Genomic DNA, 55,745 nt, shown 5'->3' on the forward strand with positions numbered 1-55,745 from the left:
ATCGCGTCGGAAGCCTGCCGCAATCCCAGCGTCGAGAACAGGCCGGGGATGCCGAGCACGTGATCGAGATGAGCATGCGTCAGCAGGATGCGGTCGAGACGTCGAAAGCCGGCACCGCTGCGCAGCAGCTGACGCTGCGTGCCCTCGCCGCAATCGATCAGGACGCGCTTGCCTGCGGCCTCCACGAGAAGCGCCGGATGGTTGCGCTCCGCCGAAGGAACGCTTGCCGATGTCCCAAGAAACGTCAGGTCAAACGTCACCGTCGGAATCCCCCGGGGTTGCTCCGATGAAAACGCGAAAACAACCCCATGCACAGTACAAATGATTGAGGAATTTCGTTCGATATGGCGGGGCCCGCATGCTGGATTGACACGTCGGGCAGAACAGCTCGAACGTTATCGGGCGCGCTCCGACTGCGCCTCCACGGCCTGCACTGCCACGCTCGCGACCTGCCGCAGCGCTTCGCGATCCGCGCCCGAGGACGCCATCACGCCCATGCCGACGGAGACCGCGGAGACGTAGCGCGCGAGCGCAGCGGGATCGCAACTCGGTTTGAGATCGCCTTCGGCCTTGGCGCGAATGAAGCGCTCGCGCAGTTGCTCTTCGTTCTGGGCGCGGCGGGCGGCAAGCTCGAACGGCACGTTCTCCGAACCGGTGCCGCAGGCCACGCCGCCCTGCACGAGCAGACAGCCGGGCGGATTGGCGGGATCAGTCTGCTTCTCGGCGATGCCCATCAGCATCCGCTCGGCCACCGCGCGGGCGGTTGGTGCTGCCACCACCTCATCCATCCAGATGTTGCGCAACTTCGTGTAGCGGTCGAGCGCGGCCTTCAGCAGGCCTTCCTTGTTGCCGAAGCAGGCGTAGAGACTGGGCGGGTTGATACCCATGGCCTCTGTCAGCTGGGCAATCGTCGCGCCCTCATAGCCATGGCGCCAAAACACTTCCATCGCCTGATCCAACGCCTTTTCGGCGTCGAATTCGCGGGGGCGTCCCATGCCCATGTGCTGTCTCCTCGGAATCGCGTTCTGCCCGGGCCAACGCCGAATCCTAACCGTTTGTTCTAATTCTACTTTCCTAAGATCTTCCATTTATTGCGGTACGGGGCTACAATTTTCTTAGTGAGCGGTACATAAGTATCTTGCACTGCGGTATCCAGCTCCACATCTGTAGTGAACACTACATATCTGGAGCGCGCAAATGCCCCCCTCCCAACATACCTCCCGCACCGGCCGTTTCCGCCGCCTTTTGGCAGGCGTTGCCATCGTGGGTGCCCTCGCCGCGGCCGGCTCGATTGCGACCGGCCGCTATTTTCATGCGGCGCAAGCGACCGCGCCGGCCGCCGCCGCCGAACAAGCCGTCTCCGTTACCGTCGCGACGATCGAGCCCCGCCGGACCGTGCTGTGGGACGACTTCTCCGGCCGGCTTGAGGCGATCCAGCGCGTCGAGCTCCGCCCCCGCGTTGCGGGCGCGATCATGTCGGCGAACTTCACCGAGGGCGCGCTGGTGAAGGCCGGCGACGTGCTGTTCAAGATTGATCCCGCCCCCTACGCGGCCGAGGTCGACAAGGCTGCGGCCCAGCTCGAAGCCGCGAAAGCGCGCGTCGTGTTCACACAGAGCGAGCTCGAGCGCGGCGCGCAGCTCGTCGGCAACGCCGTGGTGACGCGGCGCGACTACGACCAGCGCGAAAACGCCAACCGCGAAGCGATCGCCAATGTGAAGGCGGCCGAGGCGACGCTGCAGACAGCAAAGCTCAATCTCGACTACACTGAAGTGCGCGCGCCCGTGGACGGCCGGGTCGGCAAGATCGAGGTCACCGTCGGCAATCTCGTCGCCGCCGGCACGGCGTCGCCGGTGCTGACGTCGCTGGTCTCGGTCAATCCGATCTACGCTTCGTTCGACGCAGATGAAGAGGTCGTGCTGCGCGCGCTGAATTCGATTGCGGATGCGTCGGGCCGACGCGGCAAGCTCGACCAGATCCCGGTCGAGATGACGACCTCGGGCGGTCTGTCCGCGAAGGGCCACATCCAGCTGATCGACAATCAGGTCAATGGCCAGAGCGGCACCATCCGTGTCCGCGCCGTATTCCGCAACGACGACGGACGGCTCATTCCCGGCCAGTTCGCCCGCGTGCGCATGGGCCAGCCGAAGCAACAGGCGCTGGTGATGATCGACGAGCGCGCGATCGGCACCGACCAGGACAAGAAGTTCGTGATGGCGGTCGGCGACGACAATCGCGCCGTCTACCGGCTAGTCACCCTCGGCGGCTCCGTCGACGGGCTTCGCATCGTCACGTCGGGCCTGAAGTCCGGCGAGCGTATCGTCGTCAACGGCCTGCAGCGTGTGCGCCCGGGAGCCCTCCTCAAGACGGAGGTGGCAGCCATGGGCGCACGGGGGCAACAGGCATCCAACCACAGCAAGCAGGACGTGGTGCAGCGCTAGTGCTTTCCGTCATCCCCGGTCGCGCGTAGCGCGCACCCGGGATCTCGAACTTACGAGACACCGACCGTTCACCTCTGGATTCCGGGTTCGCGCTGCGCGCGGCCCGGAATGACGAGGAGTTGGCGTCGACACGCAGAATATTGCCCAGGGGCGAAGCCATGAATCTCTCAAAATTCTTCATCGATCGCCCGATTTTTGCGGGCGTTCTCTCCGTCCTGATTTTCCTGGCGGGGCTCATCTCGCTGTTCGCGATGCCGATCTCGGAATATCCCGACGTGGTGCCGCCCTCGGTCGTCGTGCGCGCGACCTATCCCGGGGCCAACCCCAAGGTCATCGCCGAGACGGTGGCAACGCCGATCGAGGAGCAGATCAACGGCGTCGAGAACATGCTGTACATGTCGAGCCAGGCGACCACCGACGGCGCGATGACGCTGACGGTGACGTTCCGCCTCGGCACCGATCCCGACAAGGCGACCCAATTGGTGCAGAACCGCGTGCAGCAGGCCGAGCCGCGCCTGCCAGCCGTGGTGCGACAGCTCGGCATCATCACCAAGAAGTCGTCGCCCGACCTCACCATGGTCGTGCATCTCCTGTCGCCGAACGGCCGCTACGACATGACGTATCTGCGGAATTACGCCGTGCTCAACGTCAAGGACCGGCTGGCGCGGATCGACGGCGTCGGCGACGTGCAGATCTATGGCGCGGGCGATTATTCGATGCGGGTATGGGTCGATCCGCAGAAGGCCGCCGAGCACGGCCTGACCGCCAGCGATATCGTGAGGGCGATCCAGGCACAGAACGTCGAGGCCGCCGCCGGCGTGGTCGGCTCCTCCCCGAACGTCAAGGGGATCGACCTGCAGCTCTCCGTCAACGCCGAAGGCCGGCTCTCGAACGAGGAGCAGTTCGGCGACATCGTGGTCAAGACGGGCACGCGCGGCGAAGTCGTGCGCCTGCGCGACGTCGCGCGCATCGAGCTGGGGGCGTCCGAATACGGCCTGCGTTCGCTGCTCGACAACAAGCAGGCGGTGGCGCTTCCGATCTTCCAGGCGCCCGGCTCCAACGCGCTGCAGATTTCGGACAACGTTCGCGCCACCATGGCCGAGATCAAGAAGAACATGCCGGAGGGCGTGTCGTTCCAGATCGTCTACGATCCCACCCAATTCGTGCGCTCGTCGATCGAGGCGGTCATCCACACGCTGCTGGAGGCGATCGCCCTGGTGGTGCTCGTCGTGATCCTGTTCCTGCAGACCTGGCGCGCTTCGATCATTCCGCTGCTCGCCGTGCCCGTTTCGATCGTCGGCACGTTCGCGGTGATGCACGTGTTCGGCTTCTCCATCAACGCACTCAGCTTGTTCGGCCTGGTGCTCGCGATCGGCATCGTGGTCGATGACGCCATCGTCGTGGTCGAGAACGTCGAGCGCAACATCGAGTCCGGCCTGTCGCCGCGCGATGCGACCTACCAGGCCATGCGTGAGGTCTCGGGCCCGATCATCGCAATCGCCATGGTGCTGATCGCGGTGTTCGTGCCGCTCGCCTTCATTTCCGGTCTCACCGGGCAGTTTTACAAGCAGTTCGCACTGACGATCGCGATTTCGACCGTGATTTCGGCGATCAATTCACTGACCCTGTCGCCGGCCCTGTCGGCACTGCTGCTGAAGGGCCACAACGATCCGAAGGACCGGCTGACGCTCATCATGGAAAAGAGCCTCGGCTGGTTCTTCCGGGGCTTCAACAAAGCCTTCACACGGTCTTCGGAGAATTACAGCGGCAGCGTCGGCAAGGTAATCTCGCGCAAGTCCGCCGTGATGGGCCTCTATGTGGTGCTGGTCGGACTCACTGCGTTTCTGTTCCAGCAGGTGCCGGGCGGCTTCGTGCCGGGCCAGGACAAGCAATACCTGGTCGGCTTCGCCCGCCTGCCCGATGGCGCCTCGCTCGACCGCAGCGAAGAGGTGATCCGCAAGATGAGCGACATCGCGCTGACCCAGCCCGGCGTCGAAAGCTCGGTCGCCTTCCCCGGCCTGTCGATCTCCGGCTTCACCAACTCGTCCAATGCCGGCATCGTGTTCTCGACGCTGAAGCCCTTCGACGAACGCAAGGACCCCTCGCTCAGCGGCCCCGCCATCGCAGCCGAGTTGAACAAGAAATATGCCGGCATCCAGGAAGCCTTCATCGCCATGTTCCCGCCGCCGCCGGTCAATGGCCTCGGCACGATCGGCGGCTTCAAGCTGCAGATCGAGGACCGTGCCGGGCTCGGCTACGACGCCCTGAACGAGGCGACGAACGCCTTCATGGCGGCGATGCAGAAGGCGCCGGAGATCGCCGGCGTGTTCTCGAGCTTCCAGGTCAACGTGCCGCAGCTGTTCGCCGACATCGACCGCACCAAGGCGCTGCAGCTGGGTGTCCCGGTCACCGAGGTGTTCAACACGCTGCAGATTTACCTCGGCTCCTATTACGTCAACGACTTCAACAAATTTGGCCGCACCTATTCCGTCCGCGTCCAGGCCGACGCCCCGTTCCGCGCTCGGGCCGACGACATCAGGCAGTTGAAGGTGCGCTCGTCCTCCGGCGACATGGTGCCGTTGTCGGCGCTGCTCACGATCCGCCAGAGCGCGGGCCCGGAGCGCGCGATCCGCTACAACGGCTTCCTGTCCTCCGACATCAATGCGGCGGCCGCGCCCGGCTTCTCATCCGGCCAGGCGCAGGAGGCGGCAACGCGGATCGCGGCGGAGGTGCTGCCGCCGGGCTTTGCCTTCGAATGGACCGACCTCACCTATCAGGAGTTCATTGCCGGCAATTCCGGCATCTGGGTGTTCCCGCTGGCAATCCTGCTGGTATTCCTGGTGCTGGCCGCGCTCTATGAGAGCCTGACCCTGCCGCTGTCGATCATCATGATCGTGCCGATGGGCTTGCTCGCTGCAATGTTCGGCGTCTGGATCTCCAAGGGCGACAACAACGTCTTCACCCAGATCGGCCTGATCGTGTTGGTCGGCCTCTCGGCCAAGAATGCAATCCTGATCGTCGAATTCGCGCGCGAGCTCGAATTCGCCGGGCGCACGCCGATCCGGGCCGCCATCGAGGCGAGTCGCTTGCGGTTGCGGCCGATCCTGATGACGTCGATGGCCTTCATTATGGGCGTGTTGCCGCTGGTGCTCTCGACCGGCGCCGGCTCGGAAATGCGGCGCGCAATGGGCGTCGCCGTGTTCTCCGGCATGATCGGCGTGACCGTGTTCGGCCTGTTCCTGACGCCGGTGTTCTATGTGCTGCTGCGGACCGTCACCGGCATGAAGCCGCTGACGCATCATGGGAGCCAGACCAGCGCGGCGCCGGTCCAGGGCCTTGCCGAATGATTCAGCGAGAGTCTCGCCGCGGCACGATCGCGATCGGCGTGAAGGTGTAAACCTCCTCGCCGTTCTGGTTGAACATGGTCCATTTCACCAGCGCGATGCCCTGCGGCTTCGACTTGGACGGCGTCAGGCTCATGACCTCGCCGACCAGATGCAGGCGGTCATTCGGCCGTACCGGCATCGTCCAGCGCAGTCCGTCCACACCGGCACCGATCAGCGGGTGCGGGCCGAACGGCCGGGCCTGAATTGCGAGGTTCATCGCGATCGCAGCGGTGTGCCATCCCGAGGCGGCAAGCCCCTTGAACAGCGTCGCCTTGGCGGCCTCGTGATCGAGATGCATGGGTTGGGGATCGAACTCTATCGCGAAGCGCTTGATGTCAGCCTCTGTGACGAGACATTCGGGGGACTTGAAGCGCATTCCGACGGTGAGATCATCGAACCATTCGACCTGCGTCATGATCTTGCCTCGCAATATGATGCACCGCTCCCGATGTGGCAGCTCACATGGCCTCAATTGTTGCGGATATAGCGAGGCCGCAGCGCCCGAGCCAGCGCAGAGTTCCGCGCGAAACCCCTTTTCCGATGCGACGAAACACGCCTGAAACAGATGGCCGGTTAAGTGGTTGTCAAAACAAGTACAGGGACGGCCACCATGCAATTCATCCTCGACCTGATCTACGAATATTCGTGCTGCCAGAGCCTCGTTGCCCAGCCGCTACGGGAGGACGAGCTATGATCGAGCTGATTTCAGCCCTGCTCGCCCTTTGCAGCGCTGGTGTCTTCGCGGCCCATGCGCTGGATGCCTACCGCACGACCCACTCGACCCACTGACCGGGCCTAAAAAGGCCGCCGGTAAAAGTGCTCCGAGTGCGTCGCCGGCGGAAACCGGTTCGCGAGCGCCAAGGCATTCCTCTCGTCAGTCTCGAGCGCAATCTTCTGCGCAAGCATGACGTCGCCGGGCACCAGGAAGCCTGATGGGACGAAGCACCACCCCGTCGTCGGACGCCCGTCGCAGTCGATCTCGTGGACATTGGCGGCTGTGCCGTAGTGGATGCGATAGGTTCTGCCGGTGTCGCACCCAACGACGTCGAAATACCGGTGCTCCTCGAATTGAGCGCGCTGCTTCGGCGACAGCCATTCAGCAAGCAGCCGCCGGCCGCGGGCGTCAGGCGTGTTCTCGCCGAAGAAGCGGCGATAGAGCTCACGCAGCGCGTGCAGGCGTGCACGCGCCGGCGCGCGGAGCCAGACTGCCAGGATCATGTGCGGCTCAGATCAACCGCCGACCAGGCGGGGATAGAACAGCGTTTCCTGGGCGGTCGGATCGAACGATCGGATCCGCGTGACTTCGCCGGGCCCGGTTCGAAGAGCGGCGGTGAAGCCGGCTCCGGTCAGCTCACGAAAGCGGCGTTCGGCGCGCGCCAGCGCTTCGGCATTGCCGGGATCAAACTCGTGGCGCGTGTCGCCTGTCTGGTCCATCACGATCTGGGTAGCCATGTTGAGTCTCCTCATGCCCAGCCCTGAACTTGATCAAGCAAACCTCATGCCGTCGGTTCCTGATGGCAACAACTTTCTCTTGCTGACGCATCACGCCTTGCTGAGCGGCCTAGCGCAACGCGGCCGCCCCGCCGCCCTCGTCGATCTGCCGGCCCATCAGCGCGATCGCCTTCTGATACACGCCGGCCGCATTCCAGGCCTCGATCGCGGCGAAATTCGGCTCGCCCGGCTGGTAGCCAGCTCCTGCTTTCCAGCCATGGGCCTTGAGGAAATTCGCCGTCGAGTTCAGCGCATTGGCAGCAACCTCGAGATTGCCGGTGCCGTAGGCCAGGATGCTCTTGGGCATGAATTGGGTCTGGCCGACCTCACCATGCATCGAGCCGCGGGTCGATGCCGATAGCGTGCCGCGGTCGATCAGCTTCAGGGCGGCATAAAGCTGGTCGGTGAAGAATTCGGGCCGCCGGCAATCATAGGCAAGGGTCGCAATCGACGACAGCATGTTCTGGTTGCCGCGCTGGCTGCCGAAACCGGTCTCCATGCCCCATATCGCGAGCAAGGGTCCGGGCGGGACGCCATAGCGCTGCTGGATCGAGGCGAACAAGGCAGCCTGCGACTGCTTGAGCTGCCGTCCCTTGGCAACGATGGTGGCGGCGCCGCGCTTGGCAAGGAACTGGTCGAGCGTCAGCGAAAAACTTCGCTGGCCGCGGTCGGCCGCGATCGTGGCGCTGGCATAGTTCGTCTGCATCAGCGCCGAAAGCGCCGTGGGGCCGATGCCCTTGGCTTGCGCCTCCGCGCCGAATTCGCGCTTCCAGGTCTCAAAACCCGCCGGCGAGCTGCCGCATTGCGCGGCCTCGGCGACCGATGCCAGGAACCCGAGCAGCGTCATCGCGCCAAGAACCGCTCCCGCAACAACCCTGCCCCTGATCATACCCGACTCCTGTCCTGCACCGCTCGGCGGCGCAATCTTAGCCGGTGGAAGGCGGCGACTCCATGACCTGATCATGGGACAATTCCAGTCCTTCCAGATTGCCCTCCTTGCGCCATTTGTCGAGCAGTCGCAGGAATGCCACCGGCCCGCGCCAATATTGGCTGTTTCTTGCCGCGATCGGATCGAACACGCCTTCGTTGTTGTAGTAGCCGGGCGTGCATTCGGCGAGATAAGTCTGCCGGCCGAGTGCGGCCTTGACCACCTCCTCGACCCAGGCGTTCTCGGCGGCGAGCGTCGGCTCCAGGGTGCGGACCTTGCGCTCGCGGGCCTGCTTGATGACATAGGCGATGTGCTGCGATTGCTCGTCGATGATGTGCGGGAAATTGGCGCTCTGTCCGGCCTGCACCGTGACGATCAGGAAGCAATTCGGGAAGCCGCGGCTGTAGAAGCCATGCAGCGTCTTGACGCCGTCCTGCCAGCGCTCGGACAGGCTCATGCCGTCGCGGCCATAGACCTCGAACCCCATGCGGCGGGCATAATCGGTGCCGACCTCGAAACCGCTGGCATAGATCAGGCAGTCGAGCTCATGGGCCTTGCCACCGGCGACGACGGCGTTCTCGGTGATGCGTTCGACGCCGTGCCCTCCGGTATCGACGAGATGCACGTTGGAGCGGTTGAATGTGTCGAGATATTCGTCGTGGAAGCACGGCCGCTTGCAGAATGCCTTGTACCAGGGCTTGAGCGCAGCCGCAGTCGCCTCGTCCTTGACCACCGCATCGACGCGAGCGCGGATCTCCTCCATCTTGCGGTAATCGGCCTGCTCGATCACCTTCAGCGCCTCCTCCATCGAGGTCACCGGCTGCTGCTGCCGGCGCGGCGCCAGCAGGATCTCTCCGAGCAGGCCGGTCCAGCCGTCCTGCACCAGGTCCCGTTCGAACGGCTCGCCTGAAATCACGGCCGTAAAATTGTCCATGCGCTCGCGCTGCCAGCCTGGCTTGAGGCTCTGCGCCCAGGCCTGATCCGTCGGACGGTCATCACGTACGCCGATGGCGGACGGTGTGCGCTGAAAGACATAGAGCTCCTTCGCCGAACGGCCGAGGTACGGCACGCATTGCACGGCGGTGGCGCCGGTGCCGATGATGCCGACGCGCTTGTCCGCAAGACCTGTCAGATCACCATCCGCACTGCCGCCGGTGTAGCCGTAATCCCAGCGACTGGTATGAAAGCTGTGGCCTTTGAACGTTTCGATCCCGGGAATGCCCGGCAGCTTCGGACGGCTCAGCGGACCGCCGGCCAAAATGACGAAGCGCGCGCGGATGCGATCGCCCCGATCGGTCTCGACCAGCCAGCGCGCCTCCCGCTCCTGCCATGTCATCCTCGAGATGACAGTTTGAAACAGCGCGCGCTGGTAAAGCCCGAAATGACGGCCGATGCGGCGCGAGTGCTCGTAGATCTCCGGCGCCCGCGCGTACTTGCGCACCGGCATGTAGCCAGTCTCTTCCAGAAGCGGCAGATAGACGTAGCTCTCGGTATCGCAGGCGGCACCGGGATAACGATTCCAGTACCAGGTGCCGCCGAAGTCGGCCGCCTTTTCCACGATACGAAAATCGTCGATGCCGGCCTCGCGCAATCGCGCGCCGCACAACAGACCCCCGAAGCCGCCACCGACGATGAGAACTTCAGTCGCTTCGCTGACGGCGTCGCGCGCAAATCCGGGATCTGCCCAGGGGTCGTCGAGGTAGCGGCCGAACTCGCCTGTGACCTCGATATATTGCGCCTTGCCCTCGGCGCGCAGACGACGATCGCGCTCATCGCGATAGCGGGCGCGGAGCGCGGAAACATCGACCGTAGATGCGCCGCTTGTACCGGTCTTGCGTCTTTCCGCTGACATCCATTTCCTCCACCACGCGTGCTGCTTCGTCGGCAGCTCGCCGCACGTTAGCCCCGAAAAAGTGCCGCGTGCAATCACGCCCGCTGTTTTTTGCGTGAACGCTGCGTGACGTTCCGCTAACCTCGCAGGCAAATCATGAGCCTTAGCCGACGCAACGACGCGGCATCTGGAGGAGACCATGCAAGGATTGATGATGGACATGCCGCTTTTGATCAGCGGCCTGATCCAGTATGCGGCCGATTATCACGGCGAAGCCGAGATCGTCGCGCGCGAGATCGAAGGCGACATTCACCGCTATACCTATGCGGATGCGCATCCACGGATCAAGCGCATGGCGCTGACCTTGAAGCGGCTCGGCATGAAGCCCGGCGACCGGGTCGGGACGCTGGCCTGGAACACTCACCGCCATTTCGAGATGTTCTATGCCGCGCCCGGCATGGGCTACGTGCTGCACACCGTCAATCCGCGCCTGTTTCCGGAGCAGCTCGTCTACATCATCAACCACGCCGAAGATCGCCTCCTGTTCATCGACCGCGCCACGCTGCCGCTCGTCGAGGCGATCGCGCCGCAGCTCAAGACGATCGAGAGCTATGTCGTGATGTCCTCGCGAGAGCGGATGCCGGAGACGAAGCTCGCGAACGTGCATTGCTACGAGGAATTGCTGGAGCGAGAGGACGATTCCGGTTTCGCCTGGCCCTTATTCGACGAGAAGTCCGCCTCGACCATCTGCTACACCTCGGGCACGACGGGCAATCCCAAGGGCGTGATCTACTCGCATCGCGCCGCGATCCTGCAGACCATGACCTGCTGCAACTTCGACTTCCTGCCGGGCCATATCGAAGGCGTGCGCGAGGTGATGATGCCGATGGCGCCGCTCTTCCACGGCAACGGCTGGAACATGCCGTTCACGGCTCCCTACACCGGGTCCAAGCTGGTACTGCCCGGCCGCAACTACGAGCCCGACAAGCTCTATGAACTGCTCGAAGGCGAGAAGGTGACGCTGTCGGCGGGCGTGCCGAGCTTCTGGCTGATCCTGCTCGACTGGCTGGGCCGCACCGGCAACAAGTTCACGACGCTGCGCGCGACGCTGTCGTCCGGCTCGGCCCCGCCGCGGGCGATGGTCGAGAAACTCAAGCGCGAGTACAATATCGACTACATCCAGGCGTGGGGCATGACCGAGGCGCTCGGCTGCTCGATGCCGGGCCTGCGGCCCGGCTCGGAGCATCTTAGCGAGAAGGAGAAGTTCGACCGCCGTCAGGTCTCGGGACGCGCCTGTTTTGGCACCGCTTTGCGCATCGTCGACGATGCCGGCAACGAGCTGCCGCGCGACGGCAAGACCGTCGGCCATTTGCGCGCCCGCGGGCCCTGGGTGGCATCCGGCTACATGAAGCTCAACGAAGGCCTCGACCGCGACGGCTGGCTGATCACCGGCGACATGGCGGTGATCGACCCGCAGGGTCACGTCACGCTGACTGACCGCTCCAAGGACGTGATCAAGTCCGGCGGCGAGTGGATCTCCTCGATCCAGCTCGAGGACATCGCGCTGTCCCATCCCGACGTCCTGCAGGCGGCCGTCGTCGCGATCAGCCACGAGAAATGGCAGGAACGCCCTCTGCTCCTCGTCGTTCGCAAGAAGGGCGCGACCGTCGACGGCAAGACGCTGCTCGACCACATGCGCCCGAAGATCGCGAGCTGGTGGATGCCGGATGCGGTCGAATTCCTCGACGAATTTCCGATGACCGGCACCGGCAAGGTGCTGAAATCCGCTCTGCGCGAGAGATTCAAGGAATATCGCGTCACATGATGGCACCTGACCGCGTGCAGACAATTCCGCGCGCTGTCTTCATCTTTTGGTAGATTCGGGAGCGATATAGCCAAGCCTCGCTCACCTTGGATCGAGGACACCATGACGTTTTCCGGATTGGGCATGCATCTCGGCAATCTGTCGCGGCTGTCGAATGCGCAGACGCGATCGATCAGCCCGGAGAACTTCACCGGCGAGAGGGGCAAAGGCGGGATGTCCGTGGACGGCCCCGCCGCGCGTCAGGCGCGCGATCTCGGCCAGGGATGGAAGATTTCGCCTTACGTCTTGATCGAGCCCGGCGCGACCTTCACGCTCGCCGACATCCAGGGCCAGGGCGCAATCCAGCAGATCTGGATGACGCTGGCGCGCGGGCGGCTGCGCCATTCGATCCTGCGCATCTACTGGGACGACCAGGAACAGCCGAGCGTGGAATGCCCGGCCGGAGACTTCTTCGCCTGCGGTTGGGAAGAATACGCGCAAGTGTCTTCGCTCGCGGTCTGCGTCAATCCCGGCCGCGCCTTCAACTGCTACTGGGAGATGCCGTTCCGCAAGCGTGCCCGCTTCACGCTGGAGAACCGCAGCGACGAGCAGATCACGGTCTACTACCAGATCAACTATGTGTTGACCGACGTCTCCGAGGACTGCGCCTATTTCCATGCGCAATTCCGGCGGACCAATCCGCTGCCTTACAAGGAGGTCTACACCATCCTCGATGGCATCGGCGGCGCCGGCCAATATGTCGGCACCTACATGGCCTGGGGTGTCAACAACAACGGCTGGTGGGGCGAAGGCGAGGTCAAGTTCTACATCGACGGGGACGGTGCATTCCCGACGATCTGCGGCACCGGCACGGAGGACTATTTCTGCGGTGCCTACAATTTCGACCCCTATGTCGCACATTCGGGCCACGGGCCTGCCCAGCAATCGCGCTACCAGGAATTCACCACGCCCTATGCCGGACTGCCGCAGGTGATCCGGCCTGACGGTGTCTACAAGTCCCAGCAGCGCTTCGGCCTCTACCGCTGGCACATCCCGGATCCCGTGCGCTTCCGGTCCGGTCTGCGCGTGACGGTCCAGGCGCTGGGCTGGCTGCCGGGCGTCAAGGAAGCAAAGTATCTTCCGCTGCAGGACGACATTGCCTCCGTCGCATTCTGGTATCAGACGCTGCCGACCGCACCATTTCCCAGACTGCCAGATCCGGACTATCTCGAAATCGGCTAGATGCCGTCCATCGATCAAGGAGATCAGAGATGCTCTACCCGATGTCGCCCAAAGTCGTCGAGCTCAAGCGCAAGCTCGAGAGCTTCATGGACCGGCACATCTATCCGAACGAGGAACGCTTCTATCGCGAGGCGGAAGAGCTGGGACCGTGGAAGGTCTATCCCGTGGTCGAGGAGCTGAAGCCGCTGGCGCGCGCCGAGGGGCTCTGGAACCTGTTCCTGCCGGAGTCGAGCCATGGCGCGGGCCTCACCAATCTCGAATATGCCCCGCTCTGCGAGGTCATGGGCCGCTCGCACCTCGCGCCCGAAGTCTTCAACTGCTCGGCGCCGGACACCGGCAACATGGAGGTGCTGGAGCGCTACGGTACCGAGAAGGACAAGGAACGCTGGCTGAAGCCGCTGCTCGCTGGCGAGATCCGCTCCTGCTTCGCCATGACCGAGCCTGCGGTCGCCTCATCCGATGCGACCAATATCGAGAGCTCGATCGTGCGCGACGGCGACCATTACGTCATCAACGGGCGCAAATGGTACACGACCAACGCGACCGACCCGCGCTGCAAGATCTGCATCTTCATGGGCAAGACCGATCCCGACAATCCGGACCGGCACAAGCAGCAATCCATGATCCTGGTGCCGTTGGAGACGCCCGGAATCGAGGTGAAGCGTCCCCTGCCCGTGTTCGGCTTCTACGGCGTGCCCGACCGCGCCTCCGAAGTCGTCTTCACCAATGTGCGCGTGCCCAAGGAGAACATGCTGCTCGGCGAGGGCCGCGGCTTCGAGATCGCACAGGGCCGCCTCGGGCCCGGCCGCATCCATCACTGCATGCGGCTGATCGGCCTTGCCGAACGCACGCTGGAGAAGATGTGCCGCCGCGTGCGCAGCCGTGTCGCCTTCGGCAAGCCGGTCTCCGAGCAGACGGTGACGCAGGAGCGCATCGCGGAGGCCCGCATCATGATCGAGCAGGCGCGGCTGCTGACACTGAATGCAGCCCATGCGATGGACACGGTCGGCAACAAGGTGGCGAAGGCCGAGATCGCGATGATCAAGGTCGCCGTGCCCAACATGGCCTGCCAGATCATCGACTGGGCGATCCAGGCGCATGGCGGCGGCGGCACCTCAAACGACTTCGGCCTGACGCAGGCCTATGCCACCGCGCGGTTGCTGCGGCTTGCCGACGGTCCCGACGAGGTCCACCGGAATCAGATCGCACGGCTCGAGCTGAAGAAATACTCGAACGCCTGAAAGCTGCGCTCGCGAGAGCGCGGCGATGGCAGCGACTACCAGCTATCGCGTTTTTCAACCTGCCCGAACCGGAGCCGCATCACTGGCACGTCAACTGCTGTTCGAACCAGCCGCCCAGCCGCTCGGACAGCCGCGGCCACATCCGCTGAAAGTTCGTGAGCTTGCCGACATTGGCGCGGTACAGGTCCCGGAATTCCCGCTCGATGGCCGGCAGGTCGACGCCGGTGCAGGTCCCCTCCCTTACGATGGCCTTGCCTGCGACGACGACGTCCTTCACCAGGGACGCATTGCCTCGTGCGAACAGCAGCGCCATCGGATCGACCGGCATGATCTGGTCTCGATCCAGCCGATCGAGATCGATCACGACATAATCGGCAGGGTTGCCGACGACGAGCTCGCCATTGCCGGGGGCGCCAGTCGCGCGACGTCCATTGCGGATCGCGATCGAGAACAGCTCGGCGGGTGTCCATGTCGCCTTGAAACCCAGTCCGCCATGGACCATCTGCACCAGCCGCATCTCCCGCAAGATGTCGTCGTCTTCGTCGAGCGCCAGCCCGTCGACGCCCACTGCGATGGCGCAACCGCATTCATGCGCAGCCGCAATCGGCGCGAGCCCCGAGCGCAGATGCATGTTCGAGCTGAAATTGGTGACGATGCGCGCCCCAGAGGACGCGATCATCTCCAGCTCGTCCGGCCGGGCGTGGATGCAGTGCGCCAGCGTCAGCCGCTCCGAGAGAAAGCCAATGTCGCGTAGCCAGCGCACCATGTCCGGAAAGTGTTGGTCGGCCCAGGCACGCTGGTACACGGTTTCCAGCAGGTGCATGTGGATGCGGCGGCCGGTACGCGCCGAATTCTCGGCCACCGCCTCCAGCAGCGGCTTCGAGCACCATTGCACGCCGGCAGGACCGAGCTGAACGTCCACCATCGGGCTGCCGATGGCTGCGGCAATGGCGTCGGTCAGCTCGATATATGCTTTCGGCGAGACCGGCGGGCGGACGAACAGATCGTCGATGGTCTTGCGGTCGTCGCGCGTCAGACCCGAGAGCACTGGCTCGGCATCGCCATAGACGATCGGGTTCTGGTCACGCACGGCCAGCGCAAACGCGATGCGGATGCCGACATCGGACGCGGCCTTCGCGATGGCCTTGGCCTCGTCGACCAACGGCATCGTCCCACTCGGGCGGGTGTAATGCACCATCATTGCCGCGCAGCCGGCCTTTGCGGAGCGGGCCAGAGCGGAAGCTGCAGTGAGATAGGGATCGACGGGCGTGCCCAGCGCGGTACGCAGGATCCAGCTTTCCAAAGGCATGCCGACCGCACCGAAGGACGACGCGGTGGCACGGGCATGATCATGGGCGTTGACGAAGGCAGGGATGAGGAAAGATCGAGGATCCCGCCCTGCGCCTTCGACGATCTCGGTGATGACGCCGCCATCGTGCCGCAGCACGACGTTCTCGCCGATGTCGCGATCAGAGCCACGGAACAGGCTCGTTGCCGAAATCTCCGTGGCCATGTGCATCTCCCTGGGATCAGTTGGCCGTGTATACCAGCTCCCGCTCGGCGCGCGGCGGCAGGAACTCGCGCGAGAATACTTCCGCTGGCGTCGGGGCGCGGGCCAGCTGGTAACCCTCGACCACGATGCCGATGGCGCGCGTCATGCGATCGTCCTTGATGTCGCCGATGCCGATCTCCTTCATCTCCGGCGAGACAATCAGTTTTTCGAACGAATATTGCAGCCGGCGTTTCTCGACGTCGGCGTTGATGAGGTTGTCGTAGTTCAGCGCCGCCTTCATCCCCGCATTCTGGTCCTTGGCGATCGCGATCGCACCTTTGTTGATGGCGCGCACGAGGCCCGCGACCGCCTTCGGGTTCGAGGTGATCAGCTTCCGGGACACCATCACGCCGTTGGAATAGAGATCGAGGCCATACTCGCCGAACGAGAACCATTTGAAGTCCTTGTCCGGATCCTGGCGATTGAGCACCAGGTTGAAATAGCTGGTGATGTTGAAGACCAGGGCCGCGTCGATGTCGCCCTTGATCAGCATCGGCTCCTGCAGGTTCGGCGCCATGTTGGAGATCTTGATCTTCTCGCCGTCGAGGCCGTTCTTGCGCGTGAATACCGGCAGGAGGCGCGTGGTCGGCGTGCCCTGCGCGCCGCCGAGCGTGCGGCCTTCGAAATCCTTGATGGTGTTGATGCCGCTGCTCTTCTTGGCAACGATCGCGAACGGCGGCTGATTCCACATCATGTAAACCATGACGGGCGCCTCCTGCGGCTTGGTGGAGGCGTTCTGGATGATGGCGTTGACGTCGCCGAAGCCGGCGTCATAGGCGCCGGACATGATGCGCGTCACGGTGGCGCCAGAGCCTTCGCCCTGGTCGATGACGACATTGAGGCCTTCCTCTTTGAAGAAGCCGTTGTCCTTGGCGTAGAAGAAGGCGGCGTCGCTGCCCTGGGTCTTCCAGCCCAGCGTGAACTTGATCGTGGTCTCCTGGGCCATCACCGCCCCCGTGGACAGCGCCAATCCCAGCAGCGCGGCAGTTGCTTTTCTCAACATCGAGACCTCCTCAAGCTTCGTTGCGTGTGGTTTGAAATCAGGTGGCAATCACGTCGTTCTTGCGCGTGGCCCAGCCGGTGACCTGCCCTTCGATCAGGGAGAACACGACGTAGAGGGCGACGCCGAGCCCGGCGAGCACGAACAAGCCGGCGAACACCAGCGGCACGTTGAAATTGGAGGACGCGGTCATCATGACGTTGCCGATGCCACGGTTGGAGGCGACCGTCTCCGACAGCACGGCGCCCACGAAGGCATAGGAGATCGCGACCTTCAGCGACGCGAAGAAAAACGGCATGGTCCTGGGCAGGCCGACATTCCAGAGAATGTCGAACTTGCTGGCGCCGAGTGCCTTCAACACGTCCTCGAGCTCGGGCTCGGTCGTGGCAAGGCCGGTCGCGATGTTGACGACGATCGGGAAGAAGCAGATCGACAGCGCGGTCAGCACCGCCGGGACCGTGCCGGAGCCGAACCAGAGCACGAAGATCGGCACCACGGCGACCTTGGGGATCGACGAGAAGCCGATCAGCAGCGGATAGCAGGTGTCGTAGGCGGTCTTCGAGACGCCGATGATCGCGCCGAGGGCGACGCCGAGCGCGACTCCGAGGACGAAGCCGAACATCGTCGTGGCGAGCGTCTGCACGATGTGCGGCCACAGCACGGGGAAACGATCGATCAACGTCGTGAACACCTGCGAGGGGCGCGGCAGCACGAGATCGGACATGCCGGTCATCAGGCAAAACAGCTCCCAGGCGACGAAGAACAGCACGATCAGCCCAGCCGACCACGCCTTCTGCCTGACATCGATCCCGAACATCAGCCTGCTCCCTGCTGGGCCGCGCTGCGCGCATCCTCGATGAAGGCACGCAGCTTCTGGTTCAGTGCGACGAAATCCGGTTCGAACGTCATCGCGACCGTACGCGGCCGCGCGAAATCGACGCGGCTGTCGTCGAGGATGCGGCCGGGACGCGCGCTCATCACGCAGATGCGGCTGGCAAGAAAGCCCGCCTCGCGCAGGTCGTGCGTCACCAGAAGCACGGTCGGCTTGTGCGTCATCCAGAGGTTCTGAAGGATTGCCCACAGCTCTTCGCGGGTGAACTGGTCGAGCGCGCCGAAGGGCTCGTCCAGCAGCAGCATGCGCGGCTCATGGATCAGCGCGCGGCAGAGATTGGCGCGCTGGAGCATGCCGCCGGAAAGCTGCCAGGGATAACGGCCGCCGAAGCCCTTGAGGCCGACCTGCTCCAGCAGCGCGTTGGCCTTGTCGCGGAACGCGGTCTTGCGAAGCCTGCGGAAGTTCGAGCGGAACGGCTCGACGATCTTCAGCGGCAGCATGATGTTCCGCTCGATCGTCATCCACGGCAGCATGGTCGGGTTCTGAAAGGCCATGCCGACCCGCACCGCACGCGCCGCGACTTCGCGACCGCCAACGATGACGACGCCGCTGCTCGGCTGCACCAGACCGCTGACGAGACGGAGAATGGTCGATTTGCCGCATCCTGAGGGGCCAACCAGTGCGACAAACTCGCCGTCGGCGATCTTCAACGTGGTCTTCGACAGGGCGGGCACGGCGCGGTCACCGCGCCCGAAGGTCACGGACGCCTCCGACAACTCGATAGCTGTGGCGGCGGCGCCTTCGGGAACGGGTTGGCCGTCAAACTGAGCGTTGGGTTGCATGCGCATCACAGGAAAAGTGTATGCAAGCTGAGTGCCAATCCCCCGATGTCCGCGATATCGAGCATTTGCCAGACGCTCCGGACGACCCGACGGAGCCAGTTTAGGCAATCTGGACATCGAACTGCATGCAATTCGGGCGCTGGATCGCCGCTGGGCTATGCTAATGAGAGGCCTCGAACATCCCAGGGATTCGCCGATGCCCGCGCGCGCGAGCAGCAAGACTTCCGAAGCGTCGGACAAGGTCAGCGTGATCTGCCGCGCGCTCAGGCGCGCGATCATCGAGCAGGCGCTCGAGCCCGGCGCAAAGCTGCCCGAGGATGCACTCGGCGAGCGCTTCGGCGTCAGCCGCACCATCGCCCGCCATGCGCTGGGCCAACTTGCCGCGGAAGGTCTCGTCGAGCTTCGCCGCAACCGGATCGCGGTGGTGGCGACGCCGAGCTGGCAGGAGGCGCGCGATGCCTTCGACATCCGCATCGAGCTCGAGCGGCTCGTCGTGCGTCAGCTCGCGGGCAAGCTGACCAGGGCGCAGATCGCTGAGCTGAATGCCCATGTCGACGCCGAGGATCGCGCGCGCGGCGGCACGGATGCAGTGTCGATCCGGCTCGCCACCGAATTCCACATCCTGCTCGCGCACATGACGAACAGCCCGATCCTGGTGCGCTATGTCAGCGAGGTCGCCTATCGCTGCTGCCTGACGCTGTCGCTCTACAGCCGGCCGCATTCGACCGAATGCGCCATCAATGAGCATCGCGCCATCATCGCGGCGCTGGCCAAGGGTGACGAAGCCAAGGTGATGGAATTGATGCATCACCACCTCGATTCCGTGGCCAATCGCGCGCTGGTTGCTCCCACTCCTCAGCGGGGCCGTGATCTGCTCGATATCCTGGCGCCCTATGCCGACGAGGTGACGAGCGATCGCGTCGTCAAGCTGCCGAAAATCGCGCGAAGGGGCTAAGCCTCGATCCCGCGCTGAACGAGGATGCGCTCGGCGCTGTCGTTCCAGACGTCCATCTTGACGATCTGCCCGCCCCGGACGACGAAGCGATCGACGTAGCGGTTGCCCTCGAACGGCGTGCCGTCCATCCACTCGCCATAGAGCGTGCCGATGCTGTAGACGACGGTCTCGTTCGCGCCCGGGCAGACGTCGAAGCGCTCCATCTTCTTCTTGACCCAGCGGTAGCGCTTCGCATTGAAGCCGGTCGGCCCGCGCGGATGATCGAACTCGCGTCCGCCGGTGAACGTGATCAACGTGCCGGGTTTCATGTAGGCCGCGGCGGCGTCGGGATCCGGGATCATCGACGCCGTGAGATAGGCTTCGACGATCTCGGCATCGGTCATCGGGCGTTCGGTGTTCGCGGCAACGGACATGGCGGCTTCTCCAGACTGTCCATATTCTACGATTCAGGCCCTGAAGTGCATGCACATTTTTTCAACAATCTGGCGGCCCGACTGCACACAATCTGGAGCTGCCCACCCCCAAGCCTTGGGTTAGGCTCCCTCAGCTGAATCCGACGTCATGACCGCCCAAGCCCCCTTCGACCTGATCTTTCGCAACGCGCTGTTGCGATCATCCGCCGCCCCCGCCGACATCGGGGTGAAGAGCGGACGCATTGCCGCAATCGCGCCAAGGCTTGCCTGCGAAGCGGTCGAGGTCGACCTCGGCGGGCACCTCACGCTGCCCGGTTTCGTGGACACCCATATCCATCTCGACAAGGCCTGCCTGCTCGGCCGCTGCGGGCACGATCACGGCAGCGTCTCGGAAGCGATCCGTGCCGTTGCCGGGATGAAGAAGAATTTCACGGTCGACGACGTCTACGCGCGGGGCGCAAAGGTGCTCGAACGCGCCATCGTGCACGGTACGACGCGCATGCGCACGCATGTCGAGATCGACCCGCGCATCGGCTTGCGCGGCTTCGAGGCGGTCAAGGCGCTCAAGGACGCCTACGCCTGGGCGATCGCCCTGGAACTCTGCGTCTTTCCGCAGGAGGGCCTGACCAACGATCCCGGAGCCGAGGAGCTGCTGATCCAGGCGCTGCGCAACGGCGGCGAGGCCATCGGCGGCTGTCCCTACATGGACACCGAGCCGCATGCGCATCTCGCGCGCATCTTCGATCTGGCTGAGGAATTCGACGTTGACGTCGATCTCCATCTCGACTTCGATCTCGACCCCTCCTGGTGGCATCTCGACGAGGTCTGCCGCCAGACCGAGCGGCGCAACTATGGGGGACGCGTGGCGATCGGTCATGCGACAAAGCTCTCCGCATTGCCGCCCGAGCGCATGAAGGCTGCCGCCGTGCAACTGGCGAGGGCCGGAGTGGCTGTCACCGTGCTGCCCGCGACCGATCTCTATCTGATGGGGCGCGAGGCCACCCACAACGCGCCACGCGGATTGACGCTCGCTCACAAGCTCGCAGCCGACGGCGTCGTGTGCTCGGTCGCGACCAACAACGTGCTCAATCCCTTCACGCCGTTCGGAGATGCCTCGCTGCTGCGGATGGCAAACTTCTACGCCAACGTTGCACACGCCTCCGTAAGCGATTTCGACATCTGCCTTGATCTCGTGACCGAGCTGCCGGCGCGGCTGATGAACCTCCGTGATTACGGTATCGAGGTCGGCAATCCCGCCGATCTCATCGTGCTCGACACAACGGACGGCCGCTTCGCTATCGCCGAGCTGCCCGATATCCTGATGGGCTTCAAGAGCGGCCGGCAGACATTTGCGCGGCAGCGGCCCACCCTCTTGAGCCCGAAGAACTGACCCCGGTTCGCTCGTCATCGAAGAGCCGAGTGAACATGCCAAGCGCAGCTTTGCGCGCCGCCGAAACCTTCCGGCCATGATGAAAACGTCGGTTCGCCGGTAAAATGATCCCGGAAACCAACCGAACGTCCTGACCTGGATTTTAGCGCCGCCGCTCGAATTCGGTAGAATCCCGGACCGTAGCCCAACGCATTGCGAGGCCGGCGTCGCCGACCATACTACACCTTCGGCTGACCATCTGCGGTCGGTGGGTAGTACGAGTATGTTCAGCGCATTCCGCAGCATCGATCATTCCGCCCAGATTCGAACGCCCACCGATGCGGCGGAGAAGCGGCTCGACGGCATCGGCCATGTTCTCTCGGATCTCGACATCGCGGCAATCAAGACGCAGGACGACGTGAACCGTGCGCTCTGGACGCTCGATGCCGCCAGCAAATGCGTTCGCGCCGTGCTGGCGGAATTCCGCACGCAGCCCGCCACCGAGCAACTCGTCCGCAAGTCCCGCAATCTGATCGACCTGATCGAGCGCGCTCGCGACGAGGTCGTCAGCTTTCAGGCCCGCGCGATCTTGAGCTGATCACTTTTGAGATTGATCCTCGCGAGGATCCGGTCCGCCTCGGTAAGCCATCAGTTCATTCCTCGAATCGTCTCGTCGAAGAGCTCCTCGACCGCATAGCGGCGCGGGATCAGCGCCTGCTGGAATGCATAGTCGATGATCAGCTCCAATGGCTGTCTGTTCGCCTCGATCCCGAACGGAATGAGGTCCGGAGTCGCGGCAGGCCCCGTCTGTTCCTTGCTCCGCTTGAGCAGGTCATAGACGCCGGCAACGACGTCCGGGCGCGATTTCGCCAGCCCTTCGGTCACGACCACGAGATGGTTGACCGGCACGACTCCGCGGCGGGCGTACCATTTCGCCGCCTCCGCAGCTGGATCAGGGAACAACGCCTTCAACCTCGGATCATCAGAGGTTTCGCCGAGCACGGCGTCGAGCTCGCCATCGAGCAGCATCTGCAGGATCTTCTTGTCCTTCGGCGCGCGCTCGGCGGTGTCGACATATTCAGCGACATGCGGATCCTCGAAGGTCACCCAGCGGATATTGTCGAGGTTGACGCCGTAGTCGTTGGCGAGGATGCCCCTGATCCAGGCGCCCGTCGTGGTCGTGAACGAGCGGATTCCGACGCGCTTGCCTTCGAGGGCAGACGGCCCGAGCGTCCCCTGCGCCGGATTATAGAGCGCGTAGGAATGCTGAAAGCGGCCCAGCATGGTCGCCGGCAACAGCACCAGCGCCTTGCCGTGCGCCTTCGCCATCAGATAGGTGACGATCGCCATCTCGCAGACGTCGAAGGCCTGCTCGCGCACCATCGGCTTGAACGCCGTGTTGGTCGGCGTGTACTCGATGAACTCGAGATCGAACAGGTCGGAACGAAGCGCGCCGCTTTTCGCCGCCTTGACGTGGGCATGACCGCCGAGCACGGCCTTCAGCTTGAGACGATCCATCCTCCTGCTCCCGCTTCAGACGTCCCCGGAATTGTCGACATAGACGAGCCCAGCTTTCTCCAGTGCTTCGCGCATGTTGTACATGTCGAGGCCGAGTTCGCCCGAGGCGAGCCGCTTGCGCTTGCGTCCCTCCTCCGCGTTGCGCTTCCCGGCCTTCTCGGCGACTTCGGCCGCATAGCGCTTCGGGACCACCACCACGCCATCGTCATCGGCCACGACGATGTCGCCGGGGTCGACGCTCACACCGGCGCAAACCACGGGGACGTTGACCGAGCCGAGCGTCGCCTTCACCGTCCCCTTGGCCGAGACTGCGCGCGACCACACGGGAAAGCGCATCTCGTGCAATGCTCTGACATCGCGGCAGCCGGCATCGATGATCAGCCCCTGCACGCCCCGCGCCCTGAGCGAGGTCGCCAGCAGCTCGCCGAACATTCCGTCGGTGTTGTCGGTGGTGCAGCCGACGACGAGGATGTCGCCTTTTCTGCACTGCTCGACGGCAACATGGATCATCCAGTTGTCGCCGGGCTGCGCCAGCACCGTGACGGCGGGCCCCGCGATCGCCGCGCCCGGCCAGACGGGGCGCAAATACGGCTTCATCAGGCCGAGACGCTCGTAGGCCTCATGCACCGTCGAGACGCCGTATTCCGCCATGCCGGCGGGATCGGCCCGTTTGATGTTGCGAACGACGACAGGCTTCATGCGAGCTCCTCCGCCACCGTCGGAAACAGCCGCTGATAGGCCTCGCCGTACGTCATGGGCACACCGGTGTTGCGGCTGCCCTGAATGCCACGATTGAGCGCGACGCGCTCGTAATAGCCCCAGAGATGCTTTTGCGCGGCGAGAATCTGGAACGCTTCATATTTCTCCTTCCAGACCTCGTCGATCTTGAGGAGCAGATCCGGCTTGTAATTGCATTGCTCCGGCTGGTGCGGCTCGAACAGGAACACCGGCGGCGCCGAATATTTGTATTGCGCACCGGGCTTGTGGCCCATGGCCTGCGCGACCACGCGCGTTTCCTGCGCGAAATGCGCTGCGTTCGGATGATCGAAGTTGTAGGGGTCCTCCAGCGCGTGCGTCAGCACGAAGCTGGGATTGAGCTCGCGGTAGATGTCGACCATGCGATCGAAATGCGCTTCCGTCAGCCTGAGCGGATAGTCGCCGCAGTCGAAGAACTCGATCTCGGCACCCAGCAGCTTTGCGGCACGCTCCGCCTCGTCCTTGCGGCCCGCCTTGACCGAGTCCAGCGTCGCACCCTTCTCCTTCCACGCGAACTGGCTCTCGCCGCGTTCACCGAAGGACAGGCACACGATCTTCATGCGATAGCCCTTCTTCGCATGCAGCGCGATGGCGCCGCCGGCGCGCCAGACGAAATCGCCGGGATGGGCCGTGATCACGAGTCCTGTCTTCATGGATTACTCCTTTCGTTCGCATGCATTGGCCCGTGTCCCACTCCAGCGCCCTGCAAGGATGCCGCGCCGCTTGTCGATCGCGGGAATGCCGTCACGCCTTGAACTCGAACAAGCGCGCTGGATTGTCGACGAGGATCTTCTGCTGAAGCTCCGGCTCCGGCGCAAACATCGGAATCAGATCGACGAGGTCGCCATCATTCGGCATGGCCTTGACGTTGGGATGCGGCCAGTCCGTGCCCCAGATGACGCGATCAGGCGCGGTCTCGATGATCTTGCGCGCGAACGGCACCGCATCGGTGAACGGCGGACCGGCCGAGGACACCCGCTCCGCGCCGCAGATCTTGATCCAGCATTTCTCGTCGCGCTGCATCAGCTCGATCAAGGTCCTGAACGGAACTTGGCCGAGCCCCTCGGATGACTGCACCCGGCCCATATGGTCGATGGTGTAGCGGAGCGGCAGCCTTGCCAGCATGTCGGCATATTCCGGCAGGTCGATCGCATCGAAGTGCAGGTCGACGTGCCAGCCGAGCGGTGCGGCCATGGCGATGACGCGATCGAACACGCCCCTCTCGGGGACGCTGCCGAGATGACGGACGAAATTGAAGCGGCAGCCGCGGAAGCCGCCCTCGTGCAGCTCGCGGAGCCCGCGTTCCGTAATGGTGTCGTCGATGTTGGCGACCGCGCGGTAGGCGCCGTCGCTCCGTGCGACGGCGTCGAGCGCGACCCTGTTGTCGGTCCCATGCACGGTGGCATTGACGATGACAGCACGCTCGACGCCGAGCTTGGCGTGCAGCGCTCGGAAATCCTCCAGTGGCGCGTCCGGCGGCGTGTAGGAGCGGTCCGGCGCGTAAGGATATTTGGTGCCGGGTCCGAAGATGTGGCAATGCGCGTCGCAGGACAGCTTCGGCAGTCCGAATTTCGGCGTGCGCGTGTTCGGATCGGGCGGCGGAATGGTCGGCGTGTACATCATCGTCATCAGTGAACCGCCGAGGCGAGACCGCTCAGGTCTTGTTGGCGACGGCCGGCCGCCGCCGCGCCGGGGCAGCTTGATCCAGAGACGGCGCCTGGAACGCCGCAACGCTGGCCTGCACCAATTGCTCGATGGCACTCGCGGCATCACTCCCGTCAGCCTCGCCGCGCGACAGGCGCGAGACGCGCTCCGGCGTCACCAGCGAATAATAGAGCGCGCCGAGCAGGAAATGGCTGCGCCAGACGATGTCGGTGCGCGGAATGTGCGGCAGGCTCTCGTGGACTGCGTCGATGAAGGCATGACTCGTGTCGTCAAAGGTCTGCGCGATGATCTTTCGCGCGACCTCGTTGCCTTCCGCCGACATCACAGCGCGCAGCCGTGTGAACCGCGCCCCTCCGCCGGCGAGATCGCTGCCCGAGGTGAAGGCCGGCACCACATAGGCGCGCACGATCGCCTCCAGCCGGTCCTGGAGATCGCGCACGCGCTTCGCGGCGGCAAGCAGTTCAGAACGGCGCAGATTCATCGGCGCGCAATGGCGTCGGTAGATCTCCAGCAGCAGGCCGTCCTTGGTCTTGAAATGATAGGTGACGCTGCCGGGATTGGCGCCGGCGGCTTGCGCGATGTCGCGCACCGACACGGCATTGAATCCGTTGGTGGCGAACAGCTCCTCCGCCGCAACGAGGATCGCCTCGCGCATGTTCGGCTTGCGGGACGTTTCCTTGCTGGTGGGCTTGCGCATCATGCATTTGTACTATCGTACAAAAGATCAGGTCTCGTCAACAAGAACTACCTTCGGGCCCGGGACTGACGCGCTGGGACACGATCCGGCAGCAGGCCGGCCAGCGGCTGGCCGCGACCAAAGCAGCGCGCGTAAGCGGCCCGCGAGCGGCGCCGACCGTTAATTATCCGGCCTCGCCCGCATGGTCTCCGGAGGCGCGGGGCGCCGCAGATAGTCGGCATCATCATCGCCTGACGGGATCAGGATCGCGCGCTCGCGCGGCAGCGCTTCCGGCATCTCGTCGCGGATGAAGGCCACGAGCTTTTCCCTGATCTCGCAGCGCAGGTCCCACGATTGCGGCGCGTTGCGCGCGCTGACCAGCGCGCGAAGCTCGATTGTCCGCGCGTCTGCGTCGACGACCTGGAGATTGACCACCTCGCCGTCCCACAGCTTGGATTTCTTTACCACCTCTTCCAGCCACTGCCGGATGCGCGCCACGTCGGCACGGTAATCGACATGGAGCGCGATGACGCCGATCAGGGAGGCAGTGTCGCGGGTCCAGTTCTGGAACGGCTTCTCGATGAAATAGGACAGCGGCACCACCATACGGCGCCAGTCCCACAGCCGGATCACGACGTAGGTCGAGGCGATGTCCTCAACCCATCCCCACTCGTTCTCGATGATCACGGCGTCTTCGATGCGGATCGGCTGGGTGATTGCGATCTGCAAGCCTGCGATCAGATTGCTCAGCAGCGGCCGCGCGGCAAGACCGACGATGATACCGGCGGCGCCGGCGGAAGCGAACAGGCTGACGCCATACTGCCTTACCGAGTCGAACGTCATCAGCGCAGTGGACACGGTGATCACGACAATGATGGTGTCGGTGACACGCTTGAACACGCGAACCTGCGTCACATGCTTGCGTGCGATGAAGTTCTCGGTGACAACGCGAAAGTTCTGCAGATAGCGCGCCGCGCTCATGTCCACGATCCGGATCGAGATCCAGCCGATCAGCGCGATGAAGGCCACAACGAACAGGCGCGTCAGCGGGGTGCGGATCGCATCGTCAAGCGGCGCAAGTGGCAACACGAGTGCGACGGCGGCCAAGCAGAGTGCCATTTGCGCCGGTCCGGCCGTACGATCGATGAATACGCTCAGGATCGGAAGACGGGTTCCGAAGGCGCGCTTGAGCAGCCATCTGGCCACCCGATAGGCGACCAGGGCGAGCAAAACTGCGCCGACAACCAGGCTGAGACCGACGAACCATGACGGTATCCAGCCGAACATCGTGTCGATGTCGGCCACGAGACTCTGCCAATCCATGAGTGTCCCCGTCGCTGCAATCCCTCAGCGTTCAACGCCTAGTGGCTGGCTTCGCTCCCCTGTTTCGTGCAACGCAGCATTCCACTGGCGCAACCGTCGCCGAGGCGCTAGTTTGAGCCGTCCATGACTCGACGTACCGGCAGCGCCGATCTTCCTCTCCACACCGGGCGGGTTCCGCCGTGGCTGGCAAGTCGCATGTCCTCGCTGGGGGCGATCGTCACGCAAGCGATCGTTCATCATTATGGCCGCGATGCGTTTCTGCAGCGGCTGTCGCATCCGTTCTGGTTCCAGTCGTTCGGAGCCGTGATGGGCATGGACTGGCATTCCTCGGGCATCACGACCTCCGTGATCGGCGCACTGAAGCGTGGCCTCGGGCCGCTTCAGGACGAACTCGGGATTTATGTCTGCGGCGGCCGGGGCCAGCATTCGCGCAAGACACCGGACGAACTGATGCAACTCGGCAACCGCGTCGGATTCGACGGCGCGAAGCTGACCCGCGCCAGCCGCCTGGTGGCAAAGGTCGACAGCGCCGCGGTGCAGGACGGCTTTGACCTTTACCTGCACGGCTTCTTCGTGACCGCCGACGGCAAATGGACCGTGGTGCAGCAGGGCATGAACGGCGACAAGCGGCAGGCGCGCCGGTATCACTGGCATTCCGAGGCGCTGAAGAGCTTTGTCGATACGCCGCACAGCGCGATCGACGGTCCGCAGCAAGGTGAGATCGTCAATCTCACCGACCACCGCGCCGACATCTCGCGCGCCGCGCAGCTCGATCTCTTGGGTGGTCTCGGCCCCGATCGCATCGTCTCCGAATTCGAGCGGCTCATCGGGACCGAGCCGAAGCCGGCACAGGCCACGCTGCCGCATCTGATCATGCCTGCGCATCATGACGTCCGGCCCAAGGACGTGTTCGCGCGCCGCCTGCACGGCACGCTCGCGGCAGCCGCCGAGCGCGGCCCGGTCGATTTTCCGGAACTGCTGCTGACGCCCGGCGTGGGTGCGCGCACCGTGCGTTCGCTCGCGATGGTCGCCGAGGTCGTGCATGGCGCGCCCTATCGCTTCAAGGATCCGGCGCGTTTCTCGCTCGCCCATGGCGGCAAGGACCGGCATCCCTACCCCGTCCCGATCAAGGTCTATGACGAGACCATCCGGGTGCTGAAGCGCGCGATCCAGAACGCGAGGCTCGGGCGCGAGGAGGAGATCCAGGCGATCAAGCGCCTGGACGATCAGGCGCGGCGGCTGGAGCGCACCGCGCAGGGGCCGTCGGTTGACGCTTTCATCGTCGGCGAACGCGCGGTCTCGCCGGATCTCGACGGCCGTTCGGTGTTCGGCTGGGAGCGCGATCTTGCGGCCACGAAAAAGCGGACCGGCTGAGCACCGGTCCGCAAGTCGGCGGGAGGAACCTTCAGGTCTGGTCGGTCCCCGGCTCATCGTCGAGCCGGTTCGCAGAATGGTCCTGATATTGCTCGGTCTGGATGGTCTTGCCGTCCATGCCGCGAATGTCCGAATGCTGCTTCTTGTCGCGGTTGGACAGGACCATGTTGTCGCCGATCATCTCCTTCGGCACGTCGGTCAGCGCGCCCGTGCCGTCGCCCTTGCCGTGCATGCCCGATCTGAAGTGCGTCTTGCTGCCGTGCCCACCTGGCATCAGTCTCTCCTCTTGCGGTGATTTTCGGGACGTCAGTGCTTCTCTTGCGCCGTCGTCGGTCTTGGCGGCTTGTGGCCGCTTTGACCGGGATCGTTGTGCTTATTGTGGTCGCTTTCCTGGTTGAGACCGCCGCGACTCACGGGAAACTCGCTTTGCCGTGCCTGCCGGTTGGCATGATGAACGGAGTCATCCCGGGGATTGCGGCCGATGGCCTGGTCAAGCTCGCGCTGATCGGGCACATCGCTCTTCCGTTCAAGAATGCGCAATTGCTGTTCGTGCGTCTTGTTGCCTTGCATCGGATGACTCCTATTTCAGCGTCGGCGTCGATGGGAGCCGCTGCGCGCGACGTCCTTGTCGATGCCGCCGGCGGCGTTGACGTCGTTCTCGACGTCCCCTTCGATCGTGTTGGCGCCAAGGGCGTCCTCGAGGTCCTCGGCCGAGGCGCCTGCCATCGTGGCGCCCTTCGATCCCCCGATCATGGGATTCTCGCGCAGGTCCTTCTCGCTCGGCGCATACAGCTTGGGTTGCTTATTGGTCATGGCTTATCTGCCTCCTCCCTTTCGAGCCTCTTCGTGCGTGTGGTGCGAATCCTGCTCCCCGCCACCGCCGGAAACCCTGCTGTGATTCCGCCGCGAGTCATCGGCGGGCGGCTTCTTCACTTCCAGCGGCGCCTTTGCGTTCTCGTGCGAGGCGCCGGGGCCGCCCTGACGAATGCTGTTCGGTGTCTTGGTGGATGTCGACATGGATGTCCCCTCCTCAGCGATCTTGCTGATAGCCTTGATTGGTCGTGTTCTGCTGGATGTTGCCCTGTTGTCCTTGCTGGTCCGGATTTTGGGCGCGTTGCTGACCCTGCGGCAGCTGATCGGCGGACATCTGCTTGCTGTCGCCAGTTCCCTTTCGGCTCTGATTGTCCGGCGGAACAGGTGGCATCTTGCTGGCCATGAATTGTCTCCCGTTAAGACGTCGACCTCGACATGAACGACCGAGGAACTCGTCGCGGCGCCCTATGTCGAGATGACAACAGGACGAGCGGCGCGGCGTTCCTGATAGATCGCGCGCGACAACGATTTTCCGAAGGGAGCTTGTCTTCAGCTCGCCGAGGTCAGGGAACGGTCGGCGCTCGCTTCGCTGCGAGCAGTTACCTTGTTCCGCGGCTCTCGGCCGTGACGGGAAGCATCGCAACGGCGCGCAAGCCCGGTCGCTTGCGCCAGCGGACCCCGGCGGGATCGACGGCCAGACCAAGTTTCGGCCAGCGCACGAACAGAGCTTCCAGCGCGCAGGCGGTCTCTATGCGCGCGAGCTGATGGCCGAGGCAGAAATGGATTCCCGTTCCGAACGAGATGTGACGGTTCGGCTTGCGTTCGAGATCCAGCCTCTCCGGGCGCTCATGCATGGCCGGATCCATGTTCGCAGCAGCCAGCATCACCATGACGCGATCGCCCCTCTTCAGCCGCACGCCCTCTATCTCGACGTCTCGTCGCACGTAGCGCGGCTTCGAGAATTGCACCGGCGAGACGAAGCGCAGGAACTCCTCCACGGCGAGCCCGATGCGGCTCCAGTCCTGCTCCAGCCAGTCGCGCAGCCCGGAATTCCTCAGCAGTTCGTAAGCGGAACCGCTGATGAGATGCGTCGTGGTTTCCGATCCCGCCGCGAGCAACAGAAACACCATCGAGACCATTTCGTCCGGCGAGATCTGGCCGCCTTCGCGCTCCACCTGAATCAGCTCGGCGATCAGGCCCTCGCCACCCTCCGCGCGCGCGATCTGCAATTGCCGTTCGAGATAGGCCCGCATCTTGCGGAACGCGAACAACAGGCGGAAGAAGCCGAAGACGTTCGTCAGCGAGGACATCGCGTTGGCCCAGGCGATGAACTTCGGACGGTCGGCCAGAGGCAGGCCCAGCAGCTCCGAGATCACCGCGAGCGGCAGGATGCGTGCGTAGCGCTGCACGAGATCGGCCGGGCTTCCAGCTGCGAACAGCTCGTCCGCGAGCGTGTCGGCGATGGCGCGAATGCGCGGCTCCATGGCGACGATCGCGCGCCGGCGAAAGGCCTCGTCCACGATGCTGCGCAGCCGCTTGTGATCCGGCTCGTCCATCGTCAGCATGTTGTTGGCGATGGTCCTGACGTATCTCGGCATCCACCAGCGCAGGCCCGCGACGTCGCCATCTTCCCTTCTCAACGTGAAGGTCGCGCTGTCCTTCAGGATTTGCGCCGTGGCATCGTGGGTCGTGGAGATCCAGACGTCGCCGATGAGAGGAAATCGTGTCGCGACCACGGGGCCGGACATGCGCAGCTTCGCAATCGCCTTGGGCGGCTCGCGAAGGTAGGCCTCGCTGGTGAAATCGATGCGCACAGTCATGGGAGCACCGGACCGATTGCTGGCGTCTCACCCAGATGGCAAGCGGCACCGCCGGCGCAAGGGGTGAAGCGCGCGCCTCAGGACACGCCGAGAGAGGCGTCTAGCCGCGCCCCGGAGAGCGCTGGCCGGTCTTGCGCTGCTGTTGCGTGTAGGCGTCCCAATGGCTCCAGCTGCCATTGCTGAGGCTTTGCAGGTCGGTCGCCAACGGACGGCGCGTGCGCTTGTCGTGATCGGCGACCACGCGCTCGGACTGCAAGATCTTGCGCTTGAGTTCTGCGATCGACTTCTGGGTCTGGCCATTGCGCTTCGACGAGGCGATCTCGCCCATCGTGAAGCGCGCGGTCTCCAGCGCCTTCAACTCGGCGCGGTTCTTCTTCAACTGGACCCGGTGCCAGGCGATGTTGCTGTCGCTGTCCGCAACCATGTGGGAACTCCGCTGATTCGCTCCCACAGTGTATCAAGCGCCGAATCGGCGCTGCAACGGGCTGGACGCGGCAGAAATACGGCGTTATTGCGCAGATGATCCCAGGTCAGCGCTCGGCGAAAGCCTTCTCGACCACGAACTGGGCCGGTTCACCGTGATTGCCCTCGACAAAACCGCGTTCGCCGAGAAGCACGCGCGTGTCCGCCACCAGTGCCGGGCTGCCGCAGATCATGACGCGATCCCGGGCTGCTTCCAGCACCGGCAGGCCGATATCGTCGAACAGCTTGCCTGACGTGATGAGGTCGGTGATGCGGCCGCGGTTGCGGAACGGATCGCGGGTCACGGTCGGATAGTAGATCAGCTGGTTGCGGATGTACTCGCCGATCAATTCGTCCTTCGGCAGCGTCTCGGTGATCATCTCGCCATAGGCGAGCTCCTTGACGTGCCGGCAGCCGTGCAGCAGCACGACCTTCTCGAACCGCTCGTAGGTCTCGGGGTCCTTGATCACGCTCAGGAACGGGGCAAGGCCGGTGCCGGTGCCGATCAGGTAGAGGTTCCGCCCCTCCTCCAGATTATCGATCACCAGCGTGCCCGTCGCCTTGCGGCTGACGATGATCTCGTCCCCTTCCTTCAGATGCTGGAGCCGTGAGGTCAGCGGTCCGTCCGGGACCTTGATCGAGAAGAACTCCAGCGTCTCCTCGTAATTGGCGCTGGCGACGCTGTAGGCCCGCAGCAGCGGCTTCTCGCCGACCTTGAGCCCGATCATGGTGAATTCGCCGTTGCGGAAGCGGAAGGTCGGGCTGCGGGTGGTCTTGAAGGAGAACAGCGTGTCGGTCCAGTGGTGGACGCTCAGAACGCTTTCCTGGTTGAAATTGCTCATCTCACCCTTCCGTGTCGCTTGCTTGCGGTCCCAAGGCGGTCAGCTATGCGTCGTTTGTACACGATCATTCGTATACTAATGAATAATCCGGCTTGATCCGGCGGTCAAGGCTGCCCAAGATCGGAAGCGTTGCAGTTAGGAATAAGGAGCCCTTCCATGGCGCATGACGCCCCCCAGGCCACCGGACCCTCGAAGCTGGTGATCCGAAATATCGGCCTGATCCTGTCCGGCGCTTTGGAAAAGCCGATCCTGGACGGCGACACCATCGTGGCCGAGAACGGCAAGATCACCGCCATCGGCCGCTACAAGGACGTCAATACGGAAGGCGCCACCACCATCGTCGATGCCCAGGGCACCACGGTCGCGCCAGGCCTGATCGACAGCCACGTCCACCCCGTGGCGGGCGACTGGACGCCGCGGCAGAACCAGATCAACTGGATCGACAGCTACCTCCATGGCGGCGTCACCACCATGATCTCCGCCGGCGAAGTGCATATGCCCGGCCGTCCCCGCGACGTCGTCGGCCTCAAAGCGATGGCCGTGTTCGCCCAGCGCGCGTTCTGGACCCTGCGTCCTGGCGGCGTGAAGGTGCACGCCGGCGCGCCGGTGATCGAATGCGAGATGGTTGAGGAAGATTTCAAGGAGATGGCCGCCAACGGCGTCAAGCTGCTCGGCGAGGTCGGCCTGGGCGGCGTCAAGGACGGCCCGACGGCACGCAAGATGGTCGGCTGGGCGCGCAAATACGGCATCCAGAGCACCATTCACACCGGCGGCCCATCGATCCCCGGCTCCGGCCTGATCGATAAGGACGTGGTCCTGGAGGCCGACACTGACGTGGTCGGGCACATCAATGGCGGTCACACCGCCCTGCCCGACGACCAGATCCGCTGCATCTGCGAGGGCTGCAAGCGCGGACTCGAGCTCGTGCACAACGGCAACGAGCGCTCGGCGCTGTTCACGCTGCGCACCGCGCGCGAGATGGGCGACCTGCACCGCGTCATCCTCGGCACCGACGCGCCCGCCGGCTCGGGCGTGCAGCCGCTCGGCATCTTGCGCATGGTCTCGATGCTGTCCTCGCTGGGCGAACTGCCGGCCGAGATCGCGTTCTGCCTTGCCACCGGCAACACCGCGCGGATGCGGCAGCTCGATTGCGGCCTCATTGAAGTCGGCCGCTCCGCCGACTTCGTCATCATGGACAAGGCGCAGCACTCGCCCGGCAAGAACATCCTGGAGAGCGTGCAGCTCGGCGACCTGCCCGGCATCGGCATGACCATCATCGACGGCATCGTGCGCACCCAGCGCAGCCGCAACACGCCGCCGGCCGGCAAGGTGCCTGAGGTGGTCGCGAAGTAACGCGGCCATCGCAGTTCACGGCTGCCGCCTCCGCTGCTGGTCTCTCTGCCCGATCCGGATGAACCGGCAAAGACTCGGGGCGCTGAGGATCAGCGCCGTTTGGGCAACTCGCAACGCACATAGGTCTGGCGCTTGGCGCGCCCGACCGGTCCATTGTCCATCACCAGTCTGCCATCCGCCGCGATCGAGACCCGGGGACTGGAGCGAAACTTCTCGCCCTCGCCTTCACAGGCGAGCCGCATCTTCCAGCTCAGCTTTCCGTCGGCCGTGATCCGACTGGCGAGGCATCGCGTCTCGTACCAATAGAGGCGGTTGCCGCCTTCGATGCTCATGCGGTTCGGGCTGTCGTCATCACGGCAGTCCTTCTTGGTCGATGCCCAGAACCCTTCATAGGCTTGAGCTGCAAGGACAGGACCGCATGCGCCTGCTAGAGACGCACCGAGACACAAGGCCATCGCAAGCCAATTCGCCGCTCTCATGTCCGCAAAACCTCGGTCGCGCCCTTACCGAGGTTAGTCGCGCTTCAACGCAGCTTGTTCAAGAGCGCCATCAGCGTATCGCGCTCCTTGGGCTCAAGCGGCGCCAAGGTCTCGCGGCTGATCGCGAGGGCATTCGGGGCCAACTTTTCGGCAAGCTGCTGACCGGCGCGGGTCAGGCTCACGAGCAAGCGCCGCCCGTCGTCCGGATCCTGGCTGGTCTCGGTGAGACCACGTGCCGTCAGGCGATCGATCACACCCTTGATGGTCGCGACATCCATCGCCGTGAGACGGCCGAGCTGGTTCTGCGAGCACGGCCCGGTCTCTGCCAGTTTCGACAACGCCGCCCATTGCGTTGGCGTGAGGTTGGTGCCGATGTCGCGGGCGAAGATCGAGCTGTGGCGCTGCCAGACCTGGCGCAGGATGAAGCCGACCTGTTCGTCCAGCACGTAAGGCGGTCTTGCCGGCTTGACACTCTTCTTCGCCGTGACGCTTCTCGCCATCCGTTCCCCGCCTTCACAACGACAGATGCGCGTCGCGGATATCCGGACGCGCGTCGAGCTCGGCCATGGTGCCGCCGAAGCAGATGCGGCCGCGCTCGATGATGTAGGCGCGATCGGAAATCAGCCGCGCGAAATGCAGGTTCTGCTCGGAGACGACGATGCTGACGCCCTCCTTCTTCATGGTCAGGATGGCATCGACCATCTGCTCCACGATCTTCGGCGACAGGCCCTCCGAGGGCTCGTCCAGCAGCACCAGCGAGGGATTGCCCATCAGGGTCCGCGCGATGGTGAGCATCTGCTGCTCGCCGCCGCTCATGCGGCCACCCGGACGGTTCTTCATCTCACCGAGATTCGGAAACAGCGCGAACAGCTTCTCGCGGGTCCAATGCGGCGCGTTGGGCCGCCTCGGCTGGCGGCCGACCTCGAGATTCTCCTCGACGGTCAGGTCCGTGAAGATCCGCCGCTCCTCCGGAACATAGCCGAGGCCCTCGCGCACGATCTCATGTGTCGGCTTCGCCGAGACATCCTTGCCTTCGAACGTGATGCGGCCGGAGCGCTGCGCGACGAGGCCCACGATCGAACGAAACGTCGTCGACTTGCCGGCGCCGTTGCGACCGAGCAGCGCCACCACCTCCCCCTCGCCGACTTCGAAGCCGACGTCGAACAGAATATGGGCCGGACCGTAATGACTGTTGAGGTCTTGCACCGTCAGCTTCATGCCGAAGCTCCCTCGCGGTGGCGGGCGTCGTAGACGAGCCCCTCGCCGAGATACACGGCCTGCACCTGGGGATTGCCACGCACCTCCGCCGGCGTGCCTTCGGCAATCAACGTACCCCGATTGAGCACGATGATGCGGTCGGCATGCTCGAACACCACGTCCATGTCATGCTCGGTGAAGAGCACGCCGATCGATTTTTCCCGCGCGATGCTCGCGGTCAGCCGCATCAGATCGACGCGCTCGCGCGGCGCCATGCCGGCCGTGGGTTCGTCCATCAGCAGCAGCTTCGGCTGGTTGGCGAGCGCCACCGCGAGTTCGAGCCGCTTGAGATCGCCATAGGCAAGCTCGCCGCAGGGTCGGTCCGCATAGCCGCCCATGCCGACCAGCTCGAGCAGACGGCCGGCCTCGCCGCGGTCGAACTTCGGCGCCGAGCCGAACAGATTGAACAGCTGCTTCCCGTGCGAGATCAGTGCGACCTGCACGTTCTCGCGCACGGTCATGGTGGCGAAAGTCGCAGTGATCTGAAAGGTGCGCCCGACGCCGAGCCGCCAGACCTCGCGCGGCTTCCGTCCCGTGATCTCCTCGCCGAACAGGCGGACATGGCCGCTATCCGGGATGTTCTGGCCGTTGAGCATATCGAAACAGGTGCTCTTGCCCGCACCGTTCGGCCCGATCAGAGCCAGGATCTCGCCGGCACGCAGCGAGAACGAGACGCCGCGCACGGCATGGATGCCTCCGTAGGATTTGGTGAGGCCCTCGACGGCGAGAAGTGGGGGTGCAACGTTCATTCGGCAGACTCGATCGGCTTGGCGAGCAAGGGAGACCCCGGCGGCGATGCTTTCCTGCGGCGCTGCGCCAGCATCTCCAGCATGCCGACGATGCCCTTGGGGAAGACGACGACGATCAGCACGATGAAGCCGCCGAGCACGAGCTTCGACAGATCGGTCTGGCTCACCAGCCAGATGTTCAAGGCCTTGTAGACGATGGCGCCGATCACCGCGCCCGACACCGTCTCGACGCCGCCGAGCAGCACCATGACCAGCGCATCGACCGACAGCGAGATGCCGAGATTGTCCGGGAAGACGCTCCCTTTGAGGTAGGCGAACAATGCGCCGCCGATGCCGGCCGTCGTGCCTGCGATCACGAAGGCGGTCCACTGGATGCGCTTGGCATCTATGCCTATGGCCTCACTGCGCAGCAGCGAGTCGCGCGTGGCACGAAGCGCATAGCCGAACGGCGAGAACACCATCGCCCGCAGCGCGACCGTCACCAGCGCTGCAACACCGAGCGCCAGCCAGTAGAAATGCGACGGGCTCGCCGCCCAGCTCGAGGGCCAGAGGCCCAGAATGCCGTTGTCACCGCCGGTCACCTCCACCCACTGAAAGGCGATCGACCACACGATCTGAGCGAAAGCGAGCGTCAGCATGGCGAAATAGACGCCGGAGAGCTGCACGGCGAAGAAGCCGAATACGGCGGCGCCCATGCAGCCGAGCAGCGGGCCGAGCAACAGGCACACGATCATCGGCAGTCCCGCCATTTTTGCCAGGAACGCGATGCCGTAGGCGCCGAGCCCGAAATAGGCGGCGTGGCCGAAGGACGCGAGGCCGCCGACCGACATCAGGAAATGCAGGCTGACGGCGAAGATCACGAAGATCGCGATCTCCGAGCCGACCGTCAGCAGATAATTGCCGGCGAACAGAGGCAGGGTCGCCGCAACGACGAGCGCAGCAAGCGCCATCAACCTCTCGTTCGACGTCAGCGGCCGCCAGGGATTGACGGTGAGGCCCGGCGTCTTGCGCGCGGCCGCCTCCGGCTTGCCGAACAGGCCCCAGGGGCGAACGATCAGCACCACCGCCATGACCAGGAAAACGAGAATGATCGATATTTTCGGAAAGATCAGGATGCCGAAGGCATTGAGCTCGGAGACCAGCACCGCCGCAACGAAGGCGCCGACGATGCTGCCGAGCCCGCCGATCACGACCACGACGAACACCTCGACGATGATGCGCAGGTCCATGGCGTGATGCACGGCATCGCGCGGGATCTGGAGCGCGCCGCCGAGGGCTGCGAGGAAAACGCCGACGGCAAACACCGACGTGAACAGCCATTTTTGGTTGACGCCGAGCGCGGCAACCATGTCGCGGTCCTGCGTTGCCGCCCGCACCAGCACACCCCAGCGCGTGCGCTGGAACAGAAGCCAGAGAATGCCGAGCACGACCGGTCCGAGCACGATCAGGAACAGGTCGTAGGTCGGGACGTTCTGTCCGAAGAAATCGATCGCGCCTCTGAAGCCGGGCGCGCGGCGGCCGACGAGATCGTCAGGTCCCCAGATCAGGACGACGAGATCCTCCACCATCAGAGTCAGGCCGAATGTCGCGAGCAGCTGAAACAGCTCCGGCGCATGGTAGATGCGGCGGAGCAGCACCATCTCGACGATGACGCCGATCACCGCCACCGCGAGCGCCGCGAGGAGGATCCCGCCCCAGAAGCCGAACGCGCCGGAAAGCCGTTCAGTGAGCGAGAAGGCGATGTAGGCGCCGATCATATAGAAGGCGCCATGCGCGAAGTTCACGATGCGCGTCACGCCGAAGATGATCGACAGGCCCGAGGCCACCAGAAACAGCGACGCTGCGCTGGCGAGACCGGTCAGAAACTGTACGACGTAAAAGGCCATCGGCGGTCCGGTTGGTTGGATCTCAGGTGTTGGGCTTCATCGTTCGAGACGGCGCTCCGCGCCTCCTCGGGATGAGGTCCCAGGACCTTCACGGTGAGGAACGCGGCGGCGCCGCGCGCCTCGAACCGTGAAGGCCCGGGTCCCTTTCGTATCAATCCTTCGGACGCAGCTTCGCGACTTCGGCATCGCTGGGCAGATAGTCCCCGCCCTTCTTGTAGGCCGAATCCACCATCACGCCCTTGCCGTCCTTCAGCGCCGTCTTGCCGACAAAGGCGCCGAGGGTCGACTGATGATCGATCTTGCGGAACGTGATCTCGCCGAACGGCGAGGGCATCGACAGCCCCTCCGCCGCGGCGATCATTTTCTCCGGATCGGTCGAGCCCGCCTTGGCGAGGATCGCCGCTGCCGCCTTGATCGTCTGATAGCCGACGATCGAGCCGAGGCGCGGATAGTCGTTGTACTTGGCCTGGTACGCCTTCAGGAACGCATCATGCTCCGGCGTCTTGATCGAGTACCAGGGATAGCCGGTGACGATCCAGCCCTCGGGCGTCTCGTCCTTGAGCGGGTCGAGATATTCGGGCTCGCCGGTCAGGAAGGAGACGACCTCGCGCCCCTTGAAGAGGCCGCGGGTGTTGCCTTCGCGCACGAACTTGACGAGATCCGCGCCGAAGGTGACGTTGAGGATCGCTTCGGGATTGGCGGCGGCAACCGCCTGCACCACCGGGCCGGCGTCGATCTTGCCCTGCGGCGGCCATTGCTCGTCGACCCACTGAATGTCCGGGCGCTTCTCCGACATCAGCTTCTTGAACACCGCGACCGCCGACTGGCCGTATTCGTAGTTCGGCGCGATCGTGGCCCAGCGTTTGGCCGGCAGCTTCGCAGCCGCCTCCACCAGCATCGCCGCCTGCATGTAGTTGGATGGACGCAGGCGGAAGGTGTACTTGTTGCCCTTGGACCAGGTGATCGCGTCCGTCAGCGGCTCGGCCGCGAGGAAGAACACTTTCTTCTGGTTGGCGAAGTCGCTGACGGCGAGGCCGATATTCGACAGGAACGTTCCGGCGAGCATCGCGACACCTTCGCTCGAGACGAGCTCGTTGGCCGCGGTCTGCGCATCGGCCGGCTTGCCGCCGTCATCCTTGGAGATGACGACGAGCTTCTTGCCGTTGATCCCGCCGGCCGCGTTGACTTCCTCGACCGCGAGCTGCCAACCCTTGCGATAGGGCTCGGTGAACGCCGGCAGCAGCGAATAGCTGTTGATCTCGCCGATCTTGATGTCCTGCGCCAGGGCCGAATGAGCCATGCCGCCCGCCAGAAACGCGAAAGCCGCGCCGACGATGATATTTCTTGCTCGCATCCCAACCTCCAGTTTGAACTTCTTTACGTATCCTATCTCAGACCGTCTTCGCCCTTGATCTCCGCGACCGTCAGCCCGCCGACGCGCGGCAGCGGACGGCCGCTGTCGGTGACCGCAACCGCGACCATGATCTCGTTGGCGCGCGGCGCATCGTTGATCTGTACCTCCATGCCGTCGAAATGGCTGCGGACGAAGGCTGCGTCCTTGTGCCCCAGCGGGATGTCCAGCGTCGTACCCGGGCCGCTGCGCTTCTTCGACGAGGGAATCAGCGCCGCACCCTTGCCCAGCACTTTGCGTACCGGCGCGCCCATCTTGGGGTGGAGGATCGCGGCGGCATGCTCCAGCTCGCCATTCTCGCCGACGGCAGCCGCCTTGCCGTAGCTCTGTGCCTTGGCGCCGTCGATACCGAGCGCGGCCACCGCGCGCTTCGACAGGAGCTCTCCGAGCTCCTCGCCGATGGCGATCAGCGGCGAGAGATCCTCGACGTACTTTCCGGCAAATGGATTCTCGATCACGGCGATCGCAGCCGCACGCCGCGTCGGCGGCGAGACTTGCCGGCCCATCTCCATCTGCGTCTCTTCGACGACGGTGACGATCTTGCGGATGATCGCGCTCATGTTTTGCTTCCTTGAGCTCTTCCCTGTTCAGACATGAACCGCATTCTCCGGCTGACGCGGGAGCGATCCCTGCCGTTCAATGTCTTTCGGTCCGATGACAAGCATATCACCACAAAGCTGCAGCACGGCACCCTCGATCAGTCCGCGATCGAACAATTGTCGTGCACATTCCGCGCCAGATTCGAGCGCGACGGCGACGTCATCGTGCGACAACTCACCAACGTCGCGGGTGACGAGGCGCGGGCCCAGATCGCTGTCGGGCTGAAGCTCGTTCGCAGGCCTGCGGATGACGGCGCGATGCCCGGGGAGGTCAACGGCATTGGCGATCACCGTCGCAGCCGCATCGGCCCGCGACGCCGTCGCCGCCAGCACCGTCACCGCGTCGGCGATCCCGAGCGAAAAGCTGCGGCCCCGGCGTCCGCTGGTCGCGATGCCGCGCACCGGATCATCCGCCTCGATCCGCATCGTCCGCATCACGCCATCGCGATCAGGCCGATCCATAAAGCCGACCGAAAAAGACTCACCGCCGCCGAGATGAAGCGCGATGTCGCCGCCATTGTTGACATAGGCGCGATCAAGCGTCGCAGCACGCAGCATTGCGGCCAGAATCTCCTCCGCCACGCTGCCGGCAACTGCCGCCATCGGCGTGATGAAGCAATCAGCGGCATAGGGCGCCACAGCGGAGTGCATGCGACGCGCGACGACGCCCTGCAGCGACGTCCGATCCGCCGCAGCCATCCGCAAATCCGCCAACTCGGCGCAGAGCTCGTCCAGCAGTCCGGTGAACCGGTGCACCGCGGCCTCATAGGCGGAGCGCACCTCGCCTGCAGCTCCCCTCGCCTCCGCGATCAGATCGATCGGTCCATCCTGCAAATGCAGCCGCCGGCCATCAGACAGCAATGCGATTTGCGGGCGTCTCATCATGTCCGGCGCCCCGGAATCGGATGATGCCAGGGCAACTGGCGGATATCGTCGCCGTTCTGCACCTCGGCAAGCGGCTTCACATAGTCCATGTGTCCGCCGAGCGCGGCATAGTCGGACAGCTTCAGCGTGAACTCGATCGGCGCGACCAGGGCCGGTGTCGGCACATAGCCGAACGCGCCTGAAGGCATCTGCGTCACATCGACCATGTAGGTGATGCCGCCGCCGGGCCAGACATAAACCGGTGCGCCGCCGCTGGTGACTCGCGTCAGCGCATCCTTCACCGAACGGGTCAGCCGCACCGGATTGTCGGTGACACCCGCGCGCAGCGAGCCGCCCGCGCCGGCCATGAACAGCACGGTGCACAGCGCCGGCTCGCAATTCTCCTGGATGCGCTCGACCGAAAACTTCAGGTCGGCCGGCATCTCGGTCTCGACCGGCCTCAAGGCATCGTCGAGCACGTAGTAGGACGAATGCTCACCCGTGGTGGAGACCATCAGCATGGTCAGGCCGGGCTTTGCTTCCTTGGGATCAAACGGCCCGAGGATCGAGAGCGGGTCGGATATGTCGGTGCCGCCCCAACCCGTGCCGGGATCGGCGACCTGGAAATAGCGGCCGGGCGTCGAACGCCGGCCCTTCATCTTGATGCCGGTATCGGCGATGTCGAGCAGCTTGCCGGCCTGATGCTCGCTGAGCACGCCGGTGATGTGGTCGTCGACCACGACGACCTCGTCGACCTTGCCGTGCCACTGCTTTGCGAACATGCCGATCGTCGCAGAGCCGCAGCCGACGCGCATACGCTCTTCTTTCACGCCGTTGACGATCGGGGGCTGCCCGGCCTGCACCACCACCGTGGCGCCGCCGTCGATGGTGAGCTCGACCGCCTTGCAATTGGCGAGATCCATCAGCGTGTCGCAGGTGATGCGACCTTCCTTCTTGGAGCCGCCGGTGAGATGATGCACGCCGCCGAGCGACAGCATCTGCGAGCCGTATTCGCTGGTGGTGACGTGGCCGACCGCCTCCCCTTGCGCGCGCACAGTCGCAGTCTCCGGCCCGAGATAGCGGTCGGTGTCGATCTTCACCTTGACACCGCAATAGGAGAAGATGCCCTCGGTAACCACAGTCACCATGTCGACGCCGTCGACCTCTGCGGAAACGATGAACGGCGCCGGCTTGTAGTCGGGATAGGTCGTTCCCGCGCCGATCGCTGTGACGAAGGTCGAGGGTTCGTGGACGATCTTGCCGTCCCAGTCCTCGGTGCGGCTGAACGGGACCAGCTTGCCGCCATGCGAGACGGTGCGCTCCAGGATGACGTGCGGATCGACGCGGACGAGCTTGCCGTCGTGGTTGGCATAGCGGTCGCAAGCCCCCGCCGCGCCCGGCTTGATATAGCACATCACCGGACACGCATCGCAGCGGATCTTGTCGATGACGGCGCTCGTCGTTTCTGTCACCATGTCGGAGGCGGACACTTCGGTTATCATTCGTATACGAACGATGTTGCGCGCGGTCCCCCGGGGCTGTCAAGCGGCGGTGCAGCGCAAAAGATGCCACTGCCGTATAAAACCTCATTTGCCTATCCGCTCTGTCCACAAACAAGGCAATCGCGCTGCAGTGCGGAATGCGCGGCTTGCACGTTTGTGTACAAACGGTATCGTCGCGTGGTCGAATTTCCGCGATTGCATAATCTTGGTTTGGGAACGAGCATGACGCAGGCATCGATCCGCCTCACCGTGAACGGCAGGATCCACGAGGTCACGGCAGAGCGCCAGACGCCGCTGCTCTATGTGTTGCGCAACGAGCTCGCGCTGAATGGCCCGAAGTACGGTTGCGGCCTCGGCGAATGCGGCACCTGTACTGTCCTGATCGACGGCGCGGCGGCGCGCTCCTGTGTGATCCCGGTGAGCGGCTGTGAAGGCCGCGACATCGTGACGCTCGAAGGCCTCGGCACCCGCGAGAGACCCGACCTCGTGCAGCAGGCCTTCATCGACGAGCAGGCTGCGCAATGCGGCTACTGTCTCAACGGCATGATCATGACCACCAAGGCGCTGCTCGCCATCAACCCGCGGCCGACCGAGCAGGAGGCGCTGGCGGCGCTACGCTACAATCTTTGCCGTTGCGGCACCCATGTCGAAATCCTGCGCGCGGTGATGCGCGCATCGGGCCAGATCGTCGAGGCCGCGGACTGATGGCCTCCCCTGTTTCGAACGGAGCTGAGCGGCCATCGGGCTCGCTCGTCGTCGCCCGTACCGTCGACGAGGTCACGTCCGAGACCTTCGTCCGCATCACTGCGGATGGTTCGGTCACGGCCTATAATGGCCACGTCGATCTCGGCACCGGCATCCGTACCGCGCTTGGCCAGATCGTCGCCGAAGAGCTCGACGTCTCCTTTGCGCGCGTCGTGATCGTGCTCGGCGACACGTCGGTGGTGCCGAACCAGGGCGCGACGATTGCGAGCGAAACCATCCAGATCACGGCCGTCCCTCTGCGCAGGGCTGCAGCGCAAGCGCGGCATTTCCTGATCGCACGCGCAGCAGAACGCCTGGAGCTGCCGGCCGCCGACCTCAGGATCGAAGACGGCCTCGTGCGCGGCCGCGACAACCGCAGCATCAGCTATGGCGAGCTGATCGGCGACGAGACGATCCGGCTCGAGCTGGCCGACGATGTGCAAGTCAAGCCGGCCGACGATTACTCCATCGTCGGCCAGTCGGTGCCGCGCGTCGATCTGCCCGCCAAGGCGACGGGCGAGCTGACCTTCGTCCACGACATCCGAGTGCCCGGCATGCTCCACGGGCGTGTCGTGCGCCCGCCCTATGCGGGCGTCGACGCCGGCCCGTTCGTCGGCACCAGCTTGCTCGCGGTCGACGAATCCTCGGTCCGCGGCATTCCTGGCCTCGTGGCCGTGGTGCGCATCGGCGATTTCGTCGGCGTCGTCGCCGAGCGCGAGGAGCAGGCCATCCGCGCAGCGGAGCAGCTCAAGGTGAGCTGGAAGCCGACGCCCACCCTGACCGATCTTGCCGACGTCGAGACCGCGCTCCGCGCCAATCCGTCGACTCCGCGCACGCTGATCGACAAGGGCGACGTCGACCAGGCGATCGCGGGCGCGGCCAAGCCGATGCAGCGCACTTACGTGTGGCCGTATCAGATGCATGCGTCGATCGGTCCATCCTGCGCGGTCGCGGATTTCCAGGAAGGCAATATCCGGGTCTGGTCCGGCACACAGAACCCGCATGTGCTTCGCGGCGACCTTGCACTTCTGATCGAGCGGCCCGAGAGCGAGATCGAGGTGATCCGGCTGGAGGCTGCGGGCTGCTACGGCCGCAACTGCGCCGATGACGTCACCGCCGACGCGCTGTTGCTATCGCGCGCGGTCGGACGGCCGGTGCGCGTGCAATTGACTCGGGAGCAGGAGCACGCCTGGGAACCCAAGGGCACCGCGCAGCTCATCGACGTCAATGGCGGACTGGACGCCGGTGGCGGCATTGCCGGTTACGATCTGGCCACGCGTTACCCCTCAAACGCTGCGCCGACCTTGGCGCTGCTGCTGACGGGACGCATATCGCCGGAACCGGCGGTGCTTCAGATGGGCGACCGCACCGCGATCCCACCCTACGACTACGATCACATGCGTGTCGTTGCCCATGACATGCCGCCGATCGTGCGCGCCTCCTGGATTCGCGGCGTGTCCGCGCTGCCGAACACCTTCGCCCACGAATCCTACATCGACGAGGCCGCAACGGAGGCCGGCGTCGATCCGATCGAATACCGCCTGCGCTATCTCAAAGACCCGCGCGCGATCGATCTCGTCCATGCGGTCGCCGAACGTGCGGGGTGGAAACCACGTCCGGTACGCGAGGAGAAGGACGGCGAGGTCGTGCACGGGCGCGGCTTTGCCTATGCGCTCTACGTGCACAGCAAGTTTCCCGGTTATGGCGCGGCGTGGTCGGCCTGGGTCGCCGACGTCGCGGTGAACAAGACCACCGGCGATGTCAGCGTCACGCGCGTCGTTGCGGGGCAGGATTCCGGCCTGATGATCAATCCGGACGGCGTGCGCCACCAGATCCAGGGCAATGTCATTCAGTCCACCAGCCGCGCGCTGATGGAGGAAGTGTCGTTCGAGCGCGGCGCGGTGGCGGCGCGGGAATGGGGTGCCTATCCGATCATCCCCTTCCCCGACGTTCCCAAGATCGATGTCCTGATGCTGCCGCGTCAGGACCAGCCGCCGCTCGGCGTCGGCGAATCCGCCTCGGTGCCGAGCGCGGCGGCGATCGCGAACGCGATATTCGACGCCACCGGCGTACGGTTTCGCGAGCCGCCGTTTACGCCCGAGCGCATCTTGAAAGGGCTGCATGGCGACAGGCCGGCGACGCCGCAGGCCCTGCCCGCACCGGCCGCGCCGCCACCGTCTCGGATCTGGACAAATCCCTTCGCCAAGCGCGCCGGCGTCTTCGCTGCGGTTGCGGCCCTGTGCACCGCTGCGATCGGGATTGGCGCAGCACTGCTTCCGGGACGAGCCATCGCACCGATCTCGCGACCGGATGCATCGGTCTATTCCGCGGCAACGATTGCGCGCGGCCAGCAGCTTGCTGCGCTCGGCAACTGCGCGGAGTGCCACACCAGCCTTGGCGGAGCGGTCAACGCTGGCGGCCGCGCACTGGAGACGCCCTTCGGCACGATCTACGCAACCAACATCACACCCGACGTCGAGACCGGCATCGGCGCGTGGTCCTATCCCGCCTTCGAACGCGCGATGCGCGACGGATTGCATCGCGACGGGCGCCAGCTCTATCCCGCCTTTCCCTACACGCATTTTGCGAAGACAAGCGACGCCGACATGCAGGCACTCTACGCCTACTTGATGGCTCAGCCTTCGGTGCGCGCGACGCCCCCCGCAAACGCGCTCAAATTCCCGTTCAATCTCCGTCCGCTGCTGGCAGGCTGGAATGCGCTGTTTCATCGGACGCGCGAGTTCAAGCCCGATCCCGCGAAGTCGGAAGCCTGGAATCGCGGCGCTTATCTGATCGAAGGTCTCGGCCATTGCAGCGCCTGCCATTCGCCCCGCAACGCGCTCGGCGCCGAGCAGCGCGAGGCCTATCTCGCCGGCGGTTTTGCCGAGGGCTGGGAAGCGCCGCCCCTGACCTCGCTCTCGCATGCGCCGATCCCGTGGAGCGAGGATGAGCTCTTTGCTTATTTGCGCACCGGCCATTCGCGCTATCACGGCGTCGCGGCCGGCCCCATGGCGCCGATCGTGAAGGATCTCAAAGCCCTGCCCGACCAGGACATCCGTGCGATGGCCGTCTATCTCAACTCGTTCAACGATAGGGCCATGGGGACCCAGGACGCACTTGCCGCGAAGCTCGAGAGCGGGACGCAGGTCGCCGTCGCCGCATCCCCCGGCGCGCGCCTCTACCAGGGTGCGTGCGCGGTCTGCCACGAAGTCGGCGGTCTGCCGCTGTTCGGCACCAGGCCTTCGCTCGCGCTCAACAGCAATCTGCACAGCAGAACGGCGGACAATCTCGTGCAAGTCATCCTGCACGGCATTGTCGAGCCCGTCTCCAGCGACCTCGGCTACATGCCGGCGTTCAGGAACAGCATGAGCGACACGCAGGTGGAGGAGCTCGTCACGTTCCTGCGCCGGCAGTTTGCACCCGACAAACCGGCGTGGACCAACGTGCGCGAGACGATCGCGCGCCTCCGATCATCGGCACATTAGTTCAGGCGTGCTTCTCCACCTCCACCGGCGGCGTGCCGTGGGTGTGAAAGGATTCGATCGTCTTCAGTCCCCAGGCCTGGCCCTTCTTGCGCTCCTCTTCGGTCCACACGATCGGCTTCCAGTCGGGCGCGAGGATGAGACGCGCACCGGCATTGGCGACCTCGACACGGTTGCCGCCGGGCTCGTAGACATAGAGGAAGAAGGTCTGCTGGATCGCGTGCTTGTGCGGACCGGTCTCGATGTGCACACCGTTCTCGAGAAAGATATCGGCGGCGCGCAAGATCTCTTCGCGGCTGTCGAGCGCGTAGGTGACGTGGTGGAAGCGGCCGGGCACGCCGGAATGGTCGAGCGAATAGGCGAAATCGTAGCTCTTGTTCGACATGGTCAGCCACATCGCGGCTTCACGACCGTCGTTGAGCACGATTTGCTCGGTGAGCCGGCAGCCGAGATAGTTCTCGAAGAACTCGCGGTTGGCCTTGATGTCGACGGCAAGGCAGTTGAGATGGTCGAGCCGGCGGACGTTGACGCCGCGGGCCGGAAAGCGCTGCGCCTGGTTCTTCAGCGCGGGCTTGAGCTCCGGCGGTGCCTGATACCATTCGGTCTCGTAGTAGAGCTCGACGATATGGCCGTCGGGATCGCGGCAGCGGAAGGTTGGCCCCTGCCCCATGTCGCCGTCGATCCAGCCGATGTCGAAGCCAGAGCCCTTGAGCGCGGCGACCCGACGCTCCAGCGCCTGCTGGCTGCGTGCGCGCAGCGCCATGTGGCCCATGCCCGATGTCTTCGAAGCCGTGAGCTTGAGCGAATAGCGTTCGTAATCGTCCCAGCCGCGCAAGTAAACCGACTCGCCCTTTTGCCCGCTGACGGTCATGCCCATGACGTCGACGAAGAATTTGAGGCTCTCATCAGGCTTGGGCGTCAACAGCTCCATATGGCCGAGATGAGCGAGATCGAGGATCGGTTCGGGCTGCATGATTCCTCCAGGGATGTGGCTGCTATCCGCCTGACGGACGTGAGGCGCAGGGCCCGGTCGGCGCCGAGGACCGCGATTTGATTTGTACTAATGTACAAATCATTAGGTCCCGTCAACAAATCGACCATCGCGCGAGCGGCGCCCGGTGGCCCAAGGGCGCCTTCCGAGCGGACTGCAGCCTGCCCGAATGGTAAAATCTTCCCTAAGACCGTTATGGGGCAACGGGCGAGAAATGCAGCAATTTCCGGGCACTTACGCTCCTAAGTGTGCATTGGCCACAAAGCTCCCGACTGAATTACCGCAGATTTAACGAAGCCGCCGCGCCCGGCGTTTAACCGTTTGTGCAGCGACAGCCGCGCATAGTCGGAGCGAATTCGTTGCTCTTGCTGGGTCCACTCATCGTGACATCCTTTGGACGTGTGATTTCGGTTCGCGGATCGCTCGCCCGGGTCGGGTTATTGGCGGCAAGCCAAATGCCGATCTCGGAGGTTCGGGCGACCGTCGGCCGCTTCGTCAGCATTCGTTGCGCCAGCTCGGTCATCGTCGCGATGATCACTGAGGTCTCCTGCGAGAACCTGTCGAGCTCCGACGGCTACATCGCCATTGCCTCGGTCGATCTGCTCGGCGAGATCCTCAACGCCGCGGACAAGGCCAAATTCCAGCGTGGCGTCACCAACTATCCGACGATCGGCGACGCCGTCGACCTGATCACCAGCCAGGAGCTGCGCACGATTTACGCGCCGACGGGGTCGGACCAGATCAATGTCGGCTTCCTCCAGCAGGATCGCTCCGTCGTCGCCTATGTCGACGTCGAGGAAATGCTGTCCAAGCACTTTGCGGTGCTGGGATCGACCGGCGTCGGCAAATCGACGGGCGTCTCGCTGCTGCTCAACGAGATCCTGAAGGCGCGGCCGAACCTGCGCATCTTCCTGCTCGACGTTCACAACGAATATGGCCGTTGCTTCGGCGACCGCGCGCTGGTTCTCAACCCGCGGAACCTGAAGCTGCCGTTCTGGCTGTTCAACTTCGAGGAGATCGTCGACGTGCTGTTCGGCGGTCGCGCCGGCGTGCCGGAGGAGCTCGACATCCTCGCTGAGGTGATTCCGCTCGCCAAGGGCGTCTACACCCAGTACCAGAACGCCGACCGCATCGGTCTCAAGCGCATCGATCCCAAGCAGATCGGCTACACCGTCGACACGCCGGTGCCCTATCGCCTCGTCGACCTGCTGTCGCTGATCGACGAGCGTATGGGCAAGCTCGAGAACCGCTCCTCGCGCATCATCTATCACAAGCTGATCTCGCGTATCGAGGCCGTGCGCAACGACCCGCGCTACGCCTTCATGTTCGACAACGCCAATGTCGGCGGCGACACCATGGCCGAGGTGATCAGCCATCTGTTCCGCCTGCCAGCGAACGGCAAGCCGATGACGGTGATGCAACTCGCCGGCTTCCCGGCGGAAGTCATCGATTCCGTCGTCTCGGTGCTCTGCCGCATGGCCTTCGATTTCGGCCTGTGGAGCGACGGCGTCTCACCGCTGCTGTTCGTCTGCGAGGAAGCCCACCGCTATGCCTCCGCCGACCGCAACATCGGCTTCGGGCCGACCCGCAAGGCAGTGTCGCGCATCGCCAAGGAGGGACGTAAATACGGCGTCTATCTCGGCCTGATCACGCAGCGTCCGGCAGAGCTCGACGCGACCATCATCTCCCAGTGCAACACGCTGTTCACGATGCGCCTTGCCAACGATCGCGACCAGGCCTTGCTGCGCGCCGCGGTGTCGGACGCCGCCGCGAACCTGCTCTCCTTCGTGCCCTCGCTCGGCACGCGCGAGGTGCTGGCCTTCGGCGAAGGCGTCGCACTGCCGACGCGCTTGCGCTTCAAGGAGGTGCCGCCGCATCAATTGCCGCGCGGCGAAGCCACCATCTCGAGCGTGCCCTCCGTCACCTCCGGCCATGACATGCATTTCGTCAGCGCCGTGCTCGAGCGCTGGCGCGGTGCCACATCGCAGCGCGACGTGCCGAACGATCCGGTGTTCTCGGCACCGCCGGCGAAGACGATGTCCAGCGTCGAAGCCCCGATGCTGCAGCCATCGATGGGCCTTGATCCGGACCGCTTCTCGCTGCTCAAGAAGCCGCTGCGGTAAGGCAACGGTCGATCCGATACCGTCATTGCATCGGCCACCAGATTGAGCCTGCAGGCCGCATCGAGTATGGTTTCCGACCCCCAGCCGGAATCCATGCCATGACAAAGACCGCCCCGCAGCGCTTCCCCGCACCCGCCCTCGATACACTCCCCGACGACATCCGCACGCGGCTTCTCGCCGTGCAGGAGAAGAGCGGCTTCGTGCCGAACGTGTTCCTGACACTGGCCTATCGTCCCGACGAGTTCCGCGCCTTTTTCGCCTATCACGACGCGCTGATGGAGAAGGACGGCGGCCTCACCAAGGCCGAGCGCGAGATGATCGTGGTGGCGACCTCTGCGGCCAACCAGTGCCAGTATTGCGTGATCGCCCACGGCGCGATCCTGCGCATCCGCGCCAAGAACCCGCTCATCGCGGACCAGGTCGCGGTGAACTACCGCAAGGCCGACATCACGCCGCGGCAGAAGGCAATGCTCGACTTCGCGATGAAAGTCTCGACCGAGGCGCAGCGCATCTCCGACGACGATTTCGCAGCGCTCGCCCCGCACGGCTTCAGCAACGACGACATCTGGGACATCGCCGCGATCTCCGCCTTCTTCGCGCTGTCGAACCGGCTGGCGAATTTCACGGGCATGCGTCCGAACGACGAGTTCTACCTGATGGGACGCCTGCCGAAGACATGATCGACACGCAATGACAGAGCTGGACTGGCCCGAAATCCTGCTGCGCCTCGGCAGCGCGACGCTCGCCGGCAGCGCAATCGGCCTCAATCGCGACCTGCATGGCAAGCCGATCGGACTGAAGACGCTCGGCATCGTCGGGCTCTCTACCGCAACGGTCGTGCTGCTCGCGGTCGCGTTCGCCGAGCCCGGCGGGATCACCGATGCGGCGAGCCGCGTGATCCAGGGCATTCTCACCGGTATCGGCTTTCTCGGCGCCGGCGTCATCGTCCACGAGAGCGACCGCTTTCGGGTGCGGGGCCTCACCAGCGCGGCCTGCACCTTTCTCGCCGCCTGTGTCGGCATTGCCTGCGGCGCCGGGCAGTGGAAGATCGTCCTGGTCGCGCTCGCCTTTACCTTCGTGCTGCTCACGATCGGCCGCCGCGTCGAACGCTGGCTGCATCGAGCCCTCGGCGGCAAGGAAGATCCGCAACGGACAGAGACCTTGCCGCAGACGGATTCCCGAGGGAGCGGCTAGAACCGAAGCCGGCGGCCCCACAACGGCTTGAGCAGTTCGAGCGCCGTAAGCACCAGCAATCCCGCGCCGAGCGTGATCATCAGGTCCACCAGGTGCAGGGGACCGAAACGAAAGAGACCGGACGCGGGCGGCCAGAACAGAGCCGTGGCGAGCACGAACGCAATCGAGAGAAATATCCACAGCAGCGCCGGGTTGGGGCGGAAGAAGGCAGACAAGAAGGAGGCGCTGAAGGACCGGTTGACCAGCACCAGCGCGATCACGCAGACGACGAGCGTGATGAATGCGATCGTGCGCGCCTCATCGGGCGGAAGCCCGGAACGAATCGCTCCGACGAAGATCGCGGCGATCAAGGCGAACGCCATGGCGCCCTGCAGGACGCTCCAGCCGATCAAGGGCCACGAGAACAGCTCCGCATCGGCCCGTCGCGGCGGGCGCTGCATGACGTCGCGCTCCTCCCGCTCGGCTTCGAACACCAGCGAGCATACGGGGTCGATGATCAGCTCCAGAAAGGCGATGTGAACCGGGCCGAGAACCAGCGGCAGCCCGAAAACCAGGGGAAGCAGGGCAAGCCCGGCGATCGGAACGTGGACGGCGAAAATGAAGGCCATGGCCTTGCGCAGATTGTCGTAGATCCGGCGTCCCAGCCGGATAGAGGCGACGATGGAGCTGAAATCGTCGTCGAGCAGGACGATCGAGGATGCCTCGCGAGCGACGTCGGTGCCGCGGCCGCCCATCGCGATCCCGATATGCGCGGCTTTCAGGGACGGCGCGTCATTGACGCCGTCGCCCGTCATCGCCACGATCTCGCCGCAGCGCTTCAGCGCCTGAACGATCCGCAGCTTTTGCTCCGGCAGGACGCGCGCGAAGACGTTCACGTTTCTGACGAGCGCATCGAGCTCGCCGTCGTCCGCAAGCTTGATCTGCTCGCCAGTCACGACTTCGTTGACATGGAGTCCCGCCTGCCCGGCGATCGCCATGGCGGTCGCCGGATAGTCGCCCGTGATCATGACGACGCGAATGCCGGCCGAGCGGCATTCACCCACCGCCTCGGGAACGCCCGGACGAAGCGGGTCGGCCAACCCCACCAAACCGATGAAGCGAAAGGCGAAGCCTTCCTGGGACGGCGGCAGGTCCTCGCCGTGGTAGGTTGCGGCGGCCACGCCGAGCACGCGAAGACCATTCTTCGCCATCACCGCGACCGCATCCCGCATCGCCTCCTGATCCGCACCATCCAGCTTACAGAGGTGCGCGATCGCCTCGGGGGCGCCTTTCGCCGCCGCGACGAGGCCCTTCTGATGCGACCAACGCCAGACCTGGGTCATCGCCAGCAGTTCGGGGCGCAGGCCGTAGCTGCGTACCAAGGTCCGAGCGTCCGCGGCCTCGTCGTCCTGCGGGAGACCTGCATGCACGAATGCGTGCAGCGCCTTCTCCATGGGATCGAACGGTTCCGGCGAGCTTGCCAGAACGCTGCAACGCGCCAGTTCGAAAAACTCTGTTCTTACGGGAGCCGCCTGCGAGGACCCAGCCCGCATATTTACGCCGTCGCGCAACCTCAGCTCCGCGACCGACATCCGGTTCTGCGTCAAGGTGCCGGTCTTGTCGGTACAGAGCACCGTCGCCGAGCCAAGCACCTCGATCGCTGCGGCGCGACGCGTCAGCACGCGCGCCTTGGAGATGCGCCAGGCGCCCATGGCCATGAACACCGTCAGGACGACGGCAAACTCCTCGGGAAGCATGGACATGCCGATTGCGATGCCCCCGAGCAACGCCTGCAGCCAATCTCCGCGCAACATTCCATAGAGCAGGACAGCGGCAAGGCTGATCGCCACGCCGCCGAGAAAGCAAAGCCGAACGAGCCGGGCAGTCTGCTGCTGCAGCCGAGGCGGCTCCGGCCGCAAGCCATGCAGCGACAATCCGATCTTCCCGATCTCGCTGCGGGGCCCGGTGGCCTCGACCTCGGCCAGGCCCTCACCTCGTACGACGAGTGAGCCCGAATACACGAATGGCTGGTCGTCACCGCCCGGGCGATGATCGGTCGATGCCGCTTCCGCGGGCGGCATCTTGGCGAGCTGCTTGCGAACGGGCACCGACTCGCCGGTTAGCAGCGACTCGTCGACAGCCAGATCTCGCGCACTGACAAGCATGGCATCTGCCGGAACCCGATCGCCCTCGGAGAGGACGAGGAGATCGCCACGGACGACTTCCCGCCCTGCGATCCGCCGGCGTTCCCCGTCCCTGACCACGAGCGCTCGCGGACTGGTCAGCTCTCGCAAGGCTTCCAGCACACGTTCGGTGCGGGTCTCCTGCACGATGGTGATCACGACGGAGATGGCCCCGAACACGAGCAGAAGCAGTGCCTCGCGGAGATCGCCGAGCAGGAGGTAGACCAGCCCGCCGCACAGAAGGAGCGCGAGCATCGGTTCGCGCAGCACCTCCAGAACGATGCGCAGTGGAGTGCGCCGTTCGGACCGGGGCAGTTCGTTGTAACCTTCCTGTTGTAGCCGTAGCCGGGCCTCGGCTTCGCTCAGCCCGGCTAAACTGCCGCGTTCTACCTCACTCACGTCTTCCGCCGCAGGCTCCAGAGACTTCCAACGCCCACGATAGCGGTCACGAGCAAAATCGCAACGAAGGTCTGGATGATCGTGAAGTTCAGCGCATCACGCGCGACGAACAGTGCGGTGACCGCGCCGGCGATGATGAACAGGAGACGAAAGATGATGCTCATGGTCATGTCCCAGTCAGCATGACCTGTAGCCCTCCCGCCCCCGCGTCGGGGCGTATCGCTGCTTCCGTAATCATGCAGGCGCACGATAGCCGCCGACGCCGCCGCGAACTTGCGGAAGATCAAGCGTGTTCGGGCCGCCGTACCGCTAGCGCTTTGCCATCGCCTCGAGCGCCGGGGCAAACCGCTCGGCAAATGTCAATGTTCGGGCGTGGTGAACTGCGGCAAACGAGGCGGAGATGCCTGCTGAGGCGACGGCGAGCACGGCAATGACAAAAATCAGACGGCGCATTTCGGCCTCCTGTATGAGCTCGATAACCATAGATGGGACGGCCCGTGTTTCAGGACCGCTTCATGGCGATGAAAAATGATTTCGCTCAAGAGACCGTGATGTCATGCGAGGGATGGTGTCGCAGGGCGTCCACCGCCCTAATCCTCGTCCTCCGGACCGCACCAGCCAGGCAGGTAGATCGCATCCTTGCTCCTGGCCGCAGCCATGGCGATCTCGAGCGCCTTGTCGAAATCAGCGTCGACCGCCTTGCGTGACAGCCTTCTGCGCAGGAAATCCGCCCACAGGAATTCGGAGAACGGCGTAGTGTCCTTGGCGAAGCCGCCCATGCGGCGCAATTCGCCGGCAAGGCTGCGGAATGGATCGTCCTTGAGATCGGCGAGCGATTTGGGCAGGTCGCGGAACGACCGCCGCTCGCCCTTGGCGTCGTAAGGATAGACCCAGCGCCTGTTGTCCATCACGCCCCAGAAAGCCTCGCGCTCGACCATCCTGAGGTCCCCGACGATGGTCACCAGCACCTCCTTGACGCCTTCATCGTGCAGCGCGCGGCCGAGATGATGATGGTCGATGACGTAGTAGCGCTTGTCTGGACCGAAGACGACGGGAATCATGTGCTTGCCGAGCAGGTCGGCCTGCTCCTTGTTGTCGTGCTCGCGCCAGCGCTTGCGTTTCTCCCTGACCTCGCGCAGTCCGACCGTCATCTGTGTCGGCCGGAGCGACATAATCGGGACCGGATGCACTCTCGGCTCGCGCGTGTTCGTCATGATCGAAAGTCCTCACACCGTTGCAGCTGATGTTCCGGTTCCCGCGGCTCATGCCATCGGATCCAGCGGCGATAAAATGCACGACGACCGGCTTCCCCGACGCTTTGGACCATCCATTCACAAATTGTGCGACTGCACAAATGCACGCGCGCATTCAGAAGATTTTCTGCAACGCTCTCGTCGCCTATGCTATCAAAATCGGAGCTTCGGAGTGATCCCGCCCCATGAACAACCAGCGGCCCATAAGCTCTGATGACGAGCACCGGGTGCTCCAGTTCAGGCCGCGCACCGCGCCTTCCCGGCCGGCCCAGCGCGGCAGCGGCACCGTGCAGCCGCTGCGCATCGCACCCGAACGGCTCGACTTGTCGCGCTATGAGCAGCCCCGCGCCGAACCCGACAATTTTCGCCAGCGCATGCTTGCCAACATCGCAGCGCTGGCCTTCACCATTGCTTTGACCGCGATCGGGATCTGGCTCGCGGTCAGCATCGCCGACCTGCGCCGGACCCAGGATTGCGTGCTGATGGGCCGCCGCGACTGTATCAAGATCACGACGCCACACATCTAGAGCCGGTCGCCGCCGGTCGTGCGCCGGGAGGCTCCGACAGGCATCCCCAGCCCTGTCGCCGCCCTTGTCCGGCTCCATTGAACTCAGGGCGGCGCTCCGATATACGGGCTTTCGACCCGGCCAGAGAGGGGTTAGAGGGCGTCATCAGGGGCGCGATGCCCACCCACCATGCCACTCTGGAATATCTGAGAAATAC

The 55,745-nt window shown here is 64.4% G+C and carries 56 protein-coding genes (1 of these 56 only partly in view); 16 read left to right on the plus strand and 40 right to left on the minus strand.

The features are described 5' to 3' along the window. On the minus strand, positions 1-260 hold the beginning of the coding sequence (gene rnz / locus K408_RS0108995; RefSeq protein WP_024338269.1) for a ribonuclease Z. It extends 646 nt beyond the left edge of the window; only the first 260 of its 906 coding nucleotides appear in the window; the start codon lies at positions 258-260; the stop codon falls past the left edge of the window. Between the two features lie 135 nt (positions 261-395). Then, positions 396-1,001, minus strand: a complete 606-nt coding sequence (locus K408_RS0109000) for a TetR/AcrR family transcriptional regulator (protein WP_024338270.1) — start codon at positions 999-1,001, stop codon at positions 396-398. Positions 1,002-1,197: 196 nt separating this feature from the next. On the opposite strand from K408_RS0109000, the gene K408_RS0109005 reads away from it, so the two are divergent. Then, the gene (locus K408_RS0109005; protein ID WP_024338271.1) at positions 1,198-2,439 is read left to right on the plus strand and encodes an efflux RND transporter periplasmic adaptor subunit; all 1,242 of its coding nucleotides are present in this window, start codon (positions 1,198-1,200) and stop codon (positions 2,437-2,439) included. A gap of 158 nt (positions 2,440-2,597) precedes the next feature. Next, positions 2,598-5,786 carry an efflux RND transporter permease subunit gene (locus K408_RS0109010; RefSeq protein ID WP_024338272.1) on the plus strand — a complete coding sequence of 1,063 codons (3,189 nt, stop codon included), beginning with the start codon at positions 2,598-2,600 and terminating at the stop codon, positions 5,784-5,786. Between the two features lies 1 nt (position 5,787). Here the strand turns inward: K408_RS0109010 and K408_RS0109015 are convergent, their stop codons facing one another. The 5 genes from K408_RS0109015 to K408_RS0109040 form a co-directional block, all read right to left on the minus strand. Beyond that, entirely contained in the window at positions 5,788-6,240 is a 453-nt protein-coding gene (locus K408_RS0109015; protein WP_024338273.1) for a MaoC family dehydratase, read from the minus strand. A 380-nt stretch (positions 6,241-6,620) separates the two neighbouring features. Further along, positions 6,621-7,043, minus strand: coding sequence for a hypothetical protein (locus K408_RS0109025; protein WP_024338274.1), 423 nt, complete (start codon positions 7,041-7,043; stop codon positions 6,621-6,623). A 12-nt stretch (positions 7,044-7,055) separates the two neighbouring features. Continuing rightward, positions 7,056-7,277: a hypothetical protein gene (locus K408_RS0109030; protein ID WP_007592399.1), complete on the minus strand. Its 222-nt coding sequence runs from the start codon at positions 7,275-7,277 to the stop codon at positions 7,056-7,058. Between the two features lie 109 nt (positions 7,278-7,386). Further along, a complete protein-coding gene (locus K408_RS0109035) occupies positions 7,387-8,205 on the minus strand; it encodes a lytic murein transglycosylase (RefSeq protein ID WP_024338275.1) in 819 nt (272 codons plus the stop codon). A 37-nt stretch (positions 8,206-8,242) separates the two neighbouring features. Beyond that, on the minus strand, positions 8,243-10,096 hold the full coding sequence (locus K408_RS0109040; RefSeq protein ID WP_024338276.1) for a flavin-containing monooxygenase: 1,854 nt from the start codon (positions 10,094-10,096) through the stop codon (positions 8,243-8,245). 178 nt (positions 10,097-10,274) lie between these two features. Between K408_RS0109040 and K408_RS0109045 the strand changes: the two genes are divergently transcribed. The 3 genes from K408_RS0109045 (at position 10,275) to K408_RS0109055 (ending at position 14,362) form a co-directional block, all read left to right on the plus strand. After that, complete coding sequence (locus tag K408_RS0109045) at positions 10,275-11,900, plus strand: long-chain fatty acid--CoA ligase (RefSeq protein ID WP_024338277.1); 1,626 nt, start codon at positions 10,275-10,277, stop codon at positions 11,898-11,900. Positions 11,901-12,002: 102 nt separating this feature from the next. Continuing rightward, complete coding sequence (locus tag K408_RS0109050) at positions 12,003-13,121, plus strand: glycoside hydrolase family 172 protein (protein WP_024338278.1); 1,119 nt, start codon at positions 12,003-12,005, stop codon at positions 13,119-13,121. Positions 13,122-13,150: 29 nt separating this feature from the next. Further along, positions 13,151-14,362 (plus strand): acyl-CoA dehydrogenase family protein, encoded by a 1,212-nt coding sequence (locus K408_RS0109055; protein ID WP_024338279.1) that lies wholly within the window; start codon positions 13,151-13,153, stop codon positions 14,360-14,362. A gap of 79 nt (positions 14,363-14,441) precedes the next feature. Here the strand turns inward: K408_RS0109055 and K408_RS0109060 are convergent, their stop codons facing one another. Genes K408_RS0109060 through K408_RS0109075 form a run of 4 tightly spaced genes read right to left on the minus strand, consistent with a single transcriptional unit; the run spans position 14,442 to position 18,594 of the window. Next, positions 14,442-15,875 carry an amidohydrolase family protein gene (locus K408_RS0109060; protein ID WP_024338280.1) on the minus strand — a complete coding sequence of 478 codons (1,434 nt, stop codon included), beginning with the start codon at positions 15,873-15,875 and terminating at the stop codon, positions 14,442-14,444. Between the two features lie 16 nt (positions 15,876-15,891). Then, entirely contained in the window at positions 15,892-16,917 is a 1,026-nt protein-coding gene (locus tag K408_RS0109065; protein ID WP_024338281.1) for an ABC transporter substrate-binding protein, read from the minus strand. Between the two features lie 37 nt (positions 16,918-16,954). Further along, positions 16,955-17,731 carry an ABC transporter permease gene (locus K408_RS0109070; RefSeq protein WP_024338282.1) on the minus strand — a complete coding sequence of 259 codons (777 nt, stop codon included), beginning with the start codon at positions 17,729-17,731 and terminating at the stop codon, positions 16,955-16,957. Beyond that, positions 17,731-18,594 carry an ABC transporter ATP-binding protein gene (locus K408_RS0109075; RefSeq protein ID WP_024338283.1) on the minus strand — a complete coding sequence of 288 codons (864 nt, stop codon included), beginning with the start codon at positions 18,592-18,594 and terminating at the stop codon, positions 17,731-17,733. Before K408_RS0109075 ends, K408_RS0109070 begins: the two co-directional genes overlap by 1 nt. Before the next feature lie 190 nt (positions 18,595-18,784). Between K408_RS0109075 and K408_RS0109080 the strand changes: the two genes are divergently transcribed. Then, the gene (locus tag K408_RS0109080; RefSeq protein ID WP_024338284.1) at positions 18,785-19,543 is read left to right on the plus strand and encodes a GntR family transcriptional regulator; all 759 of its coding nucleotides are present in this window, start codon (positions 18,785-18,787) and stop codon (positions 19,541-19,543) included. Here K408_RS0109080 and K408_RS0109085 read toward each other — a convergent pair. Further along, positions 19,540-19,956 (minus strand): nuclear transport factor 2-like protein, encoded by a 417-nt coding sequence (locus tag K408_RS0109085; protein ID WP_024338285.1) that lies wholly within the window; start codon positions 19,954-19,956, stop codon positions 19,540-19,542. The two genes, K408_RS0109080 and K408_RS0109085, sit on opposite strands and share 4 nt — an antisense overlap. Positions 19,957-20,104: 148 nt before the next feature. Here K408_RS0109085 and K408_RS0109090 point away from each other — a divergent pair, with 148 nt between their 5' ends. Together K408_RS0109090 and K408_RS0109095 are read left to right on the plus strand one after the other, a co-directional pair. Further along, a complete protein-coding gene (locus K408_RS0109090; RefSeq protein WP_024338286.1) occupies positions 20,105-21,346 on the plus strand; it encodes an amidohydrolase family protein in 1,242 nt (413 codons plus the stop codon). Positions 21,347-21,608: 262 nt separating this feature from the next. Further along, positions 21,609-21,923 carry a hypothetical protein gene (locus K408_RS0109095; protein WP_024338287.1) on the plus strand — a complete coding sequence of 105 codons (315 nt, stop codon included), beginning with the start codon at positions 21,609-21,611 and terminating at the stop codon, positions 21,921-21,923. 50 nt (positions 21,924-21,973) lie between these two features. On the opposite strand, the gene K408_RS0109100 is transcribed toward K408_RS0109095, so the two are convergent. The 6 genes from K408_RS0109100 to K408_RS0109125 form a co-directional block, all read right to left on the minus strand. Next, positions 21,974-22,843: a substrate-binding domain-containing protein gene (locus K408_RS0109100; protein ID WP_024338288.1), complete on the minus strand. Its 870-nt coding sequence runs from the start codon at positions 22,841-22,843 to the stop codon at positions 21,974-21,976. 15 nt (positions 22,844-22,858) lie between these two features. Further along, a complete protein-coding gene (locus tag K408_RS0109105; RefSeq protein WP_024338289.1) occupies positions 22,859-23,542 on the minus strand; it encodes a 4-carboxy-4-hydroxy-2-oxoadipate aldolase/oxaloacetate decarboxylase in 684 nt (227 codons plus the stop codon). After that, positions 23,539-24,252: a PIG-L deacetylase family protein gene (locus K408_RS0109110; protein ID WP_024338290.1), complete on the minus strand. Its 714-nt coding sequence runs from the start codon at positions 24,250-24,252 to the stop codon at positions 23,539-23,541. The genes K408_RS0109105 and K408_RS0109110 overlap by 4 nt, the downstream gene beginning before the upstream one ends. A gap of 91 nt (positions 24,253-24,343) precedes the next feature. Next, positions 24,344-25,228 (minus strand): amidohydrolase family protein, encoded by an 885-nt coding sequence (locus tag K408_RS0109115; protein ID WP_024338291.1) that lies wholly within the window; start codon positions 25,226-25,228, stop codon positions 24,344-24,346. Positions 25,229-25,253: 25 nt separating this feature from the next. After that, entirely contained in the window at positions 25,254-25,964 is a 711-nt protein-coding gene (locus K408_RS0109120; RefSeq protein WP_024338292.1) for a TetR/AcrR family transcriptional regulator, read from the minus strand. 156 nt (positions 25,965-26,120) lie between these two features. Next, entirely contained in the window at positions 26,121-27,263 is a 1,143-nt protein-coding gene (locus K408_RS0109125; protein WP_024338293.1) for a mechanosensitive ion channel family protein, read from the minus strand. A gap of 123 nt (positions 27,264-27,386) precedes the next feature. On the opposite strand from K408_RS0109125, the gene K408_RS0109130 reads away from it, so the two are divergent. Then, positions 27,387-28,637, plus strand: a complete 1,251-nt coding sequence (locus K408_RS0109130; RefSeq protein ID WP_024338294.1) for a DUF763 domain-containing protein — start codon at positions 27,387-27,389, stop codon at positions 28,635-28,637. 31 nt (positions 28,638-28,668) lie between these two features. Here K408_RS0109130 and K408_RS0109135 read toward each other — a convergent pair whose 3' ends face one another. The 8 genes from K408_RS0109135 to K408_RS0109165 form a co-directional block, all read right to left on the minus strand. After that, positions 28,669-28,911 (minus strand): hypothetical protein, encoded by a 243-nt coding sequence (locus K408_RS0109135; protein WP_024338295.1) that lies wholly within the window; start codon positions 28,909-28,911, stop codon positions 28,669-28,671. A 32-nt stretch (positions 28,912-28,943) separates the two neighbouring features. Further along, positions 28,944-29,207 (minus strand): hypothetical protein, encoded by a 264-nt coding sequence (locus K408_RS0109140; protein ID WP_024338296.1) that lies wholly within the window; start codon positions 29,205-29,207, stop codon positions 28,944-28,946. A gap of 15 nt (positions 29,208-29,222) precedes the next feature. Further along, a complete protein-coding gene (locus K408_RS0109145; protein WP_024338297.1) occupies positions 29,223-29,450 on the minus strand; it encodes a hypothetical protein in 228 nt (75 codons plus the stop codon). Positions 29,451-29,453: 3 nt separating this feature from the next. Then, a complete protein-coding gene (locus K408_RS40970) occupies positions 29,454-29,654 on the minus strand; it encodes a hypothetical protein (protein ID WP_080654845.1) in 201 nt (66 codons plus the stop codon). Positions 29,655-29,667: 13 nt separating this feature from the next. Continuing rightward, positions 29,668-29,853 (minus strand): hypothetical protein, encoded by a 186-nt coding sequence (locus tag K408_RS0109150; RefSeq protein WP_024338298.1) that lies wholly within the window; start codon positions 29,851-29,853, stop codon positions 29,668-29,670. 196 nt (positions 29,854-30,049) lie between these two features. Further along, entirely contained in the window at positions 30,050-31,270 is a 1,221-nt protein-coding gene (locus K408_RS37820; protein WP_024338299.1) for a cytochrome P450, read from the minus strand. A gap of 100 nt (positions 31,271-31,370) precedes the next feature. Beyond that, positions 31,371-31,694, minus strand: a complete 324-nt coding sequence (locus K408_RS0109160; RefSeq protein ID WP_024338300.1) for a hypothetical protein — start codon at positions 31,692-31,694, stop codon at positions 31,371-31,373. 106 nt (positions 31,695-31,800) lie between these two features. Further along, positions 31,801-32,574, minus strand: coding sequence for a ferredoxin--NADP reductase (locus K408_RS0109165; RefSeq protein WP_024338301.1), 774 nt, complete (start codon positions 32,572-32,574; stop codon positions 31,801-31,803). A gap of 156 nt (positions 32,575-32,730) precedes the next feature. Here K408_RS0109165 and K408_RS0109170 point away from each other — a divergent pair, with 156 nt between their 5' ends. Beyond that, positions 32,731-33,927 carry an amidohydrolase family protein gene (locus K408_RS0109170; RefSeq protein WP_024338302.1) on the plus strand — a complete coding sequence of 399 codons (1,197 nt, stop codon included), beginning with the start codon at positions 32,731-32,733 and terminating at the stop codon, positions 33,925-33,927. Between the two features lie 89 nt (positions 33,928-34,016). On the opposite strand, the gene K408_RS44265 is transcribed toward K408_RS0109170, so the two are convergent. The 9 genes from K408_RS44265 to K408_RS0109215 form a co-directional block, all read right to left on the minus strand. Next, on the minus strand, positions 34,017-34,406 hold the full coding sequence (locus K408_RS44265; RefSeq protein ID WP_024338303.1) for a hypothetical protein: 390 nt from the start codon (positions 34,404-34,406) through the stop codon (positions 34,017-34,019). 44 nt (positions 34,407-34,450) lie between these two features. Beyond that, entirely contained in the window at positions 34,451-34,906 is a 456-nt protein-coding gene (locus K408_RS0109180; RefSeq protein WP_024338304.1) for a MarR family winged helix-turn-helix transcriptional regulator, read from the minus strand. Between the two features lie 13 nt (positions 34,907-34,919). Further along, positions 34,920-35,624, minus strand: a complete 705-nt coding sequence (locus tag K408_RS0109185) for an ABC transporter ATP-binding protein (protein ID WP_024338305.1) — start codon at positions 35,622-35,624, stop codon at positions 34,920-34,922. Beyond that, entirely contained in the window at positions 35,621-36,412 is a 792-nt protein-coding gene (locus K408_RS0109190) for an ABC transporter ATP-binding protein (RefSeq protein WP_024338306.1), read from the minus strand. The genes K408_RS0109185 and K408_RS0109190 overlap by 4 nt, the downstream gene beginning before the upstream one ends. Continuing rightward, positions 36,409-38,298 carry an ABC transporter permease gene (locus tag K408_RS0109195; protein ID WP_024338307.1) on the minus strand — a complete coding sequence of 630 codons (1,890 nt, stop codon included), beginning with the start codon at positions 38,296-38,298 and terminating at the stop codon, positions 36,409-36,411. The genes K408_RS0109190 and K408_RS0109195 overlap by 4 nt, the downstream gene beginning before the upstream one ends. A 151-nt stretch (positions 38,299-38,449) precedes the next feature. Then, a complete protein-coding gene (locus K408_RS0109200; RefSeq protein ID WP_024338308.1) occupies positions 38,450-39,652 on the minus strand; it encodes an ABC transporter substrate-binding protein in 1,203 nt (400 codons plus the stop codon). A 32-nt stretch (positions 39,653-39,684) separates the two neighbouring features. Further along, positions 39,685-40,269: an amino acid synthesis family protein gene (locus tag K408_RS0109205; protein WP_024338309.1), complete on the minus strand. Its 585-nt coding sequence runs from the start codon at positions 40,267-40,269 to the stop codon at positions 39,685-39,687. Between the two features lie 27 nt (positions 40,270-40,296). Further along, a complete protein-coding gene (locus tag K408_RS0109210; protein ID WP_024338310.1) occupies positions 40,297-41,193 on the minus strand; it encodes a UPF0280 family protein in 897 nt (298 codons plus the stop codon). Beyond that, positions 41,190-42,647, minus strand: coding sequence for a hypothetical protein (locus K408_RS0109215; RefSeq protein WP_024338311.1), 1,458 nt, complete (start codon positions 42,645-42,647; stop codon positions 41,190-41,192). The genes K408_RS0109210 and K408_RS0109215 overlap by 4 nt, the downstream gene beginning before the upstream one ends. A gap of 249 nt (positions 42,648-42,896) precedes the next feature. On the opposite strand from K408_RS0109215, the gene K408_RS0109220 reads away from it, so the two are divergent. Then, entirely contained in the window at positions 42,897-43,379 is a 483-nt protein-coding gene (locus tag K408_RS0109220; RefSeq protein ID WP_024338312.1) for a (2Fe-2S)-binding protein, read from the plus strand. After that, positions 43,379-46,903 (plus strand): molybdopterin cofactor-binding domain-containing protein, encoded by a 3,525-nt coding sequence (locus K408_RS0109225; RefSeq protein WP_024338313.1) that lies wholly within the window; start codon positions 43,379-43,381, stop codon positions 46,901-46,903. Before K408_RS0109220 ends, K408_RS0109225 begins: the two co-directional genes overlap by 1 nt. Position 46,904: 1 nt before the next feature. Here K408_RS0109225 and K408_RS0109230 read toward each other — a convergent pair whose 3' ends face one another. Continuing rightward, positions 46,905-47,873, minus strand: coding sequence for a catechol 2,3-dioxygenase (locus K408_RS0109230; RefSeq protein WP_024338314.1), 969 nt, complete (start codon positions 47,871-47,873; stop codon positions 46,905-46,907). A gap of 401 nt (positions 47,874-48,274) precedes the next feature. On the opposite strand from K408_RS0109230, the gene K408_RS0109235 reads away from it, so the two are divergent. From K408_RS0109235 to K408_RS0109245, 3 genes are all read left to right on the plus strand, one after another. Beyond that, the gene (locus K408_RS0109235; RefSeq protein ID WP_028145841.1) at positions 48,275-50,014 is read left to right on the plus strand and encodes an ATP-binding protein; all 1,740 of its coding nucleotides are present in this window, start codon (positions 48,275-48,277) and stop codon (positions 50,012-50,014) included. A 98-nt stretch (positions 50,015-50,112) separates the two neighbouring features. After that, entirely contained in the window at positions 50,113-50,694 is a 582-nt protein-coding gene (locus K408_RS0109240; RefSeq protein ID WP_024338316.1) for a peroxidase-related enzyme, read from the plus strand. 10 nt (positions 50,695-50,704) lie between these two features. Further along, complete coding sequence (locus tag K408_RS0109245) at positions 50,705-51,208, plus strand: MgtC/SapB family protein (protein WP_024338317.1); 504 nt, start codon at positions 50,705-50,707, stop codon at positions 51,206-51,208. Here the strand turns inward: K408_RS0109245 and K408_RS0109250 are convergent. The 4 genes from K408_RS0109250 to K408_RS0109265 all read right to left on the minus strand — a co-directional run bounded on the left by K408_RS0109250 (position 51,205) and on the right by K408_RS0109265 (position 54,983). After that, on the minus strand, positions 51,205-53,769 hold the full coding sequence (locus tag K408_RS0109250; RefSeq protein ID WP_024338318.1) for a cation-translocating P-type ATPase: 2,565 nt from the start codon (positions 53,767-53,769) through the stop codon (positions 51,205-51,207). The two genes, K408_RS0109245 and K408_RS0109250, sit on opposite strands and share 4 nt — an antisense overlap. Next, entirely contained in the window at positions 53,766-53,933 is a 168-nt protein-coding gene (locus tag K408_RS42695; protein WP_196232361.1) for a hypothetical protein, read from the minus strand. The genes K408_RS0109250 and K408_RS42695 overlap by 4 nt, the downstream gene beginning before the upstream one ends. Positions 53,934-54,078: 145 nt before the next feature. Beyond that, complete coding sequence (locus tag K408_RS42000) at positions 54,079-54,252, minus strand: hypothetical protein (RefSeq protein ID WP_155248335.1); 174 nt, start codon at positions 54,250-54,252, stop codon at positions 54,079-54,081. Positions 54,253-54,359: 107 nt separating this feature from the next. Next, complete coding sequence (locus K408_RS0109265) at positions 54,360-54,983, minus strand: ParB-like protein (RefSeq protein WP_024338319.1); 624 nt, start codon at positions 54,981-54,983, stop codon at positions 54,360-54,362. A 224-nt stretch (positions 54,984-55,207) separates the two neighbouring features. On the opposite strand from K408_RS0109265, the gene K408_RS0109270 reads away from it, so the two are divergent. Beyond that, a complete protein-coding gene (locus tag K408_RS0109270; RefSeq protein WP_024338321.1) occupies positions 55,208-55,549 on the plus strand; it encodes a hypothetical protein in 342 nt (113 codons plus the stop codon). Positions 55,550-55,745: the final 196 nt, after the last annotated feature.

This window comes from Bradyrhizobium sp. in8p8 (assembly GCF_000426845.1).
Taxonomy (GTDB): domain Bacteria; phylum Pseudomonadota; class Alphaproteobacteria; order Rhizobiales; family Xanthobacteraceae; genus Bradyrhizobium; species Bradyrhizobium japonicum_C.

Coding starts and splice junctions, on each gene's coding strand:
- K408_RS0109000 (WP_024338270.1), bottom strand. CDS start 1,001: ATGGGCATGGGACGCCCCCGCGAATTCGACGCCGAAAAGGCGTTGGAT.
- K408_RS0109005 (WP_024338271.1), top strand. CDS start 1,198: ATGCCCCCCTCCCAACATACCTCCCGCACCGGCCGTTTCCGCCGCCTT.
- K408_RS0109010 (WP_024338272.1), top strand. CDS start 2,598: ATGAATCTCTCAAAATTCTTCATCGATCGCCCGATTTTTGCGGGCGTT.
- K408_RS0109015 (WP_024338273.1), bottom strand. CDS start 6,240: ATGACGCAGGTCGAATGGTTCGATGATCTCACCGTCGGAATGCGCTTC.
- K408_RS0109025 (WP_024338274.1), bottom strand. CDS start 7,043: ATGATCCTGGCAGTCTGGCTCCGCGCGCCGGCGCGTGCACGCCTGCAC.
- K408_RS0109030 (WP_007592399.1), bottom strand. CDS start 7,277: ATGGCTACCCAGATCGTGATGGACCAGACAGGCGACACGCGCCACGAG.
- K408_RS0109035 (WP_024338275.1), bottom strand. CDS start 8,205: ATGATCAGGGGCAGGGTTGTTGCGGGAGCGGTTCTTGGCGCGATGACG.
- K408_RS0109040 (WP_024338276.1), bottom strand. CDS start 10,096: ATGTCAGCGGAAAGACGCAAGACCGGTACAAGCGGCGCATCTACGGTC.
- K408_RS0109045 (WP_024338277.1), top strand. CDS start 10,275: ATGCAAGGATTGATGATGGACATGCCGCTTTTGATCAGCGGCCTGATC.
- K408_RS0109050 (WP_024338278.1), top strand. CDS start 12,003: ATGACGTTTTCCGGATTGGGCATGCATCTCGGCAATCTGTCGCGGCTG.
- K408_RS0109055 (WP_024338279.1), top strand. CDS start 13,151: ATGCTCTACCCGATGTCGCCCAAAGTCGTCGAGCTCAAGCGCAAGCTC.
- K408_RS0109060 (WP_024338280.1), bottom strand. CDS start 15,875: ATGGCCACGGAGATTTCGGCAACGAGCCTGTTCCGTGGCTCTGATCGC.
- K408_RS0109065 (WP_024338281.1), bottom strand. CDS start 16,917: ATGTTGAGAAAAGCAACTGCCGCGCTGCTGGGATTGGCGCTGTCCACG.
- K408_RS0109070 (WP_024338282.1), bottom strand. CDS start 17,731: ATGTTCGGGATCGATGTCAGGCAGAAGGCGTGGTCGGCTGGGCTGATC.
- K408_RS0109075 (WP_024338283.1), bottom strand. CDS start 18,594: ATGCGCATGCAACCCAACGCTCAGTTTGACGGCCAACCCGTTCCCGAA.
- K408_RS0109080 (WP_024338284.1), top strand. CDS start 18,785: ATGCCCGCGCGCGCGAGCAGCAAGACTTCCGAAGCGTCGGACAAGGTC.
- K408_RS0109085 (WP_024338285.1), bottom strand. CDS start 19,956: ATGTCCGTTGCCGCGAACACCGAACGCCCGATGACCGATGCCGAGATC.
- K408_RS0109090 (WP_024338286.1), top strand. CDS start 20,105: ATGACCGCCCAAGCCCCCTTCGACCTGATCTTTCGCAACGCGCTGTTG.
- K408_RS0109095 (WP_024338287.1), top strand. CDS start 21,609: ATGTTCAGCGCATTCCGCAGCATCGATCATTCCGCCCAGATTCGAACG.
- K408_RS0109100 (WP_024338288.1), bottom strand. CDS start 22,843: ATGGATCGTCTCAAGCTGAAGGCCGTGCTCGGCGGTCATGCCCACGTC.
- K408_RS0109105 (WP_024338289.1), bottom strand. CDS start 23,542: ATGAAGCCTGTCGTCGTTCGCAACATCAAACGGGCCGATCCCGCCGGC.
- K408_RS0109110 (WP_024338290.1), bottom strand. CDS start 24,252: ATGAAGACAGGACTCGTGATCACGGCCCATCCCGGCGATTTCGTCTGG.
- K408_RS0109115 (WP_024338291.1), bottom strand. CDS start 25,228: ATGACGATGATGTACACGCCGACCATTCCGCCGCCCGATCCGAACACG.
- K408_RS0109120 (WP_024338292.1), bottom strand. CDS start 25,964: ATGATGCGCAAGCCCACCAGCAAGGAAACGTCCCGCAAGCCGAACATG.
- K408_RS0109125 (WP_024338293.1), bottom strand. CDS start 27,263: ATGGATTGGCAGAGTCTCGTGGCCGACATCGACACGATGTTCGGCTGG.
- K408_RS0109130 (WP_024338294.1), top strand. CDS start 27,387: ATGACTCGACGTACCGGCAGCGCCGATCTTCCTCTCCACACCGGGCGG.
- K408_RS0109135 (WP_024338295.1), bottom strand. CDS start 28,911: ATGCCAGGTGGGCACGGCAGCAAGACGCACTTCAGATCGGGCATGCAC.
- K408_RS0109140 (WP_024338296.1), bottom strand. CDS start 29,207: ATGCAAGGCAACAAGACGCACGAACAGCAATTGCGCATTCTTGAACGG.
- K408_RS0109145 (WP_024338297.1), bottom strand. CDS start 29,450: ATGACCAATAAGCAACCCAAGCTGTATGCGCCGAGCGAGAAGGACCTG.
- K408_RS40970 (WP_080654845.1), bottom strand. CDS start 29,654: ATGTCGACATCCACCAAGACACCGAACAGCATTCGTCAGGGCGGCCCC.
- K408_RS0109150 (WP_024338298.1), bottom strand. CDS start 29,853: ATGGCCAGCAAGATGCCACCTGTTCCGCCGGACAATCAGAGCCGAAAG.
- K408_RS37820 (WP_024338299.1), bottom strand. CDS start 31,270: ATGACTGTGCGCATCGATTTCACCAGCGAGGCCTACCTTCGCGAGCCG.
- K408_RS0109160 (WP_024338300.1), bottom strand. CDS start 31,694: ATGGTTGCGGACAGCGACAGCAACATCGCCTGGCACCGGGTCCAGTTG.
- K408_RS0109165 (WP_024338301.1), bottom strand. CDS start 32,574: ATGAGCAATTTCAACCAGGAAAGCGTTCTGAGCGTCCACCACTGGACC.
- K408_RS0109170 (WP_024338302.1), top strand. CDS start 32,731: ATGGCGCATGACGCCCCCCAGGCCACCGGACCCTCGAAGCTGGTGATC.
- K408_RS44265 (WP_024338303.1), bottom strand. CDS start 34,406: ATGAGAGCGGCGAATTGGCTTGCGATGGCCTTGTGTCTCGGTGCGTCT.
- K408_RS0109180 (WP_024338304.1), bottom strand. CDS start 34,906: ATGGCGAGAAGCGTCACGGCGAAGAAGAGTGTCAAGCCGGCAAGACCG.
- K408_RS0109185 (WP_024338305.1), bottom strand. CDS start 35,624: ATGAAGCTGACGGTGCAAGACCTCAACAGTCATTACGGTCCGGCCCAT.
- K408_RS0109190 (WP_024338306.1), bottom strand. CDS start 36,412: ATGAACGTTGCACCCCCACTTCTCGCCGTCGAGGGCCTCACCAAATCC.
- K408_RS0109195 (WP_024338307.1), bottom strand. CDS start 38,298: ATGGCCTTTTACGTCGTACAGTTTCTGACCGGTCTCGCCAGCGCAGCG.
- K408_RS0109200 (WP_024338308.1), bottom strand. CDS start 39,652: ATGCGAGCAAGAAATATCATCGTCGGCGCGGCTTTCGCGTTTCTGGCG.
- K408_RS0109205 (WP_024338309.1), bottom strand. CDS start 40,269: ATGAGCGCGATCATCCGCAAGATCGTCACCGTCGTCGAAGAGACGCAG.
- K408_RS0109210 (WP_024338310.1), bottom strand. CDS start 41,193: ATGATGAGACGCCCGCAAATCGCATTGCTGTCTGATGGCCGGCGGCTG.
- K408_RS0109215 (WP_024338311.1), bottom strand. CDS start 42,647: ATGGTGACAGAAACGACGAGCGCCGTCATCGACAAGATCCGCTGCGAT.
- K408_RS0109220 (WP_024338312.1), top strand. CDS start 42,897: ATGACGCAGGCATCGATCCGCCTCACCGTGAACGGCAGGATCCACGAG.
- K408_RS0109225 (WP_024338313.1), top strand. CDS start 43,379: ATGGCCTCCCCTGTTTCGAACGGAGCTGAGCGGCCATCGGGCTCGCTC.
- K408_RS0109230 (WP_024338314.1), bottom strand. CDS start 47,873: ATGCAGCCCGAACCGATCCTCGATCTCGCTCATCTCGGCCATATGGAG.
- K408_RS0109240 (WP_024338316.1), top strand. CDS start 50,113: ATGACAAAGACCGCCCCGCAGCGCTTCCCCGCACCCGCCCTCGATACA.
- K408_RS0109245 (WP_024338317.1), top strand. CDS start 50,705: ATGACAGAGCTGGACTGGCCCGAAATCCTGCTGCGCCTCGGCAGCGCG.
- K408_RS42695 (WP_196232361.1), bottom strand. CDS start 53,933: ATGAGCATCATCTTTCGTCTCCTGTTCATCATCGCCGGCGCGGTCACC.
- K408_RS42000 (WP_155248335.1), bottom strand. CDS start 54,252: ATGGTTATCGAGCTCATACAGGAGGCCGAAATGCGCCGTCTGATTTTT.
- K408_RS0109265 (WP_024338319.1), bottom strand. CDS start 54,983: ATGACGAACACGCGCGAGCCGAGAGTGCATCCGGTCCCGATTATGTCG.
- K408_RS0109270 (WP_024338321.1), top strand. CDS start 55,208: ATGAACAACCAGCGGCCCATAAGCTCTGATGACGAGCACCGGGTGCTC.